Consider the following 56,057-nt stretch of genomic DNA (forward strand, 5'->3'; position numbering starts at 1 on the left):
CGACCTCCGCAACAACGGCCACGGCTCCCAAGCCGTCATCGTCACCCAGGACAACAACGGCCGCGCCCACGCCTGGAACGTCGTCAACCACAACGGCAAGATCACCTACGTCGACGCCCAAACCGGCAAAACCAGCAACAAACCCCTCCACGACGGCACCAACGGCGTCCACGCCATCCCCCTCAACGCCGACCGCCGCCCCACCACCCCCACACCCACCCCGAACGACCACCACCCCGGAGACACGCGCCCCAAGCCTCCGCGCCGCCCCGCCGCCGAACCCGCCGGCGGCAACAAGCACAAACACCCCGACGACATGGACATCGACGGGGACGACGGCCACGACAACAAAAAGCCCAAGCTGGACTCCGACGCGATGGACGTCGACGAGACGTCTTCGACGTCGCAGTACAGCCATCCTCATGATCGTGGCGACAGTGACACCTCGGCGCAGGAGACGGGTGAGAAATCCGTCTTCGAGCGCGAGGGCGAGAAGTCGAAGGAATACGGGCTGGAGCCGGACGCGCTGCAGCAGGCACTCCGGGCGCAGCAGCCCGTACACAGGGTTCGCCTGGACAACGTCCATGACCACCTCAACCAGTGGGCAGACGATGGAAGTCTGGCGCGCGCTCTGCGCACTGCCGCAGGCGATGCCCATCCGTCTGAGCAGAACGCAGGAAGTGACCCCCTCAGGTTCAACAAAGATGACCTGATCAAGCATTTGCCGGGCTTCGACAAGATGGAGCACGGCGAACAAATTGCCGTGATTTCTACGATGGCGCGCCTGAGCCTCTCCTTCCATGAACAGCACGGCGTCGGCAACAACCCCCGACATATCGAAAAGCCGTACCTCGGAGAAGGCAAGCCGGCACCGACTCCAGGCACACGGGACAGTGCCGCCAAGAATGCCGACGGGTCACTGGGCGTGAAGGGGCACAAGGCTTCCGGAGAAAAATACCTGTCGGACATTCCAGAGGCTGACGAAGCCCAGACGAACGACATCTGGAAGCACAGCCCTGACTTCACAGACCGAAACTACGCCGTACTGGAGGTCAAGGACCCTGACGGGAAGATCACATTCGTGGTCGACTCGTCGGTCCCGACAGGTGAGAAGTACGTCTCGGGTCGCCATTCAGAAAAGCACCTGATCGAATGGCTCAAGCGAAGCAACGAGGGTCTACCCGCCGGGAAGTCGTACACGGCACAGAGCCTGTACACCGAACGCGAGCCTTGCGGTAAGGGGCAGGGGCACGCCAAGTGCTCCGACGAGCTCAGGAAGCACCTCAAGGGCCTTCCGATCTACTACAGCACGACCTACCGGACCGACCCCGAAGGCGTTGCTGCCCGCAAGGCACTCGACGGCCAGAAGCGTGCCGTGATCAAGGCGATTCCCTCCCTCTCCGACGCAGAAGTGAGAGCCGAAGTCACCCGACGAGTCACCGAACGATACGGCGAGAACTCGGGCCGAACGGCGAACCACTTGAAGGAGCTTGCCGATGCGGATGCCGCCGGTGCCCGGGAAAAGCTCAAGAAGGTCATTGACAGCGACTACAAGAAGCTGAAGGAAGAAGAGCGAACCGAAAAGGAACATGCGATCGTACGCGAAATGGAAAGGCATGTTGACGCGCTGGAAGAGACCTGGCACAAGGTCTACCCGCAGCTAGTCAGCTGACCTGCGCGGTGCCTCTTGAGTCCGGTTCAAGGTGTACTTCTCGGTACCGGACTCAAGAGGCCGGCTCGGCGCCCTGGCACCGGGTCAGATGCGCAGCGCGCCCTTGAACCGTTCGTGCGGTACTCCACGGTGCGTCACGGCAAGCCAACCGTGGTCCGCCTTCTCGGCGATACCGACCGTGGTGGGAGGAATCGAGATCCAAGACGCCACGTTTTCTGGGTCAGTGACACCCTCGGCGTAATCGGCGTGCTCGTCAGGGTCATAGAGAGGGTCATCCTCGTCCACCATCAGCGAGCGCTCGAAATCCATGGGTTCGCCCACCCATTCAGGATCTCCATACGTTCGATACCCTCGGCGATCCGAGCCGTTCTGGGCAACCCACCACACGTTGGCGCCGTCAAAGTCATCCACCAGGTAAAAGTGGGCCTCTCCGCATCGCGCACTCAGCTTCTCCACGGCGTTTGCCCAATGGTCGTTGAGGAAGTCATCACCATAAACGAGACGCCAATCATCGAAACCAGGGGTGATGAACACGCGGTAGGCTTGCTCCGCATGCCCATCAGCGTCCTGGAACTCAATGGAGTTCTCAAACTCCACAGCAGCACAAATGCCCATGGTGACGGTCGCGGGACGGGCATCGTGGAGGGACAAGGCCGCTACGATGTCCTGGAGTTGGGCGTTGCGCACAGCGAGCCAGCGCCCCGTTGGCAGGTCGTCAGGTTGTTCGTCGATGAGTTTGATGCGCACCAGCCTGTCCACGGCCTTGAGTTCGCGTTCCGTCAGCCCCTCCCCACCAGTCAGGTTGGCCAGGGCCTCCAGCGCGGGGCGCCGCAGCCGGCCTGGACCCTCCTGTCGAATCCGCTGAAGGACAGGGACAGCCTCAGATCCGATCGTTTCAAGGCAGTTCTGTGCCCGAATGCGACCAGGCCCCGCCGGATCACTCAACAGGGGCAACAGGTCATGCACCGCACGAGCGCCAAGCGCGCACAATGCCTGTTCGGCCGCGTCCCTTTCGTCAGGATCATCTGCGCAGAGCTGCTGGGTAAGCCTCTGGATGTCATCGTTCATAGCGGGAACCCTAACCAACGCCTCGGGACGTCGACTACCAGATGTTTTCGCTGCCCAGCAGCGCCCTCCGCATTGACTCAAAGGCCGTACGTCCCCGGCGCCGGCGGAAATTGGTCACTGGACTTCACGCGACGGGCCCACGCACGGCCCAAAACGTCGTCGAATGCTGGCGCGGTCCCTCAGGCAGCGGATGCGAGCCTGTTCCCCGTTGGTTGGCGGTCAGCCGGGCCGTTGGATGCCCACCTTCCTGAGGCATCGGGGCCGGCCCATGCCTCGCCGTCCGAATGGGTCACCTGGCGACAGGCCGTAGGTGGACTCTGGCCCCTGACCAGGACCCCGTTGGTGCAACGGCAGATCGATGGGACAGTGGGCACGCCATGACGCATCACGAAGACGCCCCCGGAAGCTCCCCGCTTCCCGAAGCCGTCGACCTGATCGGCGACTGGTGGCGGGAGGGGCGCCCCGGCGGCCGCCCGACTTTTCTGGTCGACCCGTCCGGTTCGGATGGTGCATCGGTCCTGCAGGAGGTTCACCGGCGCCTCCGCGGGAGTGTCTTCGTGGACGCCCACGGGCGTACCGCGGAAGAGGTGCACACGGAGATTTTGCTCGCTCTCGGAGTGGATCTGGGGCCGGGTAAACGGAGCCGCTGGCGCAGTTCGTTGCGGCAGATCCCTGAAGCGCGCCTGGTGCTCATCGCCAACGCCCACAGAGCGGGCCGGACTCGGCGCGCTCATGAACCCGACCGTTTGATTTCCCGTACGGTGGCGGGCCTGAACAGCGGGAATGTGGCCGTCCTCGCGCATACCTCGCCGCGCGATCTCCCCAACCGGTCGACCGTTGTGCTTCGGCTCCCGGAAAACGCAGAGACGGAGGGACGGGAGTCCCCTCTCCTTCAGGCACTTGCCCTGGCCGAGCCTCGTGAAGTGCCGTTGCGGGTGTGGGCCGAATTGGCGGTCGCAGCAACCGGCGAGACGGTAACGGAAACGGTGCTCGCCCCATTCGTTGAGGACCACCCGAATCTGCTCCGGTCCGGCCCGAACGGCGTCTCCTTCATCGACGAGGGGGTTGCGGAACGACTGCGCCGCGAGGCGGAGCCTGATGAGATCACGCGGGTCAATCGGCACCTCTTCGATTGGCTGCGGCGCGTCTCATGCGAATTTCGGCACCCTGAGGGATGGGCCGCGCACGGTCCCGAAGGCCGGTACGCGGCAACGGGACTGGCCGCCCACGCGGTGCAGGCGAATGCGCTGGAAGAGCTGCTCCGCCATGGCGAGTTGCTCGCCAACATTCCCCAAACCATTTTGATGGATGCGGCGTGCTGCGCGTCCGGCGGGAGCGTGCCGGGAAATTCCGCCGCCGCTGACGGTATTCATCTCTGGTCGTACGGAGTGGTGCCGACCCGGCAGTCGGAATGGGCGGCCCTGATGCACCTCATGGCCACTGCCCGGGAAGACACCGCATTTGCCGCCGCAGTCGCCGAATCCGGGATTCACCTCCCGTGGAAGACCAAGTGGGCACAGTGGCGGCCGCCCGGCGGATATCACGTGAGCTATCTGAAGACGATGCCGCTGACGGCACTGGCGGAAGTGCGCTGGAACGGCCGGCCGGCCGTTGCCGGTCTCTGTGAGCGCAAGCAGCCGGACGCCGCGATCTGGGATGCCGGGACCGGTGCGTTGCTCGCCGGCCCCTGGCAGGGAGACCGCATTCCCGAAGGGCATCTGGGCGCTCTCTCATGGCCGCCGCTCCCGGCCCATGCCACGTCGTCGAGCAGCGCCGACGGACATCCCGGCCCCCTGACGTTCCACGACCTGCACACCGGCGTCCCCGCAGGTCGCGGACCGCACCCCAGCTTGCTGGAGAGCGTGCCTGTGCCGGTCGGTGAGCTGGTGGTACTCGGCGGCTCGGGCGGACTCTTCGCGATCGAGCCGGGGCCGGAAGAGGAGTTCTCCGGATTCGGGTCCGACAATGACCAGCCCCTATCCGGCCCCTATGCCGCGGTTGGCCCCACTGTGCCGTTGGACGCCCCTCCGCCCAGTCCGAAGGACCTCATCGAGCTGTACGGAGACGAGGAAATCTTCGAACTGGAGGAAGAAGAACTCCCCGAGGGCCTCACGGACGAAGCTGCCCGCCGCACGCTGCTCGAATTCGGCCTGCCCGATATGCGGGAGGGCGGGATGGGCCTCTATCCGTACGGGGATTACCGCTTCGAGGTGATGGATGAGGTCTTCTGGCCCGACGACGTCCCGCCCGTGGACGAGACCGGGCCGTTCTTCCAGATCGGGTTCTGGATGGGCGGGGAGCTCGTCGTGGACGGCCCCACCGGGCACGTCCTCCGCATCCCGACCGAGCCTGATGAGGATCACCTCGCGGCCCTCCCCGCGGCGTGCAGCGTGGAGGACTTCCTCACCATGGTCGGCCTCTGGGTCACCGGCCTGCGCACCAAGCAGACCGTTCACAACGGTCTCGAAGCCGTCCTGCTGCCCCAGTACGTGACGCTCGCGCAATCGGCCATCGACAGCACGGGAGCCGGAGCGCCCGCCTGGTCCTACGTCTTCCACAACGAGTGAGGGAGCGAGTGAACGCAGCGGAGCCGCCTGCGCCGCCTGCCAGCGCCGAAGACGCGTTGGCCATTGTCCGTAGTCGCTGTGCCGTGCCCAAGCTGCCGGACGGGACTCCGGTGCCCCTGCGGGTCCACGAGTTCGACATCGGTTATCTGGTGTACCCCACGTTCCCCCGCCCCGACGCGGCTTCCGGCCGGTCGCGGCTCGGGCCGCTTGGTGGGTCGAAGGTCGTGGTGGCCAAGGACAGCGGGGAAACAGTGTGGGTCCCCAACCTGCCCACCGCCTCGGCCATCGCGCTTTACCGCAGTCGGCGAGGGCTGACGTCGTAGCGGGGTCCACTCCCGTTGTCAGTGGTCCGGGTCAGAATGGGTGCATGACGACTGAGAGTGACGACGTTTGCCGCGAGGGGTACGACGTAGGGGGCATCCTCGCCGATGAGGATCAGGTCGCGGCCTGTGCGCGGGCGAATATGGCGGCGTTGGTGGCCGAACTCGTGGAGCGCGGTTGTGACGAGCCCTGGGCCGGGCTCGAAGACGGGGAGGCCGATGACGAGTGGCCTGACTGCCTCCAGTTCTCCTTCGAGTGTCCGCCGGGATATGAGGGGGACATCGTGATGCCCGGGGTGCCACTTGAGGTCGTGAAGGGTGGGGAGGGAGAAGCGAGTTGGGAAGTGGTGCACAACGGGGTGCCGTACGCCTGGAGTGACCTGGTGGACGAGCTCTCCGCGTTCGATGCGGCTCGGCGCACCATCTGGGCCAACCGGGACCGGCTGGTGGGCGAACTCGCAGCGAGGGGGCTTTCGTTGCGGGACGAGGACGTCGACAGCGATCCGGATGCGAGCGGTGACTCGTGCGTGACGTACCACCTCGCGCTGGAGGGGAGGAAGGTCAGGGTGTCGATACCGGACGTCGCGGTGGGGCCGGGGCTCGCCCAGGAGATGTATGTGGAGGGGTACCCGTATGTCTGGGAGGAGGCGGTGGAGGCGGCTGTGGTGGCGCTGACGGGCATCGATCCAGGGAGGTAGCACGGGCGGCGGCCGTTCGGCCCTCCGGACGGTTCGTGGAGAAGCAATGCGCGTGTCACGGTCGTGCGGCAGAGTGGACGGTCGCGGTGTGGTGATCGACGATCACCGATCGCAGGCGTTCGGCAGGTGACCAGGAAGCAGGAATCAGGAAGCAGACAGGGGGCAGCAGGTCATGGCGGGGATCGAGCGGCGGAGAGTGCTGGCGGCCGGGGGCGGGGTCGCGCTGACGGCGGCGCTGGCGAGCGCGTGCGGGTCCAACACCGGGCGCGGGGGCGGTGGTTCCGGTGCGGGGCTCAGTCAGTGGTACCACCAGTACGGGGAGCCGGGCACCGAGCGGGCCGTGAAGCGGTATGCGGCGGCGTACAAGAAGGCTCACGTCAGTGTGCAGTGGCGGCCGGGGGATTACGACCGGCAGACGGCGGCCGCGTTGCTCACGGACTCGGGGCCGGATGTGTTCGAGGTCAACGGGCCGCTGCTGGACCAGATCCAGGACGGGCAGGTCGTCGATCTGACGGCCGAGGTCGAGCCGGTGAAGGACGACTTCAACCAGGCGGTGCTGGCGCCGAAGATCTGGCAGGGAAAGGTCTGGGGCATTCCGCAGGTCATCGACATGCAGATGCTCTATTACCGGAAGAGTGCGTTGAAGGCCGCGGGGGTGGAACCTCCGGCGTCGGTCGATGAGTTGGTGGACGCGGCCGGGAAGCTCACGACGAAGAAGGCCAAGGGGCTCTTTCTGGGGAATGACGGTGGGGTGGGGGTGCTGGGTGGCACGCCGCTCTTCGCCGCCGGTCTGAGCCTGATCGGTGAGGGCGGGAAGGTCGGTTTCGACGATCCGGCTGCGGCGCGGGTGCTGGGGAAGATCCGGCAGCTGTACGCGGACAAGTCGCTTCTGCTGGGGGCGCCCACGGACTGGTCCGATCCGTCCGCCTTCATTCAGGGGCTGACCGCGATGCAGTGGTCCGGTTTGTGGGCGCTGCCGCAGATCAAGAAGGCGTTGGGGGACGACTTCGGGGTGTTGCCCTTCCCGAAGGACGGCTCCGGGGGCAAGCCTTCCGTTCCGGTGGGTGCTTATGGGTCCGCGGTCAGTGCGCGCAGCAAGAAGAAGGCGGAGGCGAAGGCGTTCGCCAAGTGGCTGTGGGTGGATCGGACGGATTTCCAGCAGGATTTCGCGTTGTCGTACGGCTTTCACATCCCGGCGCGGATCTCGCTGGCGAAGAAGGCCAAGCAGCTGCAGGAAGGAGCGGCCGCGGACGCGGTGCGGTTCGCGACGGAGCACGGCTATGCGGAGCCGCTGTTGTGGACGTCGGCGGACCGTACGGCCTATCAGGACGCGTTGAGCCGGATCATCAAGGACGGCGCCAACCCGGAGAGTGAGCTGAAGGGCGTGGTGCGGAAGGTCAACGCCGAGCTGCAGCGGGCCAAGAGGAAGTGAGGGACGGGACGGTGGGCGCAGACCGCATCCTCGGCCCACAGCGGCGGAATCTGTGGTTCTGGGTGTTCGTCGGGCCGTTCGTCGTCGGGCTCGGGTTGTTCACGTACGTCCCGTTGGCGTGGAGCGTCTATCTCAGCTTCTTCGATGCGCACAACACGGTGAGTCCGAGCGGTTCGGATTTCGTCGGGCTGGGCAATTACGGCGCGATGCTGGGGGACGAGGCGTTCCTGGGCAGCCTGGGGACGTTCCTGGTGTTCACCGCGTTCATCGTGCCGGCGACGTATGCGCTCTCGCTGGGACTGGCGCTGATGGTCAACCGGCTGCGGATCGCCCAGGCGTTCTTCCGGTCGGTGTTCTTCCTGCCGACGGCGTGCTCGTACGTCGTCGCGGCGGTGATCTGGAAGCTGTCGATTTTCAACGGGGTGCGGTTCGGGCTGGCGAACACCGTGCTCGGGTGGCTCGGCGGCGCGGACATCGCCTGGTTGTCGACCACGGATCCGCCCTGGTATTGGCTGGTCATCGTGACCGTACGGCTGTGGCTGCAGGCCGGGTTCTACATGATTCTGTTCCTGGCCGGGCTGCAGCGGATTTCCCCGCAGTTGTACGAGGCGGCGGCGGTGGACGGGGCGCGGCCCGGCTGGCAGACGTTCCGGCACATCACCTTTCCGCAATTGCGGGCCACGTCCGTGGCCGTGGTGCTGCTGTTGGTGATCAATGCGTTCCAGGCGTTCGACGAGTTCTACAACTTGCTGAGCGATGCCCGTGGTTATCCGCCGTACGCCCGGCCGCCGCTCGTCTATCTCTATTACACGGCGCTGGGGCAGGACCAGAATCTCGGGCTGGGCAGTGCCGGCGCGGTGATCCTGGCGCTGATCATCGCGGTGGCGACGGTGCTGCAGGCCCGCTGGTTCGGCCTGGGGCGCAAGGGGGAGGACTGAGCGGGATGCGGAACCCCACAAGAGATCCACTGACGCGGGACGCCCTGACGAAGGCCGGGCGGGCACTGCGGGTGGTGCTGCTGGTGGTGCTGGCGCTGCTGTTCCTGATCCCGTTCTACCTGCTGGTGCGGAACGGGCTGGCGAGCGAGCAGGACATCACCTCGCCCGAGTGGACGTTCTTCCCGCACGACCTGCGGTGGTCGAACCTGACCGAGGTCTTCCGCGACCCGGCCCTTCCGCTGGGGCGGGCCCTGCTCAACTCCACGCTGATCGCGGTGTCGACGACGGTCGGCACGGTCGTCCTGGCCTCGCTCGCCGGCTACGGGCTGGCGCGGATTCCGTACCGGCACGCCAATGCCGTCTTCTACGCGATCCTCGGGACGCTGATGGTGCCGGCGGCCGTGACCTTCGTGCCGAGCTTCGTGCTGGTGTCGACACTGGGATGGATCTCGACGCTGCGCGGACTGATCATCCCGACGCTGTTCAGCGCCTTCGCCTGCTTCGTCTTCCGCCAGTACTTCCTGGGCTTCCCCCGGGAGCTGGAGGACGCGGCGCGGGTCGACGGGCTCGGCCACTGGCGGACGTACTGGCGCATCGTCGTCCCCAACTCCCGTCCGGTGTTCGCCGCGGTCGGCACGATCGTCTTCATCGGCGCCTGGAACGCGTTCCTGTGGCCGCTGGTGATCGGGCAGGACCAGGAGGCGTGGACGGTGCAGGTGGCGCTGTCCACGTTCACCACCGCGCAGAACCTCAATCTGCACGAGCTGTTCGTGGCGGCGGCGGTGTCGATCGTGCCGCTGGTGGCCGTCTTCCTGCTGCTCCAGCGGTACATCGTCGCGGGGGTGGAGCGCAGCGGGATCGATGACTGAGGACGGCATGGGCCGCCGGCGGACGGGGTACGGTGCGTGGCATGAGCACGCACCCGAAGCCTCGTGAGGTGGCGCCGCGCGACTGCGGCCCCCACGGTGAGTGCGCGCCCCGCGGCCTGAGCTTCCTGCGCCGCCGCGGCCGGGTGGGATCTCCCCCGGCCTGTTGTCTCCGTACGGCCTGAGTCGCACCGCCACCGCGGCAGTCGTACCGCCACCCGCGGCGTCCGCGACCCGGCCCGTCCGCGATCCGAGCCGCACGGTCCGGGCCGCAGCTCGGCCTTCCGGCTCCCGCTCTCCCCTTCCCTGCGCCGTGCGGCCGCGCCCCGCCCCTGCTTTCCTCACCCGCGCCCCAAGGAGGCCCCATGACACCCCCCGGCCCCTCTTCCCGCTCCCTTCTCCCCCACCTCTCTCCCCTCCGCCCCCACCGCATCCCCGCCGACGGCCTCTACGAAGGCCCGCGGATGCTGCGTCGTACGCCTGACGGATGGACCGACCGGCCCTACGAGCGCTTCGAAGTCGTACCGCAGGGGGCCGTCCTCGGGGCCGAGATCCGTGGGCTGGACCTGTCCCGGCCGCTGACCGCACCGCTGCGGGCGGAGCTGAACCGGGCGCTGCTGGAGTGGAAGGTGCTGTTCTTCCGCGGGCAACACCTGACTTCCGAGTCATCACGTGAATTCGCCGCGAATTGGGGGGAGTTGGAGACCAATCCGCTCCTGGCGCAGGGGGATACGAAGGAGGTGGTGCGGTTCGACAAGGCGGCCGGCGCGGTTCCTACGTTCGAGAACGTATGGCACGCGGACGTCACGTTCCGGGAACGCCCGGCGCTCGGCGCGGTGTTGCAGCTTCGTGAGGTACCGGCCTCCGGCGGAGACACCCTGTGGGCCGATATGGCCGCGGCGTACGACAATTTGCCGTCGGAAATCAGGACCCGCATCGACGGGGCGCGGGCGGTGCACGACTATCTCCCGGGCTTCGCGCGCTTCTGCTCCCCGGCCCAACTCGCGCCATTCCAGCACGAGTTCCCGCCCGTCGAGCATCCGGTGGTGCGCCGCCACCCGGAGACCGGGCGGCGCACGCTGTTCGTCAACGCCTCCTTCACCACCCGGATCGCGGGCTGGGCGGAGGCGGAGAGCGATCGGATGCTGCGGCTGCTGTTCCAGCAGGCGCACGTGCCGGAGTTCCAGGTGCGGTGGCGCTGGCAGGCGGGCGACGTCGCCTTCTGGGACAACCGCGCCACCCAGCACTATGCCGTGAACGACTACGGGACCGGGCGCCGGGTCGCCGAACGGGTCGCCATCGCCGGGGATCGCCCGTACTGACGGCGTAGCCCGCGCCCGTACGGCGCAGGAGGGTGGCGGTCCCCGTCCGGCGTACCCGGCCCGCTCGGCACGTCGACGACGCGCCCGGAGCCCCGGCGGCACCGCCACCGCCCGCAGGCGGTCCCGGGATCACGCCAGCCGCTCGTACGCGGCGTCCTCCGCCGGCCGGGCGCCGCGCAGCAGGGCCGCGCCCAGCGGGGTGAGGGTGTGCAGCACCGCGTTGCCCTGCCGGAGCGTGGTCAGCAGGCCGGCGTCGCGCAGGACGGTGGCGTGCTGGCTGGCGGAGGCCAGCGAGACGTCGGCCCGGCGGGCGAGTTCGCTGGTGGTGCAGCCGACGCCGACGCCGTGCAGTATCGCCGAGCGGGTCTTGCCGACGAGCCGGCCGAGACATCGCTCGGGCGGTACGTGCGGGGTGAGCCTCGGCGTGTGGTGCTCCACCGGGTAGACCAGGACGGGCGTCAGGTCCGGGTTGTGGAAGGTCACCGGGGTGCGGCGGCAGAAGTACGAGGGCAGCAGGAGCAGGCCGCGGCCGTTGAGATGGAGATCGCGGTCGACGGGATAGTCGGCCTCCAGGACCGGCGGGCGCCAGCGCATCATCGGCGGCAGCGAGGCGAGCAGTCGGTCCGCGCCGCCGTCGAGCAGCGCCCGGCCCCGGGTGGCCCGGTCGGCCTCGATACGGCCCTGGATGCGCGGCCAGTACGGAGCGACGGCCGCCTCGAAGTAGCCCTGCAGGATGGTGGCGAGGCGGCCGAGCGCGCGGGTCTCGCCGTCGGCCATCGCGCGGATCCACGACGGGAGCGGACGGGCGGCGGCGGAGAGCCGGGACAGCTCGGTGTGCAGCCGCTCGGCCGGTGTCTCGCGCAGCGCGGCGAGCGCGTCGGACAGCCCGAGGAGCCCTTCGGCGGGCGTCAGGAAATCGGGGAAATAGCCGCGCGTGGGCACCAGTGGCGCCAGCAGACGCGCTTCGCCATTCAACTTTCCCCGTGTTTCCGATCGCCATTTGCCGAACGCCGAATCGTCCCGCCGGTCACGCAGCCGGTGAAAGCTCAAGACGGTCTCCCACAGCGCGTCCGGGCGTGCCGCAATGCGCACACGGGCCAGATCGAGTCCACTGAAATGGACGCGTAACACCGAACCCCCACCCTTGGTTTCTTCCGTCGGCCCCCGGCACGCCTGAGTATGCACGCCAACACGCGCGGTCACCATGCCCTTTTGGCCAGACTTGAAAGTCCTCGCGCCGCCCGGGGGGCGGCAGGAATGCTTGTACTCAATTCGACGGCGGCACGAACGGCCCGGATTGCTCGATCCCGTGGGGGGTGATGGGCAAAGAACCGTCCGCTCGGCAGCCCCGTCGAAGGCCGCCTTCCCGCGCCGACCGGGGTGGCGGCAGCTCCCGAGGGGGGAGTCCGGAGAAAGCGAGGGCGGCACCTCCGCACAGGTGCCGCCCTCGTCCGGTTGCCCGTCGGGACCGCACCAGGGCGGTCCGGGTGCCTCACCGGCTCATCCCCGGGTCCGCAGCAGCCCCTCCCACGCCTCCGTGTCCCCGGCGTCCACCGCCGTGCCGTAGAGCTCCGCCGCGCGTCGCACGTCACCCTTTTCCTCCGTGAGTTGGGCGAGCGCACCCCAGGCATCAACGTCTCCCAGGGCGGTCGCCGTGAGATAGGCCCGTTCGGCGCCTTCGAGGTCGCCGCCCTGCTCGCGTACCCGGCCCAGGGCGGTCCACGCCCCGGTCGCGCCGGCCTCCCTCGCCTTGGCCACCGCCGCCTCCGACCCCACCCGGTCGCCGGCCCGCTCACGGATGCGGGAGAGCGCGGCCCAGGCTTCCGGATCCCCGGTCTCGGCGGCGGCGTTCGCGGCGCGTTCGGCGCCCGGCCGGTCGCCCGCCGCCTCCCTGAGCCGCGCGAGCATCGTGCAGGCGTCGGTGTCCCCCGCGGCGGCTGCGGCTTCGGCCGCCAGGTCCGCCCCCACCGGATCGCCCGCCTCCGCCCGCAGCCGGGCGAGCGCCACCCAGGCCTCCGCGTCGCCCTGCCAGGCGGCCTTGCGGGCGGCGCGCTCGGCGCCCGCCCGGTCGCCGTTCTCCTCGCAGAGCCGGGCCAGTTGGGCCTGCGCGGTGACCGACCCGGCGGCGGCCGCCCGCCCCCAGGCGTGCGCCGCCCCCTCGGTGTCACCCCGCTCCCGGCGCAGCCGGGCCAGTACGCACCAGCCCTCGGCGTCCCGGCGCTCGCCGGCCTGCGCGGCCGCCCGCTCCGCCCCCGCCTCGTCCCCGTCGGCCCGGCGCAGCCGCACCAGATGGACGTAGGCCGTGGTGACACCGGCGGCGCCGGCCTCGCCGTAGGCCGTCTCCGCCACGGCGCCGTCGCCCGCCCGTTCGGCCAGCCGGGCCTGCCCCAGCAGGCCCCAGGGGTCTCCCGCGCGGGCCGCCCGGGCATACGCCGCACCGGCGCCCGCGGTGTCCCCGGCGTGGTCCCGCTGCCGGGCGAGCGTCAGCCAGGCCCGGGTGCAGCCCGCCTCCGCCGCCCGGGCAGCGGTCTCGTCGGCGCCCTCCCGGCACCCGGCCGCTTCCCGCAGACGGGCCAGGGCCGACCAGGCCTGCCGCTCCCCCACGCCGGCCGCCCGCGCATAGGCGTGGCAGGCACCGTCGCTGTCCCCGCTGTTCTCGCGTACCGCCCCCAGCACGGCCCAGGCCCGCGCGCTGTCCGCCGCGGCCGTCTCCGCGCCCGCCCGGTCGCCGGTCTCCTCCAGGAGCTGCGCGAGCGCCGGACGCGCCACATCACCGCCCCGCTCCACGGCGCACCGGTACAGCCGTACGGCATGGTCGTGGCGGCGGCGGTCCTGCGCCGCCTGCCCCATCGCGTACAGGTCGTCGACGGTGCGCGCATGGGCCGCCGCGGCCTCCCACAACTGCTCGGGCGGGGCCAGGTGCGCGCGCCGCAGCCGGACGCTCTGGTCCAGGTAGTCGGCGGGGTGATAGCCGTCCGCCGCCCCGAGGCCCGGCGCGACCCGGTCGGGCACCAGGGCGGACAGCGAGCCGGTCTCCTGGGCGCACAGGCTGCGCAGGGCGGTGGCGAACCAGCCGCTGTCGTGCGTGACCCGGGCGGTCGTCGGCAGGTAGCCGGCCACGGCCTCGGCGAGCAGTTCGCCCGGAAGTGCGCTGCCGTGCCCGAGGCGGCGGGCGTCGACGGCGGCCGTGACGACCGCGTGCTCGATCTCCGAGAAGGCGTTGCCGGGCCCGGTTGCGTACCGCCGGACCAGCTCCGGTCCGCCGGTCAGCTGCTGGATGACCCGGGCCCGTGCGCCGTCGCCGGACCACTGCGCGGCCGCGACCGCCGCCCGCATCCGCGGGTCCCGGACGGCGATCTTCCGGGCCTGCCCGAGACCGTCCCCCAGGCCGTCCGGGACGTGGATCTCGGCCCGGTAGGTCTCCAGCAGGGCGCGGGCATGGGCGTACCGGTCGGCCGTCTCCAGCGCCCGCGAGGCCACCTTGCGGGCGTACTCCGGCCACATCGTGCCGATCACCGCCACCGGTGTGACCCGGGCGAGGAGTTCCGCGAGGGCCCGGGCTGCCTCCTCCCCGGCGGGCTCGGTCAGATGACGCTGTGCCTCGCCCAGCCAGACGACGGTGCGCGCGTCGACGGAGTCCGTCGCCACCCACTCGACGAGCTCGTGCGCGCCCCGCGGCACCAGCACCGGCCACGTGGACAGTTCGCTCCGTACGGCCTCGAAAGCGGCCCGCGACTTGCCGGTCGACGACTGTCCGACCAGGAGGGCCAGGACGGACTGCCGGCCCTCGGCCGCGTGCCGCAGCCGGTCGCGGAGCAGCTCGTCGTGTTTGCGCGCGATGTAGGGGGTGAGGTCGTCGACGCCGCTGCCGTCGACGGCGACCGCACGGTGCACCCCGAGCGCGAAGGCGCCCCAGTCCTCGGCCGTGCGCGGGGGCGGGCCCGGGTTCTCCTGGGCCGCGATCCACAGCTGTTTGGTCCGTACGACCACGTGCTCCGGGTCCTCGGCCCCGCCCGACCGCGCCAGCACCGCGGCGACCGACTCCGCGTCGTGCAGACCGGGCAGTTTCGCACCGCCCAGGATCCGGTTGACGGTGTCCTTCAAGGGCGAGCCGGGCAGGCCGTCGTCCTGGCCGATCGCGTCCACGATCGCCTCCAGGGAAGGGGTGCCGGCGGCGAGGTAGAGGCGGTACAGGAAGCGCTTGAACTCCCGCAGTGCGCCCGGCGGCAGCCGCGGCGGGGCCAGCGGCCGTGGCCGGCGCCCCGGAGCGCGGTTCTCGTCGCTTCCCATCGCTGTTCCCCCGCTCCCCACCGCATCCCGTCGCCACCCGTCGGCGGCCTCCCGCCCGCCGCCATCCTGATCCCGACGACGACAGCGCGTCCAGCAGGCGACGCAGCACGCTCACTTCGGAGGCAGAGTTGAACCCCTTCGCCACCCTCATCACGCGAGGCACGGCCAACGCCCTGTACCGGGCCCTGACCGCGGCCCTCCTCGTCCTTCCGCTCCTGCTGGTCACGCTGGCCAGCGTGCCGGCCCTCGTGGTGCTGCCGTTCCTGCCGGACGGCAGCCGCCGCGCCGACCGCATCATCCGCCAACTGATCGTCTGGACACGGTCGTTGGCCGCGCGGGGCAGGGCATAGGCGACGTACGCTGAGGCCCGGGAACGCGCCGAGCGGAAGGACGCGGGGACGCATGGAGCCGATCGTGTACCGGTGCAGCCGGGTGGAGACCACCCACGAGCACCTCTCCGAGGAGATGACCGTGCTCACGGTCACCGGTGAGTTCGACGTCTATACCGCCCCGGTTGTCCGGGAGGCCGTCGTGGAGCTCGTCAACGACGGGCACTTCCAGCTGCTCATCGAGGTGAGCGGGGTGGATTTCCTCGACAGCACGGGAACCGGCGTACTGGTCGGCGCCCTGAAGCGGACCCGGGCCCACGGCGGCATGGTCGGCATCGTCGCCCCTGACGCCAGATTCCTGAAGGCGCTCCGGGTGAGCGGTCTCACCAAGGTCTTCCCGGTGTACGGCTCCGTCGCCGAAGGCGAGGAACTCCTCCCGCGGGCCGTCGCCGCCCTCAACCGGAAACGCGGCGACGCCACCCCCGCCCGGCAGATCGCCTGAGACCTCCGCGGGTCCGTACACGACCGAGGGCGGCACCTCCGCACAGGTGCCGCCCTCGTTGGGGTTCCGGAGCCGACGGCCGGGCTGGTGAGGGTTTTTGAGGTGGCCCCGCCGCCGGTTCCGGTGGTTCTCGTGCGGCACCGCGGACGCGCCCGCGCCCGCGGTGCCTTCCTGGGTCAGCGGCTGTCGCTGCCCTTGGCCTCGGCCGCCGCCCGGCCCGCCTCCAGTCGTGCGACCGGGATGCGGAACGGCGAGCAGGAGACGTAGTCCAGGCCCACCTCGTGGAAGAAGTGGACGGACTCCGGGTCGCCGCCGTGCTCACCGCAGACGCCGAGCTTGAGGTCCGGACGGGTGGCCCGGCCGGCCGCGGCGGCGTTGCGGACCAGCGAGCCCACACCGTCCTTGTCGATGGTCTCGAACGGGCTGACGCCGAAGATGCCCTTCTCCAGGTACGCGGTGAAGAAGCTGGCCTCGACGTCGTCCCGGGAGAAGCCCCAGACGGTCTGCGTCAGGTCGTTGGTGCCGAAGGAGAAGAAGTCCGCCGACTCCGCGATCTGACCGGCCGTGAGCGCGGCGCGGGGCAGCTCGATCATCGTGCCGAGGGTGAGCTTGAGCTCGACGCCGTGGGTCTTCTCGACCTCGGCGATGACCTGCTCGGCCTCCTCGCGGACGATCTCCAGCTCCTGGACGGTGCCGACGAGCGGGATCATGATCTCCGCGCGCGGGTCGCCCTTGGCGTTCTTGCGCTCGGCGGCCGCCTCGGCGATCGCCCGCACCTGCATCGCGAACAGACCGGGGATGACCAGGCCGAGGCGCACACCGCGCAGACCCAGCATCGGGTTCTGCTCGTGCAGCTTGTGCACGGCCTGGAGGAGCCGCAGGTCGTTCTCGTTGGCGTCCTTGCGGGCCTCGGCGAGCGCGACCCGGACCGACAGCTCGGTGATGTCGGGCAGGAACTCGTGCAGCGGCGGGTCCAGCAGCCGTACCGTCACCGGCAGTCCGTCCATCGACTCGAACAGCTCGATGAAGTCGGCCTTCTGGAGCGGCAGCAGCTGGCTGAGCGCGGCGTCCCGATCGGTCTCGGTGTCGGCCAGGATCAGGCGCTCGACCATCTCGCGGCGCTCACCGAGGAACATGTGCTCGGTGCGGCACAGGCCGATGCCCTGGGCGCCGAACCGGCGGGCGCGGGCGGCGTCCTCGGCGTTGTCGGCGTTGGCGCGGACCCGCAGCCGGCGGACCCGGTCCGCGTACGCCATGATCCGGTGGACGGCCTTGACCAGCTCGTCGGCGTCATCGGCGCCGGCGTGCATCCGGCCCTCGAAGTACTCCACGACCGGGGACGGCACGACCGGCACCTCGCCGGCGTAGACCTTGCCGGTGGAGCCGTCGATGGAGACGACGTCGCCCTCCTCGATGACGGTCCCGTCCTGGGTCGTCATCTTGCGGGACTTGGTGTCGACCTCCAGCTCCTCGGCGCCGCAGACACAGGTCTTGCCCATGCCGCGGGCGACGACGGCGGCGTGCGAGGTCTTGCCGCCGCGGGAGGTGAGGATGCCCTCGGCGGCGATCATGCCGTTCAGGTCGTCGGGGTTGGTCTCACGGCGGATCAGAATGACCTTCTCGCCGGAGCGCGACCACTTGACCGCGGTGTACGAGTCGAAGACGGCCTTGCCGACCGCCGCGCCCGGGGAGGCGGCGATGCCGCGGCCGATCATCTCGGACTTCGCGCCGAGGTCGAAGCGGGGGAACATCAGCTGCGCCAGCTGCGCGCCGTTGACCCGCTGCAGCGCCTCGGCCTCGTCGATCAGGCCCTGGTCGACGAGCTGGGTGGCGATCCGGAAGGCGGCACCGGCGGTGCGCTTGCCGACCCGGGTCTGCAGCATCCACAGCTTGCCGCGCTCGATGGTGAACTCGATGTCGCACAGGTCCTTGTAGTGCGTTTCGAGCGTCTCCATGATCTGCATCAGCTGGTCGTACGACGTCTTGTCGATCGACTCCAGCTCGGCGAGCGGGACGGTGTTGCGGATACCGGCGACGACGTCCTCGCCCTGCGCGTTCTGCAGGTAGTCGCCGTAGACGCCCTGCTGACCGGAGGCGGGGTCGCGGGTGAAGGCGACGCCGGTGCCGGAGTCCGGGCCGAGGTTGCCGAAGACCATGGAGCAGACGTTGACGGCCGTGCCGAGGTCGCCGGGGATGCGCTCCTGGCGGCGGTAGAGCTTGGCGCGGTCGGTGTTCCACGAGTCGAAGACGGCCCTTATGGCGAGGTCCATCTGCTCGCGCGGGTCCTGCGGGAAGTCCCGGCCGGTCTCCTTGGCGACGACGTCCTTGAAGTGCGCGACCAGGCTCTTGAGGTCCGCGGCGTCCAGTTCGACGTCGACGCGGACGCCCTTGGCCCGCTTGGCCTCCTCCAGCGCCTCTTCGAAGAGCTCGCCGTCGACGCCCAGCACGGTCTTGCCGAACATCTGGATCAGGCGACGGTAGGAGTCCCAGGCGAACCGCTCGTCACCGGCCTGCGCGGCGAGGCCGGAAACCGACGCATCGGAGAGGCCGATGTTGAGGACGGTGTCCATCATGCCGGGCATGGAGAACTTCGCCCCGGAACGCACCGATACGAGCAGTGGGTCGTCGGCCTGGCCGAGCTTCTTCCCCATCTTCTGCTCAAGGGCGTCGAGGTGCTGGGAGACCTCGGCACGGAGTGCCGTCGGCTCGGTGCCGCTCTCCAGGTAGACCTTGCAGGCCTCGGTGGTGATCGTGAACCCCGGAGGGACGGGAAGTCCCAGGTTGGTCATCTCGGCGAGGTTCGCACCCTTGCCACCGAGGAGGTCCTTGAGGTCTCTGTTGCCCTCGGTGAAGTCGTAGACGAACTTCGCGGACGAAGACTGGGTTACGTGGGGATCTTGTGTTTCCGGCACGGCACTGACTCCTCGCCGACGGGCTGCCCTGACGGCGAGGAACATACCCAGATCGAAGGCGTATGGGTACGTCCACTTGGTCGACATACGTGCGTAACCGGCCGTCAGCCAGCAGATCGAAAGTGATCACCCGCTCAGCAGTCAGTTCATTACCTGAATGCATTACTGCGAAGCGTGATCGTAGTGGGGAAGATGTGATACGCACTGCGACGAATGAGTGCATCACTCGAACAGATGAAGGGTGGCACCCGGTGCCACCTTTCCGAGAGGTGGAGCCCGGCCTCATTCGCTCATCTGAGCGCAACCCCTATCAGGGGTGGCGAGAATCACGCGCTCATGTGTGCTGGGGTCCCATCATTTGGACCCTCCCGGCGGCCGGACGATCAAGAAAACCGCCTAGTCGGGCAGTCGTCCGCGCGCACGCGGTAGGTCGCTCGCTACGCAATTCGGCCACCCGGCGCCCGGAAGCCGGGTTCCGGGAGGGCCTGCCGGGAGTGGGCGCCGCTATCAGGCCATAGTTCCTGGCCGGGCCGGAACGCCGCCCGGACGTCCGGGGTCGTATACGACCCGGCGGGCGGGGCCTCACAGCGCACCGGCGCCCTTCGGCCGGCGGCCGCTGCGGCGGGGCGGCGGGTCACGGCCGTCGAGCAGTTCCAGTCGCCGTTCCGCGCCGCGGCGCTCCACCTGCGCCACGATCCGGCGCAGCAGCTCCGCCAGATCGAGCGCCTCGTCGTCGTTCAGCCCCCCGGTCACGAAGACCTCTTCGTCGTGGAACTCCGGGAAGAGCCGGGCCATCAGCCGCTCCCCGTCGGCTGTCAGGGAGAGCAGCGCCAGTCGCCGGTCGGTGGGGTGCGCCCGGCGCTCCAGCAGGCCGCGGTTCTGCAGGGTGCGGGCAACGCCGGTGAGCGTGCCCTTGGAGATGCCGGCCTCCTCGGCGACCTTGCGGGTCTCGCGTTCGCCGCCGATCCACACCACCCAGAGCACGACGAAACCGGTCCAGGTCAGATCGGCGCCGCGCAGTACGGAGTTCTCGAAGTGCTGGCGCACCGCGGCCGCGGCCCGGTAGATGCCCGCCACCGCGGCCATCTGCTCGGAGCGCACGGGCAGGTCCCCGACCCGGGCCCGGACCGCCCGCTCCACCTCTCCGGGCGAACGGTCCCCGCTCAGCACGACTGCGTCCTCGCCACGGCTGCTCCTTCACATCCGTCATGCCGTAAATCCGGCATTCGGCCTCAAACGGTACGCGGCCGCCGCCGATATCCCTGCGCGCCGCGCCCGAGTCCGACCCGTCCGCATAAAGAGGTGCCTCGACGCCCCCCGTCGCGTAATGTGCGCACCCGGGCGGCGCCTCTTACCTATCGCCGCCAGCGACCGCCACTCGGGGAGGACTTGATGCTTTCGGAACTCGTCAGCAACTGGGGAGCCGGCTGGGCGATATCGCGCGGCACACCGGAGCCGGTCACCACGCCCTGGGGCCTGTACCTCGAGGTCGGCGCGCCCGGTCAGGTCGGGCGGCACGTCCTGCCCGAGGCCACCGAGGGCGCGGTGCGTGCGGCCACCGCGTCGGTGACCGTGCCCGACACCTGGCTCAAGGTGTGCCTGGAGGACGCGGAGGTCGAGCGCTGGCTCCCGGCGGGCTGGTACGCCGACGGGGAGGACGCCGGCCACCTGATGGCCACCGATCTGCGCACCACGCATCCGGTGACACCCGACGGCTACGCCACCTCCGTGGAGCAGCGCGCCGGTGTCACCTACGTACGGGTGCACGACGCGGCCGGCACGCTCGCCGCGAAGGGCCAGATGGCCGTCCTCGGGGACGCCACCGTCGTCGACCGGGTCGAGACCCATGCCGCCCACCGCCGCCGCGGGCTCGGCAGCGTGGTCATGCGCGCCCTCGCCGATCGCGCCGTGGCCGAGGGCGCCCGCCTGGGCATCCTGGGCGCCACCGACGAGGGCCGGGCGCTCTACGAGTCCCTGGACTGGAAGCGGCACGCACCGCTGGCGGCGTGCGTGTACCGGCCGTAGGGACGGCAGGCCCGGAAGCGGGCGTCAGCCCCCGGACGTGTCCAGCTCGGCGTCCACGCTCACGCCCGCGCAGTCGTACGGGTCGTCCAGCCAGCCGTCGGGGAGGACCACGCGGTTGCGGCCGGAGGTGCGGCCGCGGGGGCCGTCGGCGCCGGTGGGCCAGGGCTGGTCGAGGTCCAACTCGCCCAGCAGGTCGGAGAGTTCGTTGAGGGAGGAGGAGACCGCGAGGCTCTTGCGCATCTCCGAGCCGATCGAGAAGCCCTTGGTGTACCAGGCGACGTGCTTGCGGAAGTCGATGACGCCGCGCGCCTCGTCGTTCAGCCACTCGCCGAGCAGCGTGGCGTGCCGCAGCATGACGTCGGCGACCTGCTTCATCGTCGGCCGGGCGTAGTCCTCGGGGCGTCCTTCGAAGGCGGCCACGAGATCGCCGAAGAGCCACGGCCGGCCCAGGCAGCCCCGCCCGACGACGACGCCGTCGCAGCCGGTCTCGCGCATCATCCGGACCGCGTCGTCCGCGGACCAGATGTCGCCGTTCCCCAGGACGGGGATCTCGCCGACGTGGTCCTTCAGGCGCGCGATGGCGTCCCAGTCGGCGGTGCCGCCGTAGTGCTGGGCGGCCGTGCGGCCGTGCAGGGCGATGGCGGTCACGCCCTCCTCGACGGCGATCCGGCCGGCGTCCAGGTAGGTGATGTGGTCGTCGTCGATGCCCTTGCGCATCTTCATGGTCACCGGCAGCCCACCGGCGTTAGCCACCGCCTCGCGCAGGATGGAGCGGAGCAGCGGGCGCTTGTACGGCAGGGCCGAGCCGCCGCCCTTGCGGGTCACCTTGGGGACCGGGCAGCCGAAGTTCAGGTCGATGTGGTCGGCGAGGTCCTCCTCCGCGATCATGCGGGCGGCCTTGCCGACGGTGTCCGGGTCGACGCCGTACAGCTGGATCGAGCGCGGCTTCTCCGTCGCGTCGAAGTGGATCAGCTGCATGGTCTTCTCGTTGCGCTCGACCAGCGCCCGGGTCGTGATCATCTCGCTGACGAACAGGCCCTTGCCCGCGGAGAACTCCCGGCAGAGCGTCCGGAACGGGGCATTGGTGATCCCGGCCATGGGCGCGAGGACCACGGGCGGCTGCACCGTGTGCGGACCGATCTGCAGCAGCGACATGGAGCGATACCTTCGACTTTCTCCGGCGGTTCTCTTCGGGTGTGCCCGGCTTCCGGGGCACCGGTACGGCCGGGCGGGCCGGCGCCTCGCGGCCTGACGCGCCACGGACGACGGGCTGCGGCCTCCCATTGTCCCGCACCGTGCCCGCGGCCCCGCCGGGGCCGGAGCCACCGGGATCGTTGTAGCGTTCAAGAATGCCCGATCTCAGCCGCCGACGGCGTCTGCTCGTGCTGGCGATCTGCTGTATGAGCCTGCTGATCGTCAGCCTGGACAACACCGTCCTCAACGTCGCGCTGCCGTCCATGCAGCGCGAGCTGCACGCCTCGGTCTCGGGGATGCAGTGGACGATCGACGCCTACACGCTGGTGCTGGCGTCGCTGCTGATGCTGGCCGGCTCGACCGCCGACCGGCTGGGCCGGCGGCGGATCTTCCTGGTCGGGCTGGTGGTCTTCGCGCTCGGCTCGCTGCTGTGCAGCCTGGCGCCCGACCTGGAATGGCTGGTCGTCTTCCGGATGGTGCAGGCGGTCGGCGGCTCGATGCTCAACCCCGTCGCGATGTCGATCATCACCAACACCTTCACCGACCCCCGGGAGCGGGCCCGCGCCATCGGGGTGTGGGGCGGGGTCGTCGGCATCAGCATGGCGGCCGGGCCGGTGATCGGCGGGCTGCTGGTGCAGAGCGTCGGCTGGCGCTCGATCTTCTGGATCAACGTCCCGATCGGCGCGCTGGCGCTCTTCCTCACCCTGCGGTACGTGCCGGAGTCCCGCGCCCCGAAGCCGCGCCGGGTCGACCCGGTCGGGCAGCTGCTGGTGATCGCGCTGCTCGGCTCGCTGACGTACGCGATCATCGAGGCGCCGGACGCCGGCTGGGCGTCGGCGCAGATCCTGACGTTCGTGCTGGTGGCGCTGGTCTCGCTGGGGGCACTGATCGGCTACGAGCGGCGCCGGCGGGAGCCGCTGATCGATCTGCGGTTCTTCCACAGCGCGCCGTTCAGCGGCGCCACCATCGTGGCGGTCAGCGCGTTCGCCGCACTCGGCGGCTTCCTCTTCATCAACACGCTCTACCTGCAGAACATCCGCGGGCTGTCCGCACTGGACGCCGGGCTCTACATGCTGCCGATGGCCGGGATGACGCTGGTCTTCGCACCGCTGTCGGGGCGGCTGGTCGGCAACCGCGGCCCCCGGCTGTCGCTGCTGCTGGCCGGTACGACGATGGGCGCGAGCGGGCTGCTCTTCGCGGCGTTCGACGCCCAGTCGACGAACTGGCTGCTGTTCCCCGGCTACGTCCTCTTCGGCATCGGGTTCGGCCTGGTCAACGCGCCGATCACCAATACGGCGGTGTCGGGGATGCCGCGCGCGCAGGCCGGGGTGGCCGCGGCCGTGGCCTCCACCAGCCGTCAGGTGGGGCAGTCGCTCGGCGTCGCGGTGATCGGCGCCGTATTGGCGAGCGGGGCGCATGCGGCGGCAACCGCGGACGAGTTCATCGCGGCCGGCCGCCCGGCCTGGTGGATCATCACCGGCTGCGGCGCGGCGGTCCTGCTGCTCGGCGCGCTGACCACCGGGCGTTGGGCGCGGGCCACCGCGCGGCACACGGCGGAACTCTTCGAGGACGACGAGCGGAGCGCCGCGGCGGCCGGGGCGGCGGGCCGGAGCGCCTGAGGCAGCGGAACTGCGTCGTACGCGGCCGCGGCAGTGCGTTACGACGTCACGCCGGGACGAGCGCCAGCTTCTCCAGCTGCTCCAGCCGCTCGCGGGAGGTCTCGTCGACGGGGGTGTAGGAGAGCAGCTTGGGACCGGGGTTGGGGCCCGTCCAGAGGCTGGTGGCGGTCAGTTCGAGGACGCCCACGCGTGGGTGGCGGAAGAGTTTGACGGAACTGACCGGGCGGACGACCTCGTGCTGGGCCCAGATCTCACGGAACTCCGGCGAGGCCTCCGTCAGCCGGGCGACCAGCGCCTTCCAGGCCGGCTCGGCGACGTGCTCGGCCATCGAGGCGCGGAACTTGGCGGCCATCACCCGCATCGTGGCGTCCAGGTCGACCACGCTCGCCCGCCACTGGGGGTGGGTGAACGCCAGCCACATGCAGTTGCGGTCCTCCTCGGGCAGCGCGTCGAGGTCGCACATCAGCTGCCCGTAGGTGCTGTTGTAGGCGAGGATGTCGAACCGGGAGTTCTGGATGACCGCGGGGAACGGCGCGAGCTGGTCGAGGACCTGGCGCAGGGCCCGCGAAACGCCGGTGCACTCCTTGCCCGGCACGGGGTCGACGGCGCCGGCGAGCGCGAAGAGGTGGCTGCGCTCGGCACGGTCGAGCAGCAGCGCACGGGCCACCGCGTCGAGGACCTGCGGCGACACGTGGATGTCCCGGCCCTGTTCGAGCCAGGTGTACCAGGTGACGCCGACCGCGCCGAGGTGCGCGACCTCCTCGCGGCGCAGTCCCGGCGTGCGGCGGCGGGCGCCGCGGGGCAGGCCGACCTGCTCGGGGGTGATCCGCTCGCGCCGGCTGCGCAGGAAGGCGGCCAGCTCGGCCCGGCGGGCGGCGTCGCCGCGCGGGGGTGCGGCGCCTGTGGGGCGGGCCGCCCCGGACGGCGGGGTCGTGGTGGCACCGGGTGGTGTGGCAGCCTGCGTCAGGGTCGCGTCGACGGTCATGCCTCCAGCGTGCCGCAGCGCCCAGGCGGTTGCCAGGTAGCAGTGATACCAGGATAAGGACACTCTGGTACCCGGCTGAGCGCTCGACGATCGTCGTATCCGTGAGCGAAACCCGAGCACAGACCATCCCTGTTGAACCCCCGGTTGCCACCCCGGTTGCCACCCCGGTGGAATCCCCGGCCGGCGCCCCGCGACAGGCATCGGCCACCGCCGCCCTGACCCCGCTCGGCCTGCTGACCGTACTGCTGGGCGCGGCCCTCCCGATGATCGACTTCTTCATCGTCAATGTCGCCCTGCCGACCATCGATCACGACCTGCACGCGGGACCCGCGATGCTGGAGATGGTGGTGGCCGGTTACGGCGTCGCCTACGCCACGCTGCTGGTGCTGGGCGGGCGGCTCGGCGACATGATCGGCCGGCGCCGGCTGTTCCTGTGGGGCCTGGCCACCTTCGGCCTGACCTCACTGGCCTGCGGCCTCGCCCCGGACGCCGCGACGCTGGTGGCCGCCCGGGTCGCCCAGGGGGCGTCCGCGGCACTGCTGCTGCCCCAGGTGCTGGCCACCATCCAGGCCACGACCAGCGGGAAGCGGCGCGCCAAGGCGGTCAGCCTGTACGGCGGCACGGCCGGGGTCTCCAGCGCCGTCGGCCAGGTGGTCGGCGGGCTGCTGGTCTCGGTGGACCTGGCGGGCTCCGGCTGGCGCGCGGTCTTCCTGGTGAACGTCCCGATCGCGGCGGCGGCCTGGCTGCTGGCCGCCCGCACGGTCCCCGAGACCCGCTCGCCGCACCCGACCCGGGTCGACGGCCCCGGCACCGTTCTGCTGGCCGTCTCGCTGATCACGCTGCTGCTGCCGCTGACCGAGGGGCGGGCGGCCGGCTGGCCCCTGTGGTCGTGGCTCCTGCTGGCCGTCTTCCCGTGCGCCGCCGTCGCGTTCTTCCTGGTGGAGCGGCGCGCCGAACGCAGCGGCCGGACCCCGCTCGTCCCTCCGTCCCTCCTCCGCATCCCGTCGGTGAACAGCGGCCTCACCATGATCGTGCCGTTCTCGGTGGGGTTCGGCGGCTTCATGTTCGTGGTGGCCGTCGCGCTCCAGACCGGCCTGCACTACGGCCCGTTGGCGGCCGGCCTGTCCCTGCTGCCGCTCTGCGTCACCTTCTTCGTCGCCTCGCTGGCGGGGCCGCGGCTGGTGGGGCGGTTCGGACGGCGGGTGGTCTTCACCGGCTCGCTGATCCAGGGGGCCGGGCTGCTCGCGCTGGCGCTGACCGTGCACGCGGGCTGGCCGGGCATCTCGGTGGCCGGTCTCGCGCCGAGCATGGCGCTGCTCGGCCTCGGCCAGGGCCTGGTGCTGCCGGTCCTGCTGCGCATCGTGCTGAGCGAACTGCCGGTGGCCCAGGCGGGCGTGGGCGGCGGCGTCATGGTCACCACCCAGCAGTCCGGCCTGGCGCTGGGCGTGGCCACCCTGGGCACGCTCTTCCTCGCGCTGCTGCCGTCCGTCGGCATCCGCGATGCGCTGCTGGCGGCCCTGCTGACGCAGCTGGCGATCGTGGCGGGCACCACGGCGCTCGCCCTCCGGCTACCGCGCTCACTGCGCTGACCTGCGGGAACGGGGGAGGGAGCACGGGGGAGAGAGCACGGGGACGAGCACGCTCCACATCGCATGGATGACAAATATTGAAATCTGTCAGCCGTCATGCCATAGTTGCTTGCGTGAGGGCTCCGGACCGGCCCCGCCGGACGGCAGCCGGGCCCGCCTCCCTCACCCACCCCTCCCGTCGTCATCCCTTCAGGAGCACGCAGTGCAGACCCGCACCCTGGGCACGACCGGCCCGCAGACCTCCGCCCTCGGCCTCGGCTGCATGGGCATGTCCGCCCTCTACGGCGACAGCGACCGCACGGAATCCATCGCCACCATCCACGCCGCCCTCGACGCCGGCGTCACCCTGCTCGACACCGGCGACTTCTACGGCATGGGGCACAACGAACTACTGATCAACGAAGCGCTCCGCACCGCCCCCGCCGCGGCCCGCGAACGGGCGCAGACCAGCGTGAAGTTCGGTGCCCTGCGCACCATCGAGGGCGGCTTCACCGGCTACGACGGCCGGCCCAACGCGGTGAAGAACTTCGCCGCCTACTCCCTCCAGCGCCTGGGCACCGACCACATCGACATCTACCGGATCGCCCGGCTCGACCCGGACGTCCCGATCGAGGAGACGGTCGGCGCCATCGCCGAGCTCGTGGCTGCGGGACACGTCCGGCACATCGGCCTCTCCGAGGTCGGCGCGGAGACGCTGCGCCGCGCGGCCGCCGTGGCCCCGATCTCCGACCTCCAGATCGAGTACGCCCTCATCACCCGCGGCATCGAGGACGCGATCCTGCCCACCGCCCGCGAGCTGGGCATCGGCATCACGGCCTACGGCGTGCTCTCCCGCGGCCTGATCAGCGGCCACTTCGCCCGGGACCGCAAGCTCGCCGCCAACGACTTCCGCGGGAGGAGCCCGCGCTTCCAGGGCGAGAACCTCGACCGCAACCTCGACCTGGTCGACGCGCTGCGCAAGATCGCCGAGCAGAAGGGCGTCTCGGTGGCCCAGATAGCCATCGCCTGGGTGCTCTCCCGCGGCGAGGACATCGTCCCGCTGGTCGGTGCGCGCCGCCGGGACCGGCTCTCCGAGGCACTCGGGGCCCTGGACGTGACGCTGGACGCGGAGGACCTCGCCGCGATCGAGCAGGCGGTCCCGGCCGGTGCCGCGGCCGGCGACCGGTACCCCGCCGAGCAGATGGCCCACCTCGACAGCGAGCACTGACCACCGGCGGGGCGGCGGCCGGCGGGAGCGGCCAGGTACCGTCCGTAGGTACCGCGCAGGGTCCCCGGTGCGCCTGGGTGCACCACCGGCCCCCGCCCGCGGATCCGGTTCCGGTACGGGTGCCGCCCCGGCGCCCGCCCACCGGCGTCCGCACCCGCCCGTCCGCTCCTCCCGAAAGGCCGCCCGCACCATGCCCCCCGAGTCGTTGACCCCCGAGCGCATCCTCGAAGCCACCGAGGAGGTGCTGCGCCGGTACGGCCCGGCGAAGGCCACGGTCGTGGACGTGGCGCGCGCCCTGGGCGTCAGCCACGGCAGCGTCTACCGCCACTTCCGTACGAAGACGGCGCTGCGGGAAGCGGTCACGGCGCGCTGGCTGGACCGTACGATCCGGCAGCTGTCCGGCATCGCGACGGAGGAGGGACCGGCGGCCGAGCGGCTGGACCGCTGGCTGACCACGCTCTTCGAGGCCAAGCGGCACAAGGCGGGCGACGATCCCGAGCTGTTCGCGACGTACATGGCGCTGATCGGCGAGAGCGGTGGTGTGGTCGACCAGCACGTCACGGACCTGGAGTCCCAGCTGACCCGGATCATCGAGGACGGCGTCGGCGAGGGCACCTTCCAGACCCCCTCCCCCGCCGTCACCGCGCGCGCCGTCTTCGACGCCACCGGCCGCTTCCACGACCCGTGTTACGCCGCCGAGTGGTCCCGCCCGGAGATCACCGCCGACTTCGAGGCGGTCCGCGATCTGGTCCTCCGCGGCCTGCGCTCCGCCCCGACGGGCCAGGCGGACCAGACGTAGCCCCCGCGGGACGGCAGGGAGGCCCAGCGGAAACGGCAGAGGGCCCGCCCACGGCCGACCGGCCGCCGACAGGCCCCCTCGACCCGAGCGGTACCGGCCCGAGCCGTACCGACCCGGGCCGTACGGACTACTTCTTGAAGGCGTAGTCCAACAGCTTCTTCGCGTCCGCCGTGCGGTTGGGAACCGAGGAGGAGGCGAGGACGGTACCGATGACGGTCTTGCCGTTACGGGTGGCGGCGAAGGCCAGGCAGAACTTGGCCTCCGGACCCGAGCCGGTCTTGACGCCGATGGTGCCGGCGTAAGTGCCCAGCAGGGGGTTGGTGTTGGTCCACTCCATGTAGCGGTAGCCACCGCTCTTGGTCGTGACCTTCTGCTTCGTCGACTTCGTCTTCACGACCGTACGGAACGTGGAGTACTTCATCGCGTTGCTGGCGAGCTTGGTCAGATCGCGCGGCGTCGAGTAGTTCGCGCCGTGGCCGATGCCGTCGAACGAGTCGAAGTGCGTGTTCGTCAGGCCGAGGCTCCTGGCCGTGCTGTTCATCTTGCCGATGAACGACTTGACCCGCGCGGCCCGGGTGGAGCCGCTGCCGAACTTGTCGGCGAGCGCGTAGGCGGCGTCGCAGCCGGACGGCAGCATCAGCCCGTAGAGCAGCTGACGGACCGTGACCTTGTCGCCGACGATCAAGTGGGCCGAGGAGGCCCAGTTGTTGTCGACGATGTAGTCGCTGTACGCCTTCTGGATCGTGACCTTGGAATCCAGGTTGAGGTTCGACTGCCCGAGCACCACCCGGGCGGTCATGATCTTGGTGGTGGAGCCGGTGGAACGACGGGTGTCCGCAGCCTTGGTGAACAGGGACTTGCCCGTGCTGTTGTTCATCACGAACCCGCCCGCGGCGGTGATCGTGGGCGTCGGGAGTGTGGCGGCCTGCGCCGGAGCGGCGAACGCCCCGGCCGTCAGAACGGCACCCGCGGTGACGACTGCCGCGGAGACGCGACGAATGCCCTTAATGCCGGTTTTCAAATTGAATACTCCAAATACCCCTGCGGTGCGGCCCATAGGAGAAAGCCGCTCGCCTGTGAGACGCGGGAAAAGAGGCAATGGATGCACGTGACGGGACAGGAAATGCGTTCCGGGCCGGATTTCCACCGGAAAGTGCGGCCCGGATCGAATACCCCGGCGACCGGCGGACCACCGTTCGAACCGCCATGACCGCCAAGACCCCCTGGACGGCCGCCAACGCCCCCCGGGGGACCGCCAAGACCCCTAGCCGCCGACCCCCAGGAACCGCAGCACCGCCAGGACCCGGCGGTGGTCGGCGTCCGCCTTCGGAAGGTCCAGCTTGGCGAGGATGTTGTTGATGTGCTTGGCGACCGCGCTCTCACTCACCACGAGCCCGGCGGCGATCCCCGCGTTGGACCGGCCCTCGGCCATCAGCGCGAGGACCTCCCGCTCACGGGCCGTCAGCCGCTCCAGCGGATCGCTCGACCGCCGCACCAGCAACTGCGCGACGACCTGCGGATCCAGCGCGGTGCCGCCGTCCGCCACCCGCCGCAGCGCCTCGATGAACTCCTCGACGTCCGCCACCCGCTGTTTGAGCAGATAGCCCACACCGCTGGTGTTCGAGGCCAGCAGATCGGCCGCGTAGCGCTCCTCGACGTACTGCGACAGCATCAACACCGCGGTACCGGGCCACCGTTGGCGGATCGACAGGGCGGCGCGCACCCCCTCGTCCGTGAAGCCGGGCGGCATCCGCACGTCCACCACCGCGAGGTCCGGCCGGTGTTCGGCGACCGCGGCCAGCAGCCCCTCGGCGTCCCCCGCCTCGGCGGCCACCTCGAACCCGGCCATCTCCACGAGCTTGACCAGCCCGATCCGCAGCAGAACGGAGTCCTCCGCGATCACGGCACGCCGTACGGCACCCGGCCCGGCACCCTGCGCACCGGCCACCGCCGCCTCCACCGCACGCCCCATCTCATCCCCCACGTCACGCCCCACGTCACGCCTCACTTCGGGCACGGCAGCTCCACGCTCATCATGGTCGGGCCCCCCACGGGGCTGCTCATCCGGAATGTTCCCCACGGACCGCACGCGCTGGGCGAGCCCGGTGAGACCACTCCCCTTGGACGGATCGGCCCCGCCCGCACCGTCGTCGGCGATCACCACCCGCAGTATCCCGCCCAGCCGGGTGACCGTCACATCCACCCGGGTCGCCTCCGGGGCGTGCTTGGCCACGTTCGTCAGCGCCTCGGAGACCACGAAGTACGCCACCGCCTCGATGGCCGGCACGGTGCGCTGCGCCAGATCCACCCGCAGCCGTACGGGCAGCGGCGCCCGGGCGGCGAGCCCGGACAGTGCGGCGTCCAGCCCCAACTCGTCCAGGACGGCCGGGTGCAGACCGCGCACCAGACTGCTGAGCTCCTCGATCGCCTCCTTCGCCTCCCGGTGGGCGGTGTCGATCACCTCGCGCACCTCGGGCGGCAGGTCGGTCAGCGTCGCCTTGGCCAAACCCAGGTTCAGGGCCAGCGACACCAGGCGCTGCTGCGCGCCGTCGTGCAGGTCCCGTTCGATGCGGCGCCGTTCGGCATCCGCGGCGTCGACCGCACCGGCCCGGCTCTCGGTCAGGTCGATCACCCGCCGCGCCAGGTCCTCGTTCCGGTCGGGCCCCAGCAGACCGGGCGCGAGGTGCGTCTCCAGGCGTACCACGACCGCGGCGAGAGACGGGAGGGCGGCGAGCGCGGCGAGGCCGGCGAGGGTGACGTAGAGGGACTGCGTGTAATACCCGGGATGGCTCACCCGCCACTCCAGGGGAACCGCCCATATCCATGCGTACACCGTGACGGCGGCCAGACCCGCCAACAGCAGGCCGAGTACCAGCACTTCGAGCCCGCCGAGCAGCGCCCCCAGCAGGCAGTGGTAGCCGAACCGGCGCTGCCAGCGCCGCCACCACCCCGGGGAGGGGATGTCGATCCCGAGGAACTGCCGGAAGCGCCAGCGCTGGGCGGCGGTCAGCGCGGGCACGGACGACGCGGTGAGCACCAGCGTGAGCCCCAGGACCACCGGCACGCTGCTGTCGTTCCCCTCGACGATCTCCCATACGAGACCGAAGGCCATGAACAGCAGGAACCCGATGAGGAGGTGCAGCGGCGCCCCGAGGGCGAGGAAGTACGTATCGCGGGTCAGCCGGGTGAGCGCGCGCCGCGTCCGGGGCGGAATCTTCATGATCCAACGTTAGGCGCCGACCGCTGCGACCTGCCATGAAGCCTGTTCCCGGACGAGGGGTGTAGCTGGTGCCACCCCAAGTCGGACAGCCGCATTACTGACCGTGAGCGGCAAAAACCGGAGTCTTGATCACGAGCCCGAAGGCCGGGTTCGTGACCTTGAAAGAGACCTCCGCCATGGCCCTGATCGCCTTCAACCCCCCTGTCGACAAAGGACGTTGCACGGCGAACGGTGCCGTGCGCGGGGGTCTGCGGCTGAGCCGCGCCCGTCGCTGGCAGGGCCGCGTCCTCGCGGGTGCCGGGCTCGCGCTGCTGCCCTGGCTCGGCTACCTCGCCGGCACCCTGCCGCCCGCCGAGGCCACCGCCTGGGTCACCCTCGACGCCCTGGAGGCCGTCGCACTGCTCACCGCCGGCCTCCGCATCCTGCGTGCCGACCCCCGCCACCGCGCCCCCGCCGGCGCCGCGGCCGTCCTCCTGCTCGCCGACGCCTGCATCGACCTCACCACCGCCGCCCCCGGCCCCGAGCTGGTCACCGCAATAGCCATGGCCGTAGCCGCCGAACTCCCCCTCGCCGCCGTCTGCGCCTGGCTCGCCACCCGGCCGATGCGGGCCGTTGAGCGCCCGGGCACTTGAGAGACGGGACGCCGAACGGGGCACCCAACGGGGCACCTGGCGGGGGCACCCAGAGGCGGGGCGCGCTCAGAGGCCGGGCACCCACCGAACCATTAAGGGACCGTCGAACAGATCCCGTAGGGGACGCGAGGCCCCCCTGCGGGTCCACAACCGTCGAACAGCGGTGGGGTATTCCCAGTCCCCGTCACCTCAAGGCGAAAACGACGAAGGGACCGGCCCCGCAAGGGAGCCGGCCCCGTTCACCTACTCACTGACCGACTGACCGACTCAGCGGCCAGCAGCTTTCCGATGCCGGACTCAGCAGCCCAGCAGGCGCGTGGCCAGGTAGGGCTGGATCTGGTCCAGGCTGACGCGCTCCTGCTTCATGGTGTCGCGCTCGCGGACGGTGACCGCGTTGTCGTCGAGGGTGTCGAAGTCGACGGTCACGCAGAACGGGGTACCGATCTCGTCCTGGCGGCGGTAGCGGCGGCCGATGGCGCCCGCGTCGTCGAACTCGATGTTCCAGTTCTTCCGCAGGTCCGCGGCGAGGCCCTTGGCCTTCGGGGAGAGCTGCGGGTTGCGGGACAGCGGCAGCACCGCGACCTTGACCGGCGCCAGGCGCGGGTCGAGGCGCATGACCGTGCGCTTCTCCATCTTGCCCTTGGCGTTGGGTGCCTCGTCCTCGACGTAGGCGTCGAGCATGAAGGCGAGCATCGCGCGGTTCACACCGGCCGCCGGCTCGATGACGTACGGGGTCCAGCGCTCGCCGGCCTCCTGGTCGAAGTACGACAGGTCCTGGCCGGACGCCTTGGAGTGCGCGCCGAGGTCGTAGTCCGTGCGGTTGGCCACGCCCTCCAGCTCGGAGAACTCGGTGCCGCCGAAGTTGAAGCGGTACTCGATGTCAGCGGTGCGCTTGGAGTAGTGGGAGAGCTTCTCCTTCGGGTGCTCGTACCACCGGATGTTCTCCTCGCGCAGGCCCAGGTCGCGGTACCAGTTCCAGCGCTGCTCCATCCAGTACTCGTGCCACTGCTCGTCCTCGCCCGGCTTGACGAAGAACTCCATCTCCATCTGCTCGAACTCGCGGGTGCGGAAGATGAAGTTGCCCGGAGTGATCTCGTTCCGGAAGGACTTGCCCATCTGCGCGATGCCGAACGGGGGCTTCTTGCGCGAGGTCTGCTGGACCTGGGCGAAGTTGGTGAAGATGCCCTGGGCGGTCTCGGGGCGCAGGTAGGCGACCGAGGCGGTGTCCTGGGACGGGCCGAGGTGGGTGGAGAGCAGGCCGGAGAACTGCTTGGGCTCGGTGAAGCCGCCCTTGTTGCCGCAGTGCGGGCAGTTGATGTCCGCGAGGCCGTTCTCGGGCAGCTTGCCGTGCTTGGCCTCGTACGCCTCCTCCAGGTGGTCGGCGCGGAAGCGCTTGTGGCAGGAGGTGCACTCGGTGAGCGGGTCCGTGAAGGTGGCGACGTGGCCGGACGCCTGCCACACCTCGGGCGCAAGGATCACCGACGAGTCGAGGCCGACGACGTCCTCGCGCGAGGTGACCATGGCGCGCCACCACTGCCGCTTGATGTTCTCCTTGAGCTCGACGCCCAGCGGACCGTAATCCCAGGCAGCCCGGGAGCCGCCGTAGATCTCACTGCAGGGGTAAACGAAGCCACGGCGCTTGCTCAGGCTGACGATGGTATCGATCTTGTCGGCGGCCACGGTGCTCTCTTCATTACGACGACGAACGATGAATTGGGCGGCGCCCTCGCGTCTCGTCGGGGGTGCAGGTCGCAAGACGGCTGGGCGAATAGTTCAGGGTACCGGCGGGCGCCGCCCCGGGACCAAATCGGTTCCCGGCCACTGTCGGCCCGCTCACACCGGCCCGAGGTTTATTGACAATCGTTTCCAGGTTTGTTGAAAATGAGTGTCATGAACATACGCCGTCACCTCACCACCGCCGCGGTCGCCGGAGCCGCGGGGCTCGGCCTGCTGGCCCTCTCCGCCTGCTCCCCCACCGCCAGTGGCAGGACGGCCGACGGCAAGCTGAGAGTGACAGCGTCCTTCTATCCCATGGAATTCCTCGCCGCGCAGATCGGCGGGAAGCACGTCGAGGTGACCGACCTCACCAAGCCGGGCGTCGAGCCGCACGACCTGGAGCTCACCGCCAAGCAGACCGCCAAGCTCGACGAGTCCGGCGCGGTCGTCTACCTCAAGGGCCTGCAGCCCGCCGTGGACGAGGCGATCGCCCAGTCCGGCGTCAAGAACGTCGCCGACGCCGCCGCCCTGACCTCCCTCGAGAAGCACGGCACCGAGGTCGACGGCCACCACCACACCACCGGCGACAACGACTCGCACTCCGACGCCGAGGGCGGCAACGACCCGCACATCTGGCTCGACCCGGTGAAGTACGCCGAGGTCGCCAAGGGCGTCAACAAGACCCTCGCCAAGGCCGACCCGAAGCACCGGGCCGACTACCAGAAGAACACCGACGCCCTGGTGAAGAAGCTGACCGGGCTGGACGCGGAGTTCAAGGACGGTCTGAAGAACCGGGCGTCGGACACCTTCCTCACCACCCACGCGGCCTTCGGCTACCTCGCCGAGCGCTACGGCCTGACCGAGGAGGCCATCAGCGGCCTGGACCCCGAGTCCGAGCCCAGCGCGCACCGCATGAAGGCCCTGCACACCCTCGCCGCCGACCACCACGTCTCCACGGTCTTCTTCGAGACGATCGCCAACCCGGCCACCGCCAAGGCCCTGGCCGGCGATCTCCACCTGAGGACCGACGTCCTGGACCCGCTCGAAGGGATCACCGGCAAGTCCCGCGGCACGGACTACTTCGGCGTGCAGCGCGCCAACCTCGCGGCACTGCAGAAGGCACTCGGCAGCAAGTGAGCAGCACAGTCGACCGCACCGACCAGCCAGCCCCGCACCCCACGGAGGTCACCGTGAAAGAACCGCTCCCCGAGCCGGTCATCGACCTGCGCGGCGCCACCGCATCGCTGGGCGCCCGCCCCGTGCTGCGCGGCGTCGACCTGACGGTGCGCTCCGGCGAGGTCGTCGCGCTGCTCGGCGCGAACGGCTCCGGCAAGTCCACCGCCGTCCGGTCGGTGATCGGCCAGGTCCCGCTCAGCGGCGGCTCGCTGTCGCTGTTCGGCACGGAGTTCCGCCGCTTCAGGAACTGGGCCCGCATCGGATACGTCCCGCAGCGCACCACGGCGGCCGGCGGGGTGCCCGCCACCGTCCGTGAGGTCGTCACGGCCGGCCGGCTGGCCCGTACGAAGCTGGGCGTGCTGCGCAAGGCCGACCGGGCCGCGGTCCACCACGCGCTGGAGCTGGTCGGCATGGCCGACCGCGCCAAGGACTCGGTCAACGCGCTCTCCGGCGGTCAGCACCAGCGGGTGCTGATAGCCCGGGCGCTGGCCGGCGAACCGGAACTGCTGATCATGGACGAGCCGATGGCCGGCGTCGACCTCGCCAGCCAGGAAGTGCTCGCCGCCGCCCTGCGCGAGCAGGTCGCCCGCGGCACCACCGTCCTGCTCGTGCTGCACGAGCTCGGCCCGCTGGAGCCGCTGATCGACCGCGCGGTGGTGCTGCGCGACGGCTGCGTCGTCCACGACGGCCCGCCCCCCGAGGCCGTGGGCCAGCACGCCCTCCCCGGCCACGACCATGTCCACCCGCACGCCGACGCGGCCGCGGAACCGATCCGGACGGGGTTGCTCACCTGATGGACATCCTGACCTACGCCTTCATGCAGCGGGCCCTGATCGCCGCCCTGATAGTCGGCGTCACCGCACCCGCCATCGGCATCTACCTCGTCCAGCGCCGCCAGGCCCTGATGGGCGACGGAATCGGCCATGTCGCGCTCACCGGCGTCGGACTCGGCTTCCTGCTCAACCAGAGCCCGGTCTGGGTCGCCACCGCCGTCGCCGTCGCCGGCTCGGTCGTCATGGAACTGATCCGCTGGTACGGCAAGACCCGCGGCGACCTCGCGCTGGCCATGCTGTTCTACGGCGGTATGGCGGGCGGCGTGATGCTGATGAACCTCTCCGACGCCGGCTCCAACGCCAACCTCGGCACCTACCTCTTCGGCTCGATCACGACGGTCTCGCCGCAGGACATGACGACGATCTACGTGCTCGCCGCGCTGGTCCTGGCGATCACCGTCGGGCTGCGCCGCCAGCTGTTCGCGGTCTGCCAGGACGAGGAGTTCGCGCGGGTGACCGGTCTGCCGGTCCGGCTGCTGAACCTGCTGATCGCGGTCACCGCCGCGGTCACCGTCACCGTCGCCATGCGGGTGGTCGGCCTGCTGCTGGTCAGCGCCCTGATGGTGATCCCGGTCGCGGCCGCCCAGCAGATCAGCCGCAGCTTCGCGGTCACCTTCTCGGTGGCCGTCGCGATCGGTGTCGCGGTCACCCTTACGGGCACCACCACCTCGTACTACGTGGACGTCCCGTCCGGTGCCACGATCGTGCTCTTCGCCATCGGCCTGTTCATCGTGCTGACCGCGCTCGCCACGCCGCTCGCGAAAAAGCGCGCCAGGGCCGCCGCACAGCCCGGTGCGGGGTGCACCCTGGAGGTACCCGCCGGTCGCACCGCCCCGGACGATGTGAGCGTGGCCGGATAGCCGCACCCGGGTAAGCGTCCCCCCAGGGCGCGGGTCATCACCTGGCACAATGGCGGGACGCATGCGCAGGGGGAAGACCTGACGTCCTAAGGGAGGCAACGGTGGCGACGAGCGCGGGATCTCCGGTACGCGGCCGGTCGACGCGGCAGCGGACCGCGGTGTCCGCCGCACTCGACGAGGTGGACGAGTTCCGCAGTGCCCAGGAGCTGCACGACATGCTCAAGCACCGGGGCGACTCGGTCGGGCTGACCACCGTCTACCGGACGCTGCAGTCGCTCGCCGACGCCGGCGAGGTCGACGTGCTGCGCACCAGTGAGGGCGAGGCGGTCTACCGCCGGTGCAGCACCGACGACCATCACCACCACCTCGTCTGCCGTAGCTGCGGCAAGGCCGTCGAGGTCGAGGGTCCCGCGGTGGAGAAGTGGGCCGACCAGATCGCCGCCGAACACGGCTTCCGGGACGTGGCGCACACGATCGAGATCTTCGGTACCTGCGGCGAGTGCGCGGAGCGGACCGCCGAGGAGAAGTAGCCGCAGGACCAGCAAGTACGCCGGGGCCGCCGCCGAGTTGATCGGGGGCGGCCCTTCGTATGTCCGGTGACCTTGCGCATGGGTGACAGGTACACGCTGGTGGTAGCCTCGGTGGGCTATCGGCGCGGTGCTCGCGCCCACACGGGGGGGGTAGTAATGGGTCTCGGGGATCTCTGGGAAGACGGCAAGCAGCTCGTCGGCGACGTGGTCGAGGTCGGCAAGGACGTCATGATGGCGCCCGCCGAGATCGCGCACTGGGTGCTGACCCAGATGTTCGGCGGCGGCGACGCGGACCTGCAGAAGATCGCGGCCGAGCTGGCCAAGCTCAGCAAGGAGCTGGACGGATTGACCAAGGAGGTCAATACCGCGCTCGGAAAGCTGACCTGGCACGGCCCGGCGTCCGACGCCTTCGTCGCCGTCGCGCACGGCCGCGTCAAGGAGATGAACCAGATCTCCGACGATCTCACCACGCTGGGCCAGGCCGTCACCCGGCTGTCCCAGGTCTACTGACGAGCCACGACAACACGGGGGTTGTACGGATGGCAGGCGACACGTTCGGTGTCGAGATGGCGGAGCTCAACACCATCGAGAAGGACTGGCGCTCGGCCGCCGAGAAGATGCTGGAGCTGCACCGGCGGCTGTGCGAGGTCAAGGACACCATGGCCGCCGCGGCGAGCATCGACCTCGCGACCGCGCCGCTCGCGTCCCTTCCCGGCTTCGGCATCGCCTACCAGGTGCAGGCCGACGTGGAGGAGATCGCCGAGGTGAGCCGGCGCCTCGCCGCGGCCAAGTCCCAGCTGCTCGACGGGCTCGCGGCGGACGCCGACAAGATCAAGCAGGTCAAGGCCGAGTACGAGGCCAACGAAAAGAAGATCGAGGAAGACCTCAAGAAGATCAAGGACGGCAAGCACCACGACACGCCCAAGTCGCCGCAGACCGGCTCGCACGGCGCCGGATCCGGCTCCGGAGGCGGCGGTGGTGGCGGTGGCGGTGGCGGCGCCAGCGGCGGCGGGCACGGCGGCGGTGGCGGTGGTGGCGGCACCGGCGGTCCGGCTCCGTCCCAGGGCCACGGCGACGGCAAGTGGGAGACGAAGGGCGACTGGGACGCCTGGTCGCCGGGCAAGCACCACACCACCACCGGCGCCGGCGTGCAGGACGCCCCCGACACCTCCGGGCTGCCCAAGGAGCGCAAGGACATCATCGACCGGGCCCTGGAGCGTGTGAACCACCGCATCGGCTACAGCCAGTCGGCCACCACCAACGGCTACCGCGACGACTGCTCGGGCTTCGTCTCCGCCGCCTGGGGCCTCGAACCTCCAGGGCTGAACACCTACGGCCTGATGGGCGGCAACACCGCCCACGCGATCACCAAGGACGACCTGCAGCCGGGCGACGCCTTGATCGCCGGCGATCACACCGTCCTCTTCGGCGGCTGGGCCGACGAGGCCCACACCAAGTACATCGCCCTGGAGGACAACGGCTCCCAGGGCACCGTCTCGCACGTCATCCCGTACCCGTACTACTCGGGCGACGCGGCGCACGAGAGGTCGATCGGCCAGCCGTACGTGCCCTACCGCCGCAACGGCCTCTAGGGGCCCGGCAGGGGGCTTCTCCCCCTCGTGGGCACACAAGAGAGAACGGCCCGGCTTCCTGGAGCACAGGAAGCCGGGCCGCCCGTCCTTGGGCCGTCAGGTCGCGGACTCGCCCTCCGCCACCGGCGCGGCACCGAACCGCCGGTCCCGCTTGGCGTACTCCAGGCACGCGGCCCACAGGTTCCGCCGGTCGAAGTCCGGCCACAGGATGTCCTGGAAGACCATCTCGGCGTACGCGCTCTGCCAGATCAGGTAGTTCGAGGTGCGCTGCTCACCGGACGGCCGCACGAAGAGATCCACGTCCGGCATGTCCGGGTAGTACATGTACTTCGCGACGGTCTTCTCGTTGACCTTCGACGGGTCCAGCTTCCCGGCCCGTACGTCCCGGGCGATCGCCGCCGCGGCGTCCGCGATCTCCGCCCGACCGCCGTAATTCACGCAGAAATACAGCGTCATCGCGTCATTGTTCTTGGTCTGCTCCTGGGCGATCTGGAGCTCCTGCACCACGGACTTCCACAGCTTCGGCATCCGCCCGACCCACCGGATGCGAATACCGAGCGCATCCATTTCGTCACGCCGCCGCCGGATGACATCGCGGTTGAAGTTCATCAGGAACTTCACCTCGTCCGGCGACCGCTTCCAGTTCTCGGTGGAAAAGGCGTAGAGCGAGAGGTTCTTCACGCCCATTTCGATGCAGCCCTTGAGGACGTCCAGCACGACGCCCTCGCCGACCTTGTGACCCTCGGTGCGCGGGAGGCCCCGCTCCTTCGCCCACCGGCCGTTGCCGTCCATGACCACGGCCACATGGTTCGGGACGAGCTCGCCGGGGATCTTCGGCGGCCGCGCGCCGGAAGGGTGCGGCTCGGGCGTGACGTACTCGCGTCGATTACGGCCCAGAATCCCGCGTCGTGCCATGCGGCCCACGTCTCCTATGTATCAGGGTGTGCTTCTGCTTCGCTGCTATTGCTCTACGTACCGGAGGGAGCGCAGGCCCCGCTCCAGATGCCAGTGCAGATACGCCGTGACCAGGCCGCTGCCCTCCCGGGCGTGACGGGCCTCGCAGGCGTCCGCGGTCTCCCAGTCGCCGGTCAGCAGCGCGCTGAGGAGCCCAATGGCCTCTGAGGAGGGTACGACGCTCCCGGGCACCCGGCAGTCACCGCATATGACGCCACCGGACGCGACCGAGAAGAACCTGTTGGGCCCCGGCATCCCGCACCGCGCGCAGCTGTCGAAACTCGGCGCGTAACCGTTCACGGCCAGCGAGCGCAGCAGGAACGCATCGAGCACGAGGTGCGGCGCGTGCTCCCCGCGCGCGAGCGTCCGCAGCCCGCCGACCAGCAGCAGATACTGCTGCACCGCCGGCTCGCCCTCGTGGTCGGTGAACCGCTCGGCGGTCTCCAGCATGGCCGTACCGGCGGTGTAGCGGGCGTAGTCCGTGACGATGCCGCCACCGTACGCGGCGATCGTCTCGCTCTGCGTGCACAGTGGCAGCCCGCGCCCGACGAGCTCGCTCCCCCGCGCGTAGAACTGCACGTCCACATGCGAGAACGGCTCCAGCCGCGCCCCGAACTTCGACTTCGTCCGCCGCACGCCCCGGGCCACGGCCCGCACCCGCCCATGTCCCCGGGTGAGCAGCGTGATGATCCGGTCCGCCTCACCCAGCTTCTGGGTGCGCAGCACGATGCCGTCGTCGCGGAACAGACTCATGGCGCCCATTCTCGCGCATGGGCGCCACTCCCCCGGGCCGGGTGCCCCTCAGCCGCTCGCCGGGCCTGTGGGCCGCTTGCCCCGCGAGGGCTCCGCCAGCGCATCCGTCAGCTGCCGGGCGACCTCCATCGAGCACCGCCCCAATTCGACGAGCGGCGGCATATAGCGATGCGCGATCGAGACGGGGTCGGGGCGCAGGGAGGGCAGGACGACCCCGGCGCGGGCGAGGGCCTCCCGCAATTCCTTCGTCACCGTCTCCACTTCCTGGAACTGCTGCATCGTCGTCCGTACCTTCCGTGAGGGGGTTTCACTGATTGCATGCAGAGCGTGACGCTGCGGAACTACGCTGAGCAAGGAGATCGACGCCATATCGGCACTACAACTGCCGTGCAGACACAGGGAGTTAGCCATGGCCAATGGCTCACGAATGGCGGCATGGGAACACTGGGGCGCGGAGCTCAAGCACCGCCGGGAGCTCGCCGGCTTAACGCAGGGCGAACTGGGGCGGCGGGTTTTCGTCTCCGGCGGCTACATCGGCCAGTTCGAGCAGGCGATCCGTAAGCCACAGCCGGATGTGGCGATCCGGATCGACGAGGTTCTACAAACCGACGGCTTTTTCGAGCGGACCTGGCGCAAGCTGATCGACGACAAGCGGTATCCGGATTACTTCGCGGCCACGGCGGAGCTGGAGAGACTGGCGACGAAGATCTACGACTTCGAGTCGATGATCGTTCCCGGCCTGCTACAGACGGCGGCGTACGCGCGGGCGCTGATGCTCGCGGGCAACCCACTGGCGGCAGACGACTACATCGAGGACAGAGTCCGCGCCCGACTCGACCGGGCTGACATTCTCAAGGACAATGCTCGTCCCGCATATTGGGCTGTTCTGCACGAGGCGGTACTGCGGGTACCGGTGGGCGGTCCCGCCGTCATGGCTGAGCAGCTGGAGCACATTGCCCGGCTCGTTCGCGAGCGCAAGATTCTGGTGCAGGTCCTCCCGTTCCAGGCTGGCGCGTTTTCCGTCATCGGCAAGATGGTGACGCTCATGGAGTTCGAGGACGCCCCTCCAACCGCCTATACAGAAGGCGTGTATTCGGGGAATCTGCTGGACGATCCGGCCGTAGTGAGGCACGTGCGGGAGAGCTACGATCTGGCGAGGGCCGTCGCACTGTCGCCGGAGGCGTCCCTAGCCCTGATCGAGTCGGCGGTGGAGGACTACAGACGATGCACGAGTACGACCTGAGTGACGCTCGCTGGCGCAAGAGCAGCTACAGCGACGACAAGGGCGGCGAATGCGTCGAGGTCGCCCACGACTTCCCCGGCGCCGCCACCTGGCGTAAGAGCAGCTACAGCGACACCAACGGCGGTAGCTGCATCGAGGTCTCCGACGACCTCCCCGGCCTCGTCCCCGTCCGTGACAGCAAGAACCCTCACGGACCGGCAATCGCCTTCCAGGCGCCCGCCTGGTCCGCTTTCGTCGACGCCGTCAAGAACGCGCAGTTCCGGTCCGCCTGACCGGCCTTCACCAAGTGCCTACAGCAGGCACACACGGCCCCGCCATCTCGCCTGGATGACGGGGCCACATCACGTTATGGTCCGGTCATCGCGGGGGGAATGCGACCTTCCGCACTTCTCAGTCGCCCCTTGGGATCGGCCCTCACGGCACGTCAACTGCCCGGTAGCATCCCGTGATGCTCGGCAACACGTTCGTAGCCGTGGTGGCCGGCCGACGAAGTCAGTACCCCACATGAGGATCTCGATGACATCCATACCGGAGGCGCTGTTGTGGTGCCTCAGCGCAGGTACGGCCGCCGCCGTGGTCCTGGCGGCGTTCTCGGTCCGGGCCAGCGGACAACGCAAGGCCCTGAGAGCGCGCCTGACCGCCGCTGAGGAACAGAACAGCGCCACGCTCCACAGCAATACGGAGTTGTCGGCCCGGCTGCGCGCCACCGAGGCCGAGATCCGGCACCTGGCCGGTACCCGGCTCCCGGACCTGACGATGGCACTGGCCCATCCGCACGTACCGGTGCGCGGTCTGCTCGACGCCCGGTTCGCCGGGTCGGAGACCGATGAGGCCCTGAACGCCGTACTGGAGCAGGTCGGCGAGGCCATCACCAAGGAGCGCACGCGGGTCGACGCGGCCGCGCAGGCGGCGCTCCGCGGGGCGACCACGACCATCCAGGCGCTGCTCTACCGGATCCAGACGGCCCTGCACGAGATGCAGCACCGCTACGACGACCCGGACGTCGCGCAGGACCTGCTGAACGCGGACTTCCTCAACGAGCAGGCGCTGCGGCGCGTGCAGGCCACCGGCGTCGTCTGCGGCGCCTGGCCGGGCCTGACCCGCGAGGACTCGTACCTGGCCGAGCTGGTCGTGGGTGCCATGTCCCGGCTGCGCGGCTACGAGCGCGTCCAGATCAGCAACCAGCTGCGCGACCCGGTCGCCGTCGTCGCGCGGGCCGTCGAGCCGATCGCGATCACCGTCACCGAGCTGCTGGCCAACGCGCTGCACCACTCGCACCGGGAGCTGCCGGTCACCATCACCCTCCAGCAGGGCAACCGCGGCGCCTCGGTGATCATCGACGACTACGGCGTCGGCATGCACGACGACGAGATCAAGGCCGCGATGGAGCTGCTGGCGGGCGACGGCGATCTGCTGCTGACCCAGCTCGGCGACCCGCCCCGGTCCGGTTTCGCGGCGGCCGGGCAGCTGGTGCGCCAGTACGGCTTCGGCGTGCACGTCGAGCCGTCGCCGTACGGCGGTGTGCGGGCCGTGGTGTACATCCCGGGTGACCCCCTCCTCACCGTCCTCGACGAGAGCACCCAGCCCATGTCCGTGATGGCTCCGCTGCCGCACCGTTCCGGGATGACGGAACGATCCTCCTCCGCCCTGCCGACCGGGGCGACGCCCTCCTCGGCACCGTCCTCGGCCGGTCAGCCGGCTCCCGCCCCAGCCGCGCCCACCGCCCCCGCGGCGCCCGCCGCGCCCGCCGCGCCCGCCGTGCACGCCTCGTACGACGCGCCGGCCACCGAGGGCGAACTGCCGCGCCGGCGCCGCCGCAAGCCCGCTTCGGAGGCCGAACAGGCCCCGCGCACCGAACCGATTCCCCCGCGCTCCCCGGAGGAGACCGGATCCCGCTGGGCCGCCCTCCAGCGGGGCACCGAATCCGGCCGGGCAGCCGCCCAGTCAGAACCCCCTCGCAGTCCCGAAGGGAACGCCCAGTCATGAACAACCCCACCCGCCGCCGTGTCGCCGAGGACAAGTCCTGGGTGCTGGCGCCGCTCTTGGAGTTGCCGCATGTTATCCACGCAGCCGTGATCTCCGGTGACGGCTTCATCGAGGGTGCCTCGCCGGGCCTCACCCGGGAGGCCGGCGAGGGAGTCGCCGCGATGATGTCCGCACTGCAGGGCGCCGCGCGCGCCGTCACCGCCGCGTTCGCCGAGAAGGACGACACCCGGCTGCGGCAGACCGTCATCGAGTCCGACGAGGGCTTCGTCTTCGCGATACCGGCCGGCGAGAACACCTGCCTGGCCGTCTTCGCCGACCCGGAGGTGAACATGGGAGTCGTCGCACACCACATGCAGATCCAGGTGACGACGCTGGGCAACAAGGTGATGAACAGCCCGGCCCGGGACCTCGGTAACCCGGCATGACGCCCCGCCAGAGCAGCGGCAGGCGCCTCGTCCCGGCCTACCTGGCCACCGGCGGACGCGCCCGCCCCAGCCGCAACACGTTGGACCGGCTCACCCTGCTGCACAGCGTGGGGATGCCGATCACCAGTGAGGTACGCCCGGAAGAGCACCGCATCCTGGAGCTGCTGCAGCCCGGGGCGCTGTCTCTGGCCGAGGTCGCCGCCCACCTTCACCTCCCCGTCAGCGTGGTGAAGGTGCTGGTGGCCGACCTTGTCGATGCCGGGCGACTGCACGCCCGTGTCCCCATCCCCGAAGCCGAGCAATTCGACCGGCAGATTCTGGAGAGGGTTCTCGATGGACTCCGCTCTCTCAAGTCCTAGCAGCGCGACCGGTACGGGTACCGGCACCGGCAACATGTACCTCTCCGGCGAGAACCAGACCCTGGTCAAGCTGCTGGTCGCGGGTCCGTTCGGGGTCGGCAAGACGACGCTCATCCGGGCGCTGTCGGAGACCCCGCCGCTGCACACCGAAGAGGTCATGACCCAGTCCGGCGCGATCGTCGACGATCTCGCCGGCGTACGGGAGAAGACCACCACCACCGTCGCGATCGACTTCGGGCGGCTGACGCTGCCCGGGGACCTGGTGCTCTACCTGTTCGGCACGCCCGGGCAGAAGCGCTTTCGGCCCCTGTGGCAGGACATCGCCCGCGGTGCGCTGGGCGCCCTGGTCCTCGCGGACACCCGCCGGCTGGCGGACTCCTTCGAGGTGATGGACATCGTCGAGGAGGCCGGCCTGCGCTACGCGGTCGCGGTCAACACCTTCCCCGACGCGCCCCAGTACTCCGTCGAGAAGCTCCGCGAGGCGCTCGACCTGCACCCCGAGACACCGCTGGTGCTGTGCGACGCCCGCGACCGCGACCAGTCCGTCGATGCGCTGATCGCGCTCGTCGGCCACGTTCTGGCCCACACTCCCGAGGAGAACCCGAACCCGTGACTTCCCCGCACCAGCCGGAAGAATGGGGTCTCCCCCGCTCGAACGAAGCCGAGAGCCCGGGGAATCTGCCGCAGCAGGGCGCCACGCCGCCACCGGGCTGTCCGGCCCACTCCGCGGCCCCGCCGCAGCAGGCCATGGGGTACCCGCAGGCCCGGCCCGACGCGCACGAGCCGGTGAAGCTCTACGGCCCGGAGTTCGCCGCCGACCCGGGCTGCGTCTACGGCCGGCTGCGGCAGTACGGCGCGCTGGCGCCGGTCGAGATCGCACCCGACGTCACCGCGATGCTGGTCACCGACTACCGCGCGGCGCTCGACCTGCTGCACGACGACGCGACCTGGTCGAAGGACTCCCGGGAGTGGATGCAGACCATCCCGCCGGACTCGCCGATCCTGCCGATGCTGGGCTGGCGGCCGAACGTCTTCTACAGCGACGGGCCGGCGCACGTCCGCTACCGGGACGTCATCGTCGACAGCTTCAAGCTGGTGGAACCGCACGAGCTGCGGGCCCGCGTGCACCACGCCGCGGACACCCTGATCCAGCGGTTCGGCGCCCGCGGTGAGGTCGATCTGATCGCCGACTACGCGCGGCTGATCCCGCTGCTGATGTTCAACAACCTCTTCGGGCTGCCCGACTCCTACAGCGAGCGGCTCATCGAGGCCCTCGCCGGGATGATCGAGGGGACCTCGCCCGAGGAGGCGGCGGCCGCCAACGAGGCGTACACCGCGTACATCATGGAGCTGGTCGGCTCGAAGAAGGCGCAGCGCGGCGCGGACCTGACCTCGTGGTTCATGGACCACCCCAACGGGCTGACCGACGAGGAGATCATCCACAACATCATCCTGGTGATGGGCGCGGGCAACGAACCGCTCGCCAACCTCATCGGCAACTCGCTGTCCCGGATGCTCTCCGACGACCGCTACTACAACACCCTCACCGGTGGCGCCCTGACCGCGCAGGACGCCATCAACGAGGTGCTGTGGAACGACCCGCCGCTGACCAATTACTCCGCCCACTTCCCGGTCCGGGACGTCTTCTTCCACGGCACCTGGGTGCGCCGGGGGCAGCTGGTGATGGTGTCGTACGCGGCCGCCAACAGCCAGTTCGACACCACCTCGCTGGACGTGCCGGGCTCGGGCGGCGGTTCGCACCTGGCCTGGGCGGCCGGACCGCACGCCTGCCCCGTGAAGCGGCACGCACTGCTGATCGCCACCACCGCGATCGAGCGGCTCACCGCATGGCTGTCCGACATCGAACTCGCCGTTCCCACCAGCGAGTTGGAGTGGCGGCACGGCGCCTTCCACCGGGCCCTGGTCGCACTGCCGGCCCGCTTCTCCCCCATCACCCCCGACCAGGCAGGAGCCACTCCATGGCACAACAGGGACAGCAGCCCTACGTCATCGACCCGGTCGGAAGCGACATCCACGGGGAGGCAGCCCGCCTCCGCGCGATAGGCCCGGCGGCCCGGATCGAGCTGCCCGGCGGCATCGAGGCGTGGGCGGTCACCGGCCACGCCCTGCTCAAGTCGCTGCTGACCGACGACCGGGTCTCCAAGAACCCCCGGGAGCACTGGCCGGCCTGGCAGCGCGAGGAGATCCGCAACAGCTGGCTGCAGTCGTGGATCGGCGTCACCAACATGTTCACCGCGTACGGCCCGGACCACCGCAGGCTGCGCAAGCTGATCGCGCCGGCGTTCACGGCCCGCCGTACGGACGCCATGCTGCCGCGCGTCGAGCGGATCACCCAGGCCTTACTGGACGATCTCGCCGGCCGCCCGGCCGGCTCGGTCGTGGACCTGCGCGAGGTGTTCACCCACCCGCTCCCCATGCAGGTCATCTGCGAGCTCTTCGGCTTCCCGGAGGGCGAACCGCGCGCCGAACTGGCCCGGCTGGTCGAGGCGATCATGGACACCACCGCCACACCGGAACAGGCCGGCGCCACCGCCGCGTCCGTGCACGCCCTGCTGACCGGTCTGGTCACCGCCAAGCGCGAGGCACCGGCGGACGACCTCACCAGCCTGCTGGTCTCCGCACGGGACGACGACGGCGAGCGGATGACCGAGCAGGAGCTCCTGGACACCCTGCTGCTGGTCATCGGCGCCGGTCACGAGACCACCGTCGACCTCATCGGCAACGCGGTGACGGCCCTGCTCACCCATCCCGACCAACGCGAGCTGGTGCTGTCGGGCCAGGTGCCGTGGAGCGACGTGATCGAGGAGACGCTGCGCTGGGCCCCCAGCATCGCGAGCCTGCCGCTGCGCTTCGCGGTGGCGGACATCGAGCTGCCGGACGGGATCACCATCCGCAAGGGCGACGCGATCCTCCCCGGGTACGCCGGCGCCGGCCGCGACCCGGAGTTCCACGGCCCCGGGGCGGACACGTTCGACGTCCGGCGCGGCGTCCAGGAGCACCTGGCCTTCGGCCACGGCGTGCACCACTGCCTCGGTGCCCCGCTGGCCCGCATGGAGGCCCGGATCGCCCTCCCGGCGCTCTTCACCCGCTTCCCGGACCTCCAACTGGCCGTAACGGCCGAGGAGTTGCAGCCCGCGGGCGGCTTCATCTCGGGCGGCCTGCGGGGGCTTCCGGTGCGCCTGACGCCGGCCGAGGCCCCGACGTCGGCTCCGGCTCCGGCGGGCGCGTAACCGCCCCTGGCGCCCAGCGGGTCCGGCCCCCGTCACCGCCCCGGCGGCGACGGGGGCCGCAACCTTCCTGCCCCCTCACCGGTCGGTAACGGCAACCGCCTCCGGACCGAGAGGGACTTTCCCGATGAAGCTCCGCCGCGCCCTGATGGCCGTCCTCGCCACGGCCCTGCTTGCCCCCGCCGCCCTGCTGACCACCCCGGCCGCCGCCGCGACCGGAACGCCGGGGGTCAGCACCGAACTCCTGGACCTCCCCCGCACGGTGGCCGTCGGCTCCGGCTGGCACGGCTTCGCCGATCTCGTCCGCAACACCACGGACGGCACGCTGCCGGCCGTCACCCTCTCGCTCACCGGCACCGCGCCGGTCACCGTCCAGTTCTTCGACAACGCGGCGGGCGGCACCTGGCACACCGTCGACCTGCACAAGGGGCGGTTCCTCCGCTACGCCGACCTCATGCCGGGCGAGTACCTGAGCAAGCCCATGCGCCTGAAGCTCAAGACAGGCGCCCGCCCGGGCGGGCGCGCCACACTCACCGCCCTCGCCACCTTCTGCGACGACCACGGCGCGTGCGGCGTCTCGGCACCGAGGTCCTACGCGATCAAGATCACCGCGAAGGGCTCCCGCTAGGAGCGGCAGGAGGGCCCGGCCCTACGAGGGCGTGCGCGCCGCCGCGGCGAGCAGCCGCTCGGTGTCCGCCGGGCCAAGGGTCAGCGCACCGCCGACCGTGCTGAGCACCTCGCGCTCCGCGGGCGTGTAGGCGCCGTCCGCGAGGGCGATCCGGGCGCCCTGGAGGAGCAGCGTCTCCCGCCCGGCCGGCGCGAGATGCGGGGCGAGCGGCTCCAGGGCCTCGTGCAGCTCTATGGCCAGCGCGGTGCCGCACGGGTCGAGGCCGGCGTGGCCGCAGTGCCCGCCGGTCACCGCGTCGTAGGTGCCGGTGAGCCGCCCGGTGTCGGCGGCGAGGGCGGCGAGGAGGGTCAGCAGCTGGTCCTCGGAACAGTCCGGGAAGCCGGCCGCCCGGACGGCGTCCACGGCGGTCTCCCGGACCGCGCGGGACGAGGTGCCGCCGGCGGCCAGCAGCGCGAGCGTGACGGTGTGGACGGCGTCCCGCAGCATCGCGGAGAAGCGGACGGTGGTGGGGTGGTCGAGGGCGTCCAGGCCGAAGCGGCCGTGGCAGGCGGAGCACTCCAGCACCGGGCCGGTGTGGCCACGGGAGAGGAGCGGGACGCCGAGGAGGGTGAGGCGGCGGTGGCCGGTGCGTCGGAGGTAGTTGCGGTCGCCGCCGCAGTCCGGACAGAAGAACTCGCCGTCGGCGACGGTACGCCAGGACGTGCGCACTCCCATCACACACACCTTGTGCATTCCGTCAGCCTCCGTAACTCCCCGTTGCCGTCCAGGCCCAGGAGAGACCCCCACGCCACCGTCGCCGTGTTGGACGTGATGTTAGCCACATCATTGATGCGCCGTCAGCACCTCGTATCGGACAACTACGGCTCGGCGGCACGCCAGAAGCACTGGCGCGCCGCCGATATGGCCGAAATCGCGGGGGCCGGGGCCGCGGGGCCCCGGAGGTTCAGCGGCCGGCGCGATTGACGGCCGAGACCACGGCCTTCAGGGAGGCGCGGGTGGTGTTCGCGTCGATGCCGATGCCCCACAGGACCTTGTCGCCGATCGCGCACTCGATGTACGAGGCGGCCTGCGCGGAGGCGCCCTCGCTCATCGTGTGCTCCTGGTAGTCCAGCAGCCGTACGTCCACGCCGATGCCCTGCAGGGCGTCGAAGAAGGCGGAGATCGGGCCGTTGCCGGAACCGGTCAGCACGGTGTCCTGGCCGTCGACGACCGCCTCGACGGTGAGCGCGTCGATGCCGTCCCGGTCCGTCGTGGTCTGGCCGTTCTTGACCTGGATGCGGCCCCACGGGTTCTCGGGGTTGGGCAGGTACTCGTCCTGGAAGACGGACCAGATGGCGGCCGGCGTGACCTCGCCGCCCTCGGCGTCGGTCTTCTCCTGGATGATCCGGGAGAACTCGATCTGCATCCGGCGCGGCAGGTCCAGCTTGTGGTCGTTCTTCAGGACGTAGGCGATACCGCCCTTGCCGGACTGCGAGTTGACGCGGATGACGGCCTCGTAGGAGCGGCCGACGTCCTTCGGGTCGATGGGCAGGTACGGCACCGCCCACTCGATGTCGTCCACGGTCTTGCCGGCGGCGGCCGCCTCGGCCTCCATGGCGTCGAAGCCCTTCTTGATGGCGTCCTGGTGGGAGCCGGAGAAGGCGGTGTAGACCAGGTCGCCCGCGTAGGGGTGGCGCGGGTGGACCTCCATCTGGTTGCAGTACTCGCTGGTCCGGCGGATCTCGTCGATCTGCGAGAAGTCGATCTGCGGGTCGACGCCCTGGCTGAAGAGGTTCATGCCCAGGGTCACCAGGTCGACGTTGCCGGTGCGCTCGCCCTGCCCGAACAGGCAGCCCTCGATGCGGTCGGCGCCCGCCATGATCGCCAGCTCGGCGGCGGCCACGGCCGTACCCCGGTCGTTGTGCGGGTGGACGCTCAGGCACACGTACTCGCGCCGGGTCAGGTGGCGGGCCATCCACTCGAACCGGTCCGCGTGCGTGGAGGGCGTCGAACGCTCCACCGTGGCGGGCAGGTTGAGGATGATCTCGCGGCCCTCCTCGGGACGCCAGACGTCGCAGACCGCCTCGCAGACCTCCAGGGCGAAGTCCAGCTCGGTGTCGGTGAAGATCTCGGGGCTGTACTGGTAGCCGAAGACCGTCTCGTCGCCGAGGATCTTCTCCGCGTACTCCATCACCAGCCGGGTGCCGTCCACCGCGATCTGCTTGATGTCGTCCTTGGAGCCGCGGAAGACCACCCGGCGGAAGGTCGGGGCGGTCGCGTTGTACAGGTGGACGGTGGCGCGCTTGGCGCCGCGCAGCGACTCGACGGTCCGCTCGATCAGGTCCTCGCGGGCCTGGGTCAGCACGGAGATCGTGACGTCGTCGGGGATCGCGCCCTCTTCGATGATCGACCGTACGAAGTGGAAGTCGGTCTCGCCGGACGACGGGAACCCGACCTCGATCTCCTTGTAGCCCATGCGCACCAGCAGGTCGAACATCTCGCGCTTGCGGGCCGGCGACATGGGGTCGATCAGCGCCTGGTTGCCGTCCCGCAGGTCGGTGGAGAGCCAGCGCGGCGCCTTGGTGATCCGGTTGTCCGGCCAGGTCCGGTCCGGCAGGTCCACGGCCTCGTACGGGCCGTACTTGTGGATCGGCATCCCGGAGGGGCGCTGGGTGACGGTCGCGGCGGTGATGGGCGTGGGGCGACCGACGGAGATGTTGGAGGTCATTGCGCGGGGCTCCTGTCGAAGGCTTTCGACGGCCGACGGTGGGCAACACCGGACTCCGCGGGGAGGGGGTCGGCCTCGACTACAGGCCCTCGCCGCGGCAGCTAAGGAGAAGCAGCCCGTAACGCATGATGCTCAGCACCCTAACCGAGGTACGCCCTGAGTGGCGGTCGCGTATCAGTATGCGGGACCGGGCCGGACGTTACGCCCTAAATGCGACGAACCACACATATGCAGGAATCTCCAGCGCAGGCAGTGACACCCGAACTACACAGTGCCACCGTTTGTGCATGGACCTCAACACGGACCCCAGCAACGACCGGACCTCGAAGGCCACCGGTCCGACCGTCCCCGACCACCCCGTCTTCTGCACGATCATCCCGCCGCACATCCTCGACAACCTCGCCCGGTCGGACGACCCGGCCCGGCACGAGCCGGCCCGCCGCACCCTGGAGCACGACCACATCCGCCGCACCGAGCGCTGCGTGGTGGCCGCCCGCACGGCGCCCCCCGGGGAGCCCGGCGCCGACGCCGACAAGCCGACCCGCACCATCTACGACGCCCGCCACCAGGAGAACCTCCCCGGCACCAAGGTCCACTCCGAGTCCGACAGCCCCGCCAAGGACGCCTCGGTCAACCGCGCCCACGCCGGACTGGGCGCGACCTTCGACTTCTACCTGAAGACGTACCACCGCAAGTCCATCGACGGCGCCGGCCTGGCGCTCGACGCGACCGTCCACTACGGCCAGAAGTACGACAACGCCTTCTGGGACGGCGAGCGGATGGTCTTCGGCGACGGCGACGGCGACCTCTTCAAGGACTTCACCATCCCCGTCGACGTCATCGGCCACGAGCTGACCCACGGCGTCACCCAGTACACCGCCAACCTCGACTACCACGGCCAGTGCGGCGCCCTCAACGAGTCCGTCTCCGACGTCTTCGGCTCCCTGATCAAGCAGTACGCCCTCGGCCAGACCGCCGACCAGGCCGACTGGCTGATCGGCGCCGACCTGCTCGGCCCCAACGTCACCGGCAAGGCCCTGCGCTCCATGAAGGCCCCCGGAACGGCCTACGACGACGACGTCCTGGGCAAGGACCCGCAGCCGGCCACGATGGAGGGCTACGTCAGGACCACCGACGACAACGGCGGCGTCCACATCAACTCCGGCATCCCCAACCACGCCTTCTACCTCGTCGCCAGCAAGCTCGGCGGCAAGGCGTGGGAGCGCGCCGGCCAGGTCTGGTACGACGTCCTGACCGGCGGTGAACTGCCCAAGGCCGCCACGTTCGCCGACTTCGCCACGCTCACGATCAAGGCCGCCCAGGCCCGCTTCGGCACCGGCGACGAACACGAGGCCGTGGTCAAGGCCTGGTCGCAGGTCGGCATCTCGGCGAAGTGACGACGTAGCGAGTCGAGAAGGCCGCCTCTCGGCGCGGCGGGAAGTGACCGGCGTACCTCGGGGGTGTGCCGGTTACCCGATACAACGGGGGCGGTGTACGGGCGCCGGCGACCAGCAGGCGCCCACCCCCCGCCCCCGACTACCGTGGCCATATGGCCCCCCAAACGGGGAAGAAGTCCGTCGCAGGACGTCGGAGGAGCCCGTTATGCGCATTCATGTTCACCGCACCGGCGGCTTCGCGGCCATCGACCGCCGGGCCGAGATCGACACCGCGGGGCGCGACGACTCCGGCGAGTGGCAGTCGCTCGCCGAACGCGCCCTCGCCACCGCCCGCACCGAACCCCCCGTCGGCGTCCCCGACGGCTTCAGCTACCAGATCACCGTCGACGGCCGCACGGTGTACCTCTCCGACCCCCGCCTCACGGACGACCAGCGGACCTTGATCACGAAGGTGATGAAGGAAGGGGCGTAAGCCGTCAAGGGGCATGGCGGGGCCGTGGCGTCGGGGCATCGCCGACTGCCCGCCAACTCCCGTACGCGCCCTGCCCCTTGACACTGTTACCGCCGGTTACGAAGATCCCGGCATGACTGCCGTGCCGGAGTTCCCCAGGCCCCTGCCGCGCTTCCCGAAGGACTTTCTGTGGGGGGTGTCGACGTCCGCCGCACAGATCGAAGGCGCGGTGGAAGAAGGCGGGCGCGCCACCTCGACCTGGGACGTTTTCGCCGCGGAGAGCGGGCGGATCAAGGACGGGTCGGACGCACGGGTGGCGACCGATCATTACCACCGGTATCCGGAGGACGTGCGGCTGCTCGCGGAACTCGGGGTAGGCGCGTACCGGTTTTCGGTGGCGTGGCCGCGAGTGGTGCCGGACGGGCGCGGGGCGGTGAATACGGCCGGGCTGGATTTCTACGACCGGCTGGTCGACGCCTTGCTGGCGGCCGGAATCGCGCCGGTGCCGACGCTTTTCCACTGGGACACCCCGCAGGTCGTGGAGGACGGCGGGGGCTGGCTCGTACGGGAAACGGCACAGTGGTTCGCCGCGTATGCGGATACCGTGGCGGCCCGGCTCGGGGACCGGGTGGAGCGGTGGATCACGCTCAATGAGCCGGCGGAACTGACGCTGCTGGGCTACGGGCTGGGGCAGCACGCACCGGGGCGGGAATTGCTGTTCGGCGCGCTACCGGCAGCACATCACCAGCTGCTGGGGCACGGCCTGGCGGTGCAGGCATTGCGGGCCCGGGGCGCCCGCTCCATCGGGATCGCGAATTCCCACGGGCCGACCTGGGCCGCCTCCGACGCGGAAGAAGACCGTACGGCGGCCGATTTCTACGACCTGCTGCTGAACCGGCTGTTCGCGGATCCCCTTCTGCTGGGCCGCTATCCGGACGAGGCCGTGGCAGAGCTGCTGCCGGGAAACGTCGATGACGACCTGAAGGTGATCTCCGCGCCGCTGGACTGGTACGGGATCAATTACTACCAGCCGTCGCTGGTGGGGCGGCCGAGGGGCGAGGCGACGGAAGTCGGCGGAACCCGCATACCCGAGGGGCTGCCTTTCGCCCCCCGTGACATCGAGGGATATCCCCGGACCGATTTCGGATGGGCGGTGGTTCCGGAGGGACTGACCGAATTGCTGGTCGGTTTCCGCGAACGGTACGGAAAGCGGCTCCCACCGATCGTGATCACCGAGAACGGCTGCTCGTACGAGGGCATCGAGGACGGGGACCGGATCGCCTATCTCGACGGGCATCTGCGGGCCCTGCACGCCGCCATGACGGCGGGGGTGGACGTCCGGGGGTATTTCGTCTGGTCCTTGCTGGACAACTTCGAATGGGCGGAGGGGTACGCGCGGCGCTTCGGGCTCGTCCACGTCGACTACACGACGCTGACGCGGACGCCGAAGTCCTCGTACCGCTGGTTCCGCGAGGTGCTCCGGGAGCAGGCGGGCGGGTGAGCCGGGCCACGGGGGCGGGCGGCGGCCGGACGGGCCGGGCGGCGGAGGCGAGCGGCCGCGGTCCGGTGGGACGGCGTGCCGGAGCGGGCCGGTGGCGGAGCCGGGTCGCGGCGCCCGATCCGCTGGCCGAGCCGTCCGCGCCGGTCGGGCCCGGGTGGACCGCGTCCCTGGCGGTGGCCAACGGGGCGATCTGGGCGGGCTGGTACGGGCCGTTGCAAATACTGCTCGCGTGGCAGGCGGCGGAGGTGGCGGCACCGGCCGCCGGTATGCCCAAGGAATCCGTGCTGGCCTGGGTGACCGGCGTGGGGGCCGCCGTATCCCTGGTGGCCAACCCCCTCTTCGGCGCACTGTCGGACCGTACGACCTCCCGCTACGGGCGGCGAACTCCCTGGATCCTGGCGGGAGTTGTCGCAGGCGCCGCCGCGCTGGCAGCACTGGCGGCAGCCCGTACGGTCCTGGCGATGGCGCTGGCCTGGGGTGCCGTACAGCTCGCGCTCAACGCGGCGTTCGCGGCGATCACCGCGGCCGTGCCCGACCGGGTGCCGCACCGGCAGCGGGGAGCGGTGGGCGGCTGGCTGGGCGCCGCGCAGATCCTGGGGGTGGTGGCGGGTACCGGCCTGGCGACCGTCGCGGGCGGGCCGGGGGCCGGCTATCCGGCCTGCGCCGGGTTCGTGGTGCTGGGCACCCTGCCGTACGTGCTGGGGCACCGGGACGCGGTGCTGCCGGCCGAGCGACGGCCGGAACTGTCCTGGCGCGCCCTGGTCACCGGCTTCTGGATCAGCCCGCGGCGCCATCCGGACCTGGGCTGGGCCTGGCTGACCCGGTTCCTGATCAACCTGGGCAACGCGCTGGCGCTGCTGTACCTGCTGTACTACCTGCGCGATGTGCTGCGGCGGGCCGACCCGGACGGCGGGGTGCTGGTGCTCACCGCCGTGAACGGCGTGACGCTGCTGACCACGGTCGTCGTCGGCGGGATCTGGTCCGACCGGGTCGGGCGACGGCAGCCGTTCGTCCTGGGCGCCGGGGTGATCATGACGGTGGCCACCGCGCTGCTCGCCGTCTGGCAGACCTGGCCGGGCGCACTGTGCGCCGCGGCGCTGCTCGGCATCGGATTCGGGGTCTTCACGTCCGTCGACCTCGCACTGATGATGGACGTCCTGCCGGCCGCGGCCCATCGCGGCAAGGACCTCGGCGTGATCAACATCGCCAATTCCCTGCCCCAGGTGGCCGCCCCGGCCCTGGCCGCACCCCTCGTACACCTCGGGGGCTACCGGACGCTGTACGCCGTGGCGGCAGCGATCGGCCTGCTGGGGGCGCTGCTGGTACGGCGGATTCGGGGGGTGGGGTGAGGGTCGAGGTGAGGGGCGAGGTGAGGGGGTGCGGGGTGAGGGGACGGGCGGGCCGGGGGCTGGGCCCCTAGTACTGCAACCGCATGTGGTGTGACCGTGTGGGCTGGGGCTCGTTGGTGTGACTGTGTGAGAAGTCGCTGACGGTTGAGCAGATCGAGTCGTG

At 70.4% G+C, this 56,057-nt stretch carries 48 protein-coding genes and 2 pseudogenes; 34 read left to right on the top strand and 16 right to left on the bottom strand.

Translation table 11 applies throughout. From position 1 onward, the window contains the following. Positions 1 to 1,672, top strand: a 1,672-nt coding sequence (locus IG62_RS42340) for a toxin glutamine deamidase domain-containing protein (RefSeq protein WP_037839406.1), incomplete at its 5' end; no start/stop codon positions are given. Between the two features lie 84 nt (positions 1,673 to 1,756). On the opposite strand, the gene IG62_RS0126800 is transcribed toward IG62_RS42340, so the two are convergent. Next, positions 1,757 to 2,740, bottom strand: a complete 984-nt coding sequence (locus IG62_RS0126800) for a HEAT repeat domain-containing protein (protein ID WP_051798647.1) — start codon at positions 2,738 to 2,740, stop codon at positions 1,757 to 1,759. 377 nt (positions 2,741 to 3,117) lie between these two features. Here IG62_RS0126800 and IG62_RS45240 point away from each other — a divergent pair, with 377 nt between their 5' ends. The 6 genes from IG62_RS45240 (at position 3,118) to IG62_RS0126835 (ending at position 10,883) form a co-directional block, all read left to right on the top strand. Continuing rightward, entirely contained in the window at positions 3,118 to 5,307 is a 2,190-nt protein-coding gene (locus tag IG62_RS45240) for an SUKH-4 family immunity protein (protein WP_158795123.1), read from the top strand. Between the two features lie 367 nt (positions 5,308 to 5,674). Then, entirely contained in the window at positions 5,675 to 6,325 is a 651-nt protein-coding gene (locus IG62_RS0126815) for a hypothetical protein (protein ID WP_030808448.1), read from the top strand. A 172-nt stretch (positions 6,326 to 6,497) separates the two neighbouring features. Then, the gene (locus IG62_RS0126820) at positions 6,498 to 7,757 is read left to right on the top strand and encodes an ABC transporter substrate-binding protein (protein ID WP_030808450.1); all 1,260 of its coding nucleotides are present in this window, start codon (positions 6,498 to 6,500) and stop codon (positions 7,755 to 7,757) included. An 11-nt stretch (positions 7,758 to 7,768) separates the two neighbouring features. After that, the gene (locus IG62_RS0126825; protein WP_030808452.1) at positions 7,769 to 8,695 is read left to right on the top strand and encodes a carbohydrate ABC transporter permease; all 927 of its coding nucleotides are present in this window, start codon (positions 7,769 to 7,771) and stop codon (positions 8,693 to 8,695) included. Positions 8,696 to 8,700: 5 nt separating this feature from the next. Then, a complete protein-coding gene (locus IG62_RS0126830; RefSeq protein WP_030808454.1) occupies positions 8,701 to 9,564 on the top strand; it encodes a carbohydrate ABC transporter permease in 864 nt (287 codons plus the stop codon). A 362-nt stretch (positions 9,565 to 9,926) separates the two neighbouring features. After that, on the top strand, positions 9,927 to 10,883 hold the full coding sequence (locus IG62_RS0126835; RefSeq protein ID WP_030808456.1) for a TauD/TfdA dioxygenase family protein: 957 nt from the start codon (positions 9,927 to 9,929) through the stop codon (positions 10,881 to 10,883). A 129-nt stretch (positions 10,884 to 11,012) separates the two neighbouring features. On the opposite strand, the gene IG62_RS0126840 is transcribed toward IG62_RS0126835, so the two are convergent. Together IG62_RS0126840 and IG62_RS0126845 are read right to left on the bottom strand one after the other, a co-directional pair. Beyond that, the gene (locus tag IG62_RS0126840; protein WP_030808458.1) at positions 11,013 to 11,858 is read right to left on the bottom strand and encodes an ArsR/SmtB family transcription factor; all 846 of its coding nucleotides are present in this window, start codon (positions 11,856 to 11,858) and stop codon (positions 11,013 to 11,015) included. A gap of 525 nt (positions 11,859 to 12,383) precedes the next feature. Then, positions 12,384 to 15,173: a hypothetical protein gene (locus IG62_RS0126845; protein WP_063755398.1), complete on the bottom strand. Its 2,790-nt coding sequence runs from the start codon at positions 15,171 to 15,173 to the stop codon at positions 12,384 to 12,386. Between the two features lie 128 nt (positions 15,174 to 15,301). On the opposite strand from IG62_RS0126845, the gene IG62_RS0126850 reads away from it, so the two are divergent. Next, positions 15,302 to 15,523 carry a hypothetical protein gene (locus tag IG62_RS0126850; RefSeq protein WP_030808463.1) on the top strand — a complete coding sequence of 74 codons (222 nt, stop codon included), beginning with the start codon at positions 15,302 to 15,304 and terminating at the stop codon, positions 15,521 to 15,523. Positions 15,524 to 15,575: 52 nt separating this feature from the next. Then, positions 15,576 to 15,923 (top strand): annotated as a pseudogene (locus IG62_RS0126855) (STAS domain-containing protein); the annotation flags it as partial. Positions 15,924 to 16,180: 257 nt separating this feature from the next. On the opposite strand, the gene ppdK reads toward IG62_RS0126855, so the two are convergent. Next, complete coding sequence (gene ppdK / locus IG62_RS0126860) at positions 16,181 to 18,961, bottom strand: pyruvate, phosphate dikinase (RefSeq protein ID WP_234326757.1); 2,781 nt, start codon at positions 18,959 to 18,961, stop codon at positions 16,181 to 16,183. A 537-nt stretch (positions 18,962 to 19,498) separates the two neighbouring features. Further along, the gene (locus IG62_RS0126865) at positions 19,499 to 20,083 is read right to left on the bottom strand and encodes a MarR family winged helix-turn-helix transcriptional regulator (protein ID WP_030808472.1); all 585 of its coding nucleotides are present in this window, start codon (positions 20,081 to 20,083) and stop codon (positions 19,499 to 19,501) included. Positions 20,084 to 20,308: 225 nt separating this feature from the next. On the opposite strand from IG62_RS0126865, the gene IG62_RS0126870 reads away from it, so the two are divergent. After that, positions 20,309 to 20,941 carry a GNAT family N-acetyltransferase gene (locus tag IG62_RS0126870; RefSeq protein WP_030808475.1) on the top strand — a complete coding sequence of 211 codons (633 nt, stop codon included), beginning with the start codon at positions 20,309 to 20,311 and terminating at the stop codon, positions 20,939 to 20,941. A gap of 24 nt (positions 20,942 to 20,965) precedes the next feature. Here the strand turns inward: IG62_RS0126870 and dusB are convergent, their stop codons facing one another. Then, a complete protein-coding gene (gene dusB / locus IG62_RS0126875; RefSeq protein WP_030808477.1) occupies positions 20,966 to 22,096 on the bottom strand; it encodes a tRNA dihydrouridine synthase DusB in 1,131 nt (376 codons plus the stop codon). Positions 22,097 to 22,290: 194 nt separating this feature from the next. On the opposite strand from dusB, the gene IG62_RS0126880 reads away from it, so the two are divergent. Next, positions 22,291 to 23,754, top strand: coding sequence for an MFS transporter (locus IG62_RS0126880; protein WP_030808480.1), 1,464 nt, complete (start codon positions 22,291 to 22,293; stop codon positions 23,752 to 23,754). 46 nt (positions 23,755 to 23,800) lie between these two features. Here IG62_RS0126880 and IG62_RS0126885 read toward each other — a convergent pair whose 3' ends face one another. Beyond that, positions 23,801 to 24,739 carry a helix-turn-helix transcriptional regulator gene (locus IG62_RS0126885; protein ID WP_037839408.1) on the bottom strand — a complete coding sequence of 313 codons (939 nt, stop codon included), beginning with the start codon at positions 24,737 to 24,739 and terminating at the stop codon, positions 23,801 to 23,803. A gap of 101 nt (positions 24,740 to 24,840) precedes the next feature. Between IG62_RS0126885 and IG62_RS0126890 the strand changes: the two genes are divergently transcribed. The 3 genes from IG62_RS0126890 (at position 24,841) to IG62_RS0126900 (ending at position 28,334) form a co-directional block, all read left to right on the top strand. Then, positions 24,841 to 26,328, top strand: coding sequence for an MFS transporter (locus tag IG62_RS0126890; protein WP_030808487.1), 1,488 nt, complete (start codon positions 24,841 to 24,843; stop codon positions 26,326 to 26,328). Positions 26,329 to 26,530: 202 nt separating this feature from the next. Beyond that, on the top strand, positions 26,531 to 27,535 hold the full coding sequence (locus tag IG62_RS0126895; RefSeq protein WP_030808491.1) for an aldo/keto reductase: 1,005 nt from the start codon (positions 26,531 to 26,533) through the stop codon (positions 27,533 to 27,535). A gap of 190 nt (positions 27,536 to 27,725) precedes the next feature. After that, positions 27,726 to 28,334, top strand: coding sequence for a TetR family transcriptional regulator (locus IG62_RS0126900; protein WP_030808494.1), 609 nt, complete (start codon positions 27,726 to 27,728; stop codon positions 28,332 to 28,334). Positions 28,335 to 28,461: 127 nt separating this feature from the next. Here IG62_RS0126900 and IG62_RS0126905 read toward each other — a convergent pair whose 3' ends face one another. The 3 genes and pseudogenes from IG62_RS0126905 to IG62_RS42345 all read right to left on the bottom strand — a co-directional run bounded on the left by IG62_RS0126905 (position 28,462) and on the right by IG62_RS42345 (position 31,554). After that, the gene (locus tag IG62_RS0126905; RefSeq protein WP_030808497.1) at positions 28,462 to 29,355 is read right to left on the bottom strand and encodes a D-alanyl-D-alanine carboxypeptidase family protein; all 894 of its coding nucleotides are present in this window, start codon (positions 29,353 to 29,355) and stop codon (positions 28,462 to 28,464) included. A 243-nt stretch (positions 29,356 to 29,598) separates the two neighbouring features. Continuing rightward, complete coding sequence (locus tag IG62_RS0126910) at positions 29,599 to 30,237, bottom strand: response regulator transcription factor (RefSeq protein WP_030808501.1); 639 nt, start codon at positions 30,235 to 30,237, stop codon at positions 29,599 to 29,601. 101 nt (positions 30,238 to 30,338) lie between these two features. Beyond that, positions 30,339 to 31,554 (bottom strand): annotated as a pseudogene (locus tag IG62_RS42345) (sensor histidine kinase). Positions 31,555 to 31,706: 152 nt separating this feature from the next. Between IG62_RS42345 and IG62_RS0126920 the strand changes: the two are divergent. Beyond that, on the top strand, positions 31,707 to 32,186 hold the full coding sequence (locus IG62_RS0126920) for a hypothetical protein (RefSeq protein WP_234326759.1): 480 nt from the start codon (positions 31,707 to 31,709) through the stop codon (positions 32,184 to 32,186). Between the two features lie 297 nt (positions 32,187 to 32,483). On the opposite strand, the gene IG62_RS0126925 is transcribed toward IG62_RS0126920, so the two are convergent. Beyond that, on the bottom strand, positions 32,484 to 33,866 hold the full coding sequence (locus IG62_RS0126925) for a glycine--tRNA ligase (protein ID WP_030808506.1): 1,383 nt from the start codon (positions 33,864 to 33,866) through the stop codon (positions 32,484 to 32,486). Positions 33,867 to 34,076: 210 nt separating this feature from the next. Between IG62_RS0126925 and IG62_RS0126930 the strand changes: the two genes are divergently transcribed. From IG62_RS0126930 to IG62_RS47970, 6 genes are all read left to right on the top strand, one after another. After that, positions 34,077 to 35,039 carry a metal ABC transporter substrate-binding protein gene (locus IG62_RS0126930; RefSeq protein ID WP_030808509.1) on the top strand — a complete coding sequence of 321 codons (963 nt, stop codon included), beginning with the start codon at positions 34,077 to 34,079 and terminating at the stop codon, positions 35,037 to 35,039. Between the two features lie 53 nt (positions 35,040 to 35,092). Further along, positions 35,093 to 35,872, top strand: coding sequence for a metal ABC transporter ATP-binding protein (locus tag IG62_RS0126935; RefSeq protein WP_030808511.1), 780 nt, complete (start codon positions 35,093 to 35,095; stop codon positions 35,870 to 35,872). Beyond that, positions 35,872 to 36,771 (top strand): metal ABC transporter permease, encoded by a 900-nt coding sequence (locus tag IG62_RS0126940; RefSeq protein ID WP_030808515.1) that lies wholly within the window; start codon positions 35,872 to 35,874, stop codon positions 36,769 to 36,771. The genes IG62_RS0126935 and IG62_RS0126940 overlap by 1 nt, the downstream gene beginning before the upstream one ends. Before the next feature lie 101 nt (positions 36,772 to 36,872). Then, the gene (locus IG62_RS0126945; protein WP_030413701.1) at positions 36,873 to 37,301 is read left to right on the top strand and encodes a Fur family transcriptional regulator; all 429 of its coding nucleotides are present in this window, start codon (positions 36,873 to 36,875) and stop codon (positions 37,299 to 37,301) included. A 156-nt stretch (positions 37,302 to 37,457) separates the two neighbouring features. Next, positions 37,458 to 37,811, top strand: coding sequence for a WXG100 family type VII secretion target (locus IG62_RS0126950; protein ID WP_030808518.1), 354 nt, complete (start codon positions 37,458 to 37,460; stop codon positions 37,809 to 37,811). A 29-nt stretch (positions 37,812 to 37,840) separates the two neighbouring features. Then, positions 37,841 to 38,893 (top strand): hypothetical protein, encoded by a 1,053-nt coding sequence (locus IG62_RS47970; RefSeq protein ID WP_051798651.1) that lies wholly within the window; start codon positions 37,841 to 37,843, stop codon positions 38,891 to 38,893. A gap of 96 nt (positions 38,894 to 38,989) precedes the next feature. Here the strand turns inward: IG62_RS47970 and IG62_RS0126960 are convergent, their stop codons facing one another. Genes IG62_RS0126960 through IG62_RS0126970 form a run of 3 tightly spaced genes read right to left on the bottom strand, consistent with a single transcriptional unit; the run spans position 38,990 to position 40,879 of the window. Further along, a complete protein-coding gene (locus tag IG62_RS0126960; protein WP_030808521.1) occupies positions 38,990 to 39,808 on the bottom strand; it encodes an isoprenyl transferase in 819 nt (272 codons plus the stop codon). 45 nt (positions 39,809 to 39,853) lie between these two features. Beyond that, positions 39,854 to 40,600: a DNA repair protein RecO gene (gene recO, locus IG62_RS0126965; RefSeq protein ID WP_030808524.1), complete on the bottom strand. Its 747-nt coding sequence runs from the start codon at positions 40,598 to 40,600 to the stop codon at positions 39,854 to 39,856. A gap of 48 nt (positions 40,601 to 40,648) precedes the next feature. After that, entirely contained in the window at positions 40,649 to 40,879 is a 231-nt protein-coding gene (locus IG62_RS0126970; RefSeq protein ID WP_037839411.1) for a hypothetical protein, read from the bottom strand. A 130-nt stretch (positions 40,880 to 41,009) separates the two neighbouring features. Between IG62_RS0126970 and IG62_RS0126975 the strand changes: the two genes are divergently transcribed. From IG62_RS0126975 to IG62_RS0127015, 9 genes are all read left to right on the top strand, one after another. Then, the gene (locus IG62_RS0126975; RefSeq protein WP_030808530.1) at positions 41,010 to 41,843 is read left to right on the top strand and encodes a helix-turn-helix domain-containing protein; all 834 of its coding nucleotides are present in this window, start codon (positions 41,010 to 41,012) and stop codon (positions 41,841 to 41,843) included. After that, complete coding sequence (locus IG62_RS0126980) at positions 41,825 to 42,115, top strand: DUF397 domain-containing protein (RefSeq protein ID WP_030808533.1); 291 nt, start codon at positions 41,825 to 41,827, stop codon at positions 42,113 to 42,115. The genes IG62_RS0126975 and IG62_RS0126980 overlap by 19 nt, the downstream gene beginning before the upstream one ends. Positions 42,116 to 42,359: 244 nt before the next feature. Next, a complete protein-coding gene (locus tag IG62_RS0126985; RefSeq protein WP_030808535.1) occupies positions 42,360 to 43,829 on the top strand; it encodes an ATP-binding protein in 1,470 nt (489 codons plus the stop codon). Continuing rightward, on the top strand, positions 43,826 to 44,254 hold the full coding sequence (locus tag IG62_RS0126990; protein WP_030808538.1) for a roadblock/LC7 domain-containing protein: 429 nt from the start codon (positions 43,826 to 43,828) through the stop codon (positions 44,252 to 44,254). Before IG62_RS0126985 ends, IG62_RS0126990 begins: the two co-directional genes overlap by 4 nt. After that, the gene (locus IG62_RS0126995) at positions 44,251 to 44,613 is read left to right on the top strand and encodes a DUF742 domain-containing protein (protein ID WP_030413708.1); all 363 of its coding nucleotides are present in this window, start codon (positions 44,251 to 44,253) and stop codon (positions 44,611 to 44,613) included. Before IG62_RS0126990 ends, IG62_RS0126995 begins: the two co-directional genes overlap by 4 nt. A 34-nt stretch (positions 44,614 to 44,647) precedes the next feature. After that, complete coding sequence (locus IG62_RS0127000) at positions 44,648 to 45,226, top strand: GTP-binding protein (RefSeq protein ID WP_078872263.1); 579 nt, start codon at positions 44,648 to 44,650, stop codon at positions 45,224 to 45,226. Further along, positions 45,223 to 46,677 (top strand): cytochrome P450, encoded by a 1,455-nt coding sequence (locus IG62_RS0127005; RefSeq protein ID WP_420711111.1) that lies wholly within the window; start codon positions 45,223 to 45,225, stop codon positions 46,675 to 46,677. Before IG62_RS0127000 ends, IG62_RS0127005 begins: the two co-directional genes overlap by 4 nt. Then, entirely contained in the window at positions 46,593 to 47,864 is a 1,272-nt protein-coding gene (locus IG62_RS0127010) for a cytochrome P450 family protein (RefSeq protein ID WP_030808550.1), read from the top strand. The genes IG62_RS0127005 and IG62_RS0127010 overlap by 85 nt, the downstream gene beginning before the upstream one ends. 124 nt (positions 47,865 to 47,988) lie before the next feature. Next, positions 47,989 to 48,489, top strand: coding sequence for a hypothetical protein (locus IG62_RS0127015; RefSeq protein WP_030808553.1), 501 nt, complete (start codon positions 47,989 to 47,991; stop codon positions 48,487 to 48,489). A 21-nt stretch (positions 48,490 to 48,510) separates the two neighbouring features. Here IG62_RS0127015 and IG62_RS0127020 read toward each other — a convergent pair whose 3' ends face one another. Further along, on the bottom strand, positions 48,511 to 49,221 hold the full coding sequence (locus IG62_RS0127020) for a TerB family tellurite resistance protein (RefSeq protein WP_030808556.1): 711 nt from the start codon (positions 49,219 to 49,221) through the stop codon (positions 48,511 to 48,513). A 211-nt stretch (positions 49,222 to 49,432) separates the two neighbouring features. Continuing rightward, the gene (leuA, locus tag IG62_RS0127030) at positions 49,433 to 51,196 is read right to left on the bottom strand and encodes a 2-isopropylmalate synthase (RefSeq protein WP_030808557.1); all 1,764 of its coding nucleotides are present in this window, start codon (positions 51,194 to 51,196) and stop codon (positions 49,433 to 49,435) included. Between the two features lie 287 nt (positions 51,197 to 51,483). Here leuA and IG62_RS0127035 point away from each other — a divergent pair, with 287 nt between their 5' ends. The 4 genes from IG62_RS0127035 to IG62_RS0127050 all read left to right on the top strand — a co-directional run bounded on the left by IG62_RS0127035 (position 51,484) and on the right by IG62_RS0127050 (position 55,894). After that, positions 51,484 to 52,593, top strand: a complete 1,110-nt coding sequence (locus tag IG62_RS0127035) for a M4 family metallopeptidase (RefSeq protein WP_030808560.1) — start codon at positions 51,484 to 51,486, stop codon at positions 52,591 to 52,593. A gap of 205 nt (positions 52,594 to 52,798) precedes the next feature. After that, positions 52,799 to 53,065 (top strand): protealysin inhibitor emfourin, encoded by a 267-nt coding sequence (locus tag IG62_RS0127040; RefSeq protein WP_030808563.1) that lies wholly within the window; start codon positions 52,799 to 52,801, stop codon positions 53,063 to 53,065. 112 nt (positions 53,066 to 53,177) lie between these two features. Next, on the top strand, positions 53,178 to 54,545 hold the full coding sequence (locus IG62_RS0127045) for a GH1 family beta-glucosidase (RefSeq protein WP_030808566.1): 1,368 nt from the start codon (positions 53,178 to 53,180) through the stop codon (positions 54,543 to 54,545). A 122-nt stretch (positions 54,546 to 54,667) separates the two neighbouring features. Continuing rightward, positions 54,668 to 55,894, top strand: coding sequence for an MFS transporter (locus IG62_RS0127050; protein WP_030808567.1), 1,227 nt, complete (start codon positions 54,668 to 54,670; stop codon positions 55,892 to 55,894). The last annotated feature ends 163 nt before the right edge of the window (positions 55,895 to 56,057 follow it).

Origin of the sequence: Streptomyces sp. NRRL S-337 (genome assembly GCF_000720175.1) — a bacterium.
In the GTDB taxonomy this organism is placed as follows: Bacteria; Actinomycetota; Actinomycetes; order Streptomycetales; family Streptomycetaceae; genus Streptomyces; species Streptomyces siderophoricus.

Excerpts from the sequence above, each read along its gene's own strand:
- IG62_RS0127045 (WP_030808566.1), top strand. The coding sequence starts at position 53,178 with ATGACTGCCGTGCCGGAGTTCCCCAGGCCCCTGCCGCGCTTCCCGAAG.
- dusB (WP_030808477.1), bottom strand. The coding sequence starts at position 22,096 with ATGTCGCTGCTGCAGATCGGTCCGCACACGGTGCAGCCGCCCGTGGTC.
- IG62_RS0126820 (WP_030808450.1), top strand. The coding sequence starts at position 6,498 with ATGGCGGGGATCGAGCGGCGGAGAGTGCTGGCGGCCGGGGGCGGGGTC.
- recO (WP_030808524.1), bottom strand. The coding sequence starts at position 40,600 with ATGAGTCTGTTCCGCGACGACGGCATCGTGCTGCGCACCCAGAAGCTG.
- IG62_RS0127015 (WP_030808553.1), top strand. The coding sequence starts at position 47,989 with ATGAAGCTCCGCCGCGCCCTGATGGCCGTCCTCGCCACGGCCCTGCTT.
- IG62_RS0126990 (WP_030808538.1), top strand. The coding sequence starts at position 43,826 with ATGAACAACCCCACCCGCCGCCGTGTCGCCGAGGACAAGTCCTGGGTG.
- IG62_RS45240 (WP_158795123.1), top strand. The coding sequence starts at position 3,118 with ATGACGCATCACGAAGACGCCCCCGGAAGCTCCCCGCTTCCCGAAGCC.
- IG62_RS0126845 (WP_063755398.1), bottom strand. The coding sequence starts at position 15,173 with ATGGGAAGCGACGAGAACCGCGCTCCGGGGCGCCGGCCACGGCCGCTG.
- IG62_RS0127020 (WP_030808556.1), bottom strand. The coding sequence starts at position 49,221 with ATGCACAAGGTGTGTGTGATGGGAGTGCGCACGTCCTGGCGTACCGTC.
- IG62_RS0126835 (WP_030808456.1), top strand. The coding sequence starts at position 9,927 with ATGACACCCCCCGGCCCCTCTTCCCGCTCCCTTCTCCCCCACCTCTCT.
- IG62_RS0126900 (WP_030808494.1), top strand. The coding sequence starts at position 27,726 with ATGCCCCCCGAGTCGTTGACCCCCGAGCGCATCCTCGAAGCCACCGAG.
- leuA (WP_030808557.1), bottom strand. The coding sequence starts at position 51,196 with ATGACCTCCAACATCTCCGTCGGTCGCCCCACGCCCATCACCGCCGCG.
- IG62_RS0126985 (WP_030808535.1), top strand. The coding sequence starts at position 42,360 with ATGACATCCATACCGGAGGCGCTGTTGTGGTGCCTCAGCGCAGGTACG.
- IG62_RS0126970 (WP_037839411.1), bottom strand. The coding sequence starts at position 40,879 with ATGCAGCAGTTCCAGGAAGTGGAGACGGTGACGAAGGAATTGCGGGAG.
- IG62_RS0126870 (WP_030808475.1), top strand. The coding sequence starts at position 20,309 with ATGCTTTCGGAACTCGTCAGCAACTGGGGAGCCGGCTGGGCGATATCG.
- IG62_RS0126950 (WP_030808518.1), top strand. The coding sequence starts at position 37,458 with ATGGGTCTCGGGGATCTCTGGGAAGACGGCAAGCAGCTCGTCGGCGAC.
- IG62_RS0126930 (WP_030808509.1), top strand. The coding sequence starts at position 34,077 with ATGAACATACGCCGTCACCTCACCACCGCCGCGGTCGCCGGAGCCGCG.
- IG62_RS0127010 (WP_030808550.1), top strand. The coding sequence starts at position 46,593 with ATGGCACAACAGGGACAGCAGCCCTACGTCATCGACCCGGTCGGAAGC.
- IG62_RS0126880 (WP_030808480.1), top strand. The coding sequence starts at position 22,291 with ATGCCCGATCTCAGCCGCCGACGGCGTCTGCTCGTGCTGGCGATCTGC.
- IG62_RS0127000 (WP_078872263.1), top strand. The coding sequence starts at position 44,648 with ATGTACCTCTCCGGCGAGAACCAGACCCTGGTCAAGCTGCTGGTCGCG.
- ppdK (WP_234326757.1), bottom strand. The coding sequence starts at position 18,961 with ATGTTCCTCGCCGTCAGGGCAGCCCGTCGGCGAGGAGTCAGTGCCGTG.
- IG62_RS0126960 (WP_030808521.1), bottom strand. The coding sequence starts at position 39,808 with ATGGCACGACGCGGGATTCTGGGCCGTAATCGACGCGAGTACGTCACG.
- IG62_RS0126980 (WP_030808533.1), top strand. The coding sequence starts at position 41,825 with ATGCACGAGTACGACCTGAGTGACGCTCGCTGGCGCAAGAGCAGCTAC.
- IG62_RS47970 (WP_051798651.1), top strand. The coding sequence starts at position 37,841 with ATGGCAGGCGACACGTTCGGTGTCGAGATGGCGGAGCTCAACACCATC.
- IG62_RS0126815 (WP_030808448.1), top strand. The coding sequence starts at position 5,675 with ATGACGACTGAGAGTGACGACGTTTGCCGCGAGGGGTACGACGTAGGG.
- IG62_RS0126800 (WP_051798647.1), bottom strand. The coding sequence starts at position 2,740 with ATGAACGATGACATCCAGAGGCTTACCCAGCAGCTCTGCGCAGATGAT.
- IG62_RS0127035 (WP_030808560.1), top strand. The coding sequence starts at position 51,484 with ATGGACCTCAACACGGACCCCAGCAACGACCGGACCTCGAAGGCCACC.
- IG62_RS0126830 (WP_030808454.1), top strand. The coding sequence starts at position 8,701 with ATGCGGAACCCCACAAGAGATCCACTGACGCGGGACGCCCTGACGAAG.
- IG62_RS0126885 (WP_037839408.1), bottom strand. The coding sequence starts at position 24,739 with ATGACCGTCGACGCGACCCTGACGCAGGCTGCCACACCACCCGGTGCC.
- IG62_RS0126975 (WP_030808530.1), top strand. The coding sequence starts at position 41,010 with ATGGCCAATGGCTCACGAATGGCGGCATGGGAACACTGGGGCGCGGAG.
- IG62_RS0126940 (WP_030808515.1), top strand. The coding sequence starts at position 35,872 with ATGGACATCCTGACCTACGCCTTCATGCAGCGGGCCCTGATCGCCGCC.
- IG62_RS0127040 (WP_030808563.1), top strand. The coding sequence starts at position 52,799 with ATGCGCATTCATGTTCACCGCACCGGCGGCTTCGCGGCCATCGACCGC.
- IG62_RS0126995 (WP_030413708.1), top strand. The coding sequence starts at position 44,251 with ATGACGCCCCGCCAGAGCAGCGGCAGGCGCCTCGTCCCGGCCTACCTG.